We start from the raw sequence: 57,671 nt of genomic DNA, 5'->3' as shown, positions 1-57,671 counted from the left end.
GAATGGTTCGTCAAACTGTTCGAACCGATGCTGATGACGTTCATCGGCCTGCTGATCGGCCTGATCGTGATCCTCATGTACATGCCGATCTTCGAACTGGCCTCAAGCATTCACTGAATCGCCAGGCCCAGGCTTTCACGCAGGGTAGTGCCCTCGTAGGCGGTGCGGTACACCCCGCGCTCCTGCAGCAACGGCACCACTTGCTCGGTAAAGCGGCGGAACTGCCCTGGGTGGCCAATGTAGATATTGAAGCCATCCAGCGCCCGTGCTTCAAACCACTCGGCCATTTTGGCCGCTACAGACGCTGGCGAGCCGACAAAGGCACCCGGGCGCAACTGGCGCCCGAACTCCACCGCCTGGCGCAAGCTGAAGCCCTGTTCTCGCGCCTGGTCGGCAATGCGCTTGGCGTTGGTAAAGAAGCTGCTGCGCGCATGCTCCAGGCTTTCCTGGGGGAACGGTGCGTCAAGGTCGTACTGGCTGAAGTCGTGCCAGCCGAAGTTGCGCCCGAACTCCTTCAGCGCCAGTTCGAAGCTGTGGTCCTGCTGGTGATAATGGCGTTCGATCTCGCGGGCGTGTTCATCGGTGTCGCCGACGTATATCTCAGCCCCCGGCAGCACCAGCAGTTGCTCGGGGTCGCGCCCCAACCGCGCGGCACGGCCCTTTACATCACGGTAGAACGCCTGGCCCTGCTCGATGCTGGCGGCATGCGTGAAGATCACATCCGCCGTGGCCGCCCCCAATTCGCGCCCTTGTTGCGAGTCGCCGGCCTGGAAGATCACCGGCTGGCCTTGAGGGGAGCGCTGGATGTTCAGCGGCCCCACCACCGAAAAGTGTTCGCCCTTGTGGTTCAGCGCGTGCATGCGGCTGGGGTCGAGGAACTGCCCGGTGGCACGGTTGCGCGGGAACGCGCCGTCTTCATAGGACTGCCACAGGCCTTGCACCACCGCTACGTGCTCCTGGGCACGGGCATAACGGGTGTCGTAGTCGTAATGTTCGTCGCGGCCATAGTTGCCGGCCGTGCCGGCATCACCACTGGTAACCACGTTCCAGCCGGCGCGGCCCTTGCTTATCAGGTCCAGCGAGGCCAGGCGCCGGGCCACGTTGAAGGGCTCGTTGTAGGAGGTGGTCAAGGTGCCAACCAGGCCGATATGGCGGGTGGTTACTGCCAGTGCCGAAAGCAGGGTCAGTGGCTCCAGGCGGTTAAGGTAGTGGGACGGCGAGCCCGGGGTGATGTACTGGCTGTCGACGATGAACATCAGGTCGAACAGCGCTGCCTCGGCCTGGCGGGCGATGTCGATGTACCAGTCGATATTGACGCTGGCATCGGCCGGCAGCTCCGGGTCGAGCCACAGGTTGTGCCGGCCGGGGCCGCCGCAGCCCATGGTCAGGGCGCCGAGCTTGATCTTGCGGGGGGTCATGTACAGTTCCTCAAAAGGGTTGTCGCCTGTACCGGCCTATTCGCGGGTAAACCCGCTCCTACAACGGTCGCAAGGTTTTCCACTTCCCTTGTAGGAGCGAATAGGCCGGCACAGGAAAACTCAATGCTCGAACGCCGCCGCGAACGAGGTATCGAACAGGCTCGCCGCCGGGTAGGCCTTGATCAGCCCCAGCCCGGCAAAAAAGTCCACGGTCTTCTGCGCCTCTACGATCACCTGCGGGTCCAGCGGCGCCACATCGGTACGCGCACGGGCAAACCAGGCACGGGCTATGTCGCGGTCGGCCCGGGTGCGCTTGGCCCAGGCATCGGCATAGGCTTCGGTATGCGCCGGGTCGTTCAGGGTCCAGTCACGGGCCTTTTTCAGGCGTTGCAGGAAGTCGCTGATCTGTGCCCGTTTGGCCTCCAGCGCCTTGGCATTGGCCACCACAAAGCTCTGCGCCGGGATCAGCCCTTCGGCCGTTGCCAACACCCGCGCCCCTTGGCGCTCCTGCTGGGTGACGTAGGGTTCCCAAGTGGCAATCACGTCAACCGAACCCCCATCCAGCGCATGCGAGGCGTCCAGGGCGCTGAGGTAACGCAACTCCAGGGCATCACGCGGCACGGCGGCCTTGTCCAGCGCGCTGAACAGCAACTGCTGGCTCCACGAGCCCTTCCAGATCGCTGCACGTTTGCCGCGCAGGTCTTCCAGGCTGTGAATGTTCGAGTCCTTGCGCGCCAGGATGGCCACGCCATCGAGGTTCTGCCGGCTGACCGCGATCACCTTGATCGGCGCGCCCAGGGCACCCAGAAACAACGGCGGGGCATCGCCCAGCAGGCCGATGTCCAGGCTGCCCACGTTCAGTGCCTCGGCTACCGGCGAGCCTGCCGTGAACTGCTTCCACTCCAGGGTATACGGCAGGTCGTCGAGTACACCGGCCGCCTCCATTACGGCACGGGCATTGAAGCTCTGGTCGCCGACCACCAGGGTTTGTGCAGCGGCAGCCAGGCTGAGGGTGCTGGCCAGCACACCGGCGGCCAATTGCTTGAGGTATCGCACGTACGTCTCCAGGTACCGTCGGGTACATAAGGCCGATCCGCGCGTGCGGTCTCGTAGGTTGTGCACCTATTTGAAAACAGATCAGCACATCTGTAAATGCAATTTATGCATATTAGCTTATGCCTATTTTTACTTTTGAGAATATTCAGTGCGTTTGCTAGGGTTAGGTAAAACCGTCAGCCGAGCCTGAACCATGAGCCACCCCCTACGCTTCGCGCGCTTGCGCCATTTCATCGATGCGCTGTCACACCTGCTGGACCAGGAAACCGACGAAGCCACGCTGCTCGACCAAGGCCAGGGCCTGCTGCGCAGCCTGGTCGCGCATGACGACTGGTTGCCCGAAGCGCTGGCCCAGCCGGACCCGGCCCGCTACCAGCAATACCTGTTGCACTGCGATTCGCGCCAGCGCTTTTCCATCGTCAGTTTCGTCTGGGGCCCAGGCCAGCAGACGCCAATCCACGACCACCGGGTGTGGGGCCTGATCGGCATGCTGCGCGGCGCCGAGTATTCGCAAGGCTTTGCCCGTAGCGAGCAAGGCGCCTTGCTGCCACAGGGCGGACGGGTGCGTATCGAGCCCGGCCATGTCGAGGCGGTTTCGCCGCGCATTGGCGATATCCACCAGGTCAGCAATGCCTTTGATGACCAGGTGTCGATCAGCATTCACGTGTATGGCGCCAATATCGGCGCGGTCAGCCGGGCGGTGTACCTGCCCGACGGCACCGAAAAACCGTTCATTTCCGGCTATTCCAACAGCCATTTGCCCAATATCTGGGACCTGTCCAAAGAGAACCCTGCCCCATGAGCACCGTTGCCATCCGCTCCTACCATGACATTCGCCGGGCCCTGCTGGCCCATGAAGAACTGGCGCTGATCGATGTGCGCGAAGAAGACCCGTTCGCCCAGGACCACCCCTTGTTTGCCGCCAATATCCCGTTTTCGAAACTGGAGCTGGAGGTGTTCGCCCGCGTGCCGCGGCGTGACACCGCCATCACCGTGTATGACGACGGCGAAGGCCTGGCGGCCCAGGCCGCCAAGCGCCTGCTAACCCTTGGTTATAACGATGTTGCCTTGCTCGAAGGTGGTCTGGCCGGCTGGCGCACAGCCGGTGGCGAGCTGTTCCGCGACGTCAACGTGCCAAGCAAGGCGTTCGGCGAGCTGGTCGAAAGTGTACGCCACACCCCGTCGCTGGCCGCCGAGCAGGTGCAGGCGCTGCTGGATGCCAAGGCCGACGTGGTGGTGCTGGATGCGCGCCGCTTCGACGAGTACCAGACCATGAGTATTCCAGGTGGCATCAGTGTGCCGGGGGCCGAGCTGGTGTTGCGGGTAGCCGAGCTGGCACCCGACCCGGCCACCCAGGTAATCGTCAACTGCGCCGGGCGTACCCGCAGCATCATCGGCACCCAGTCGCTGGTCAATGCCGGCATCCCTAACCCGGTGGCAGCCCTGCGCAACGGCACCATTGGCTGGACCCTGGCCGGGCAAACCCTGGCCCACGGCCAGGCGCGCCGTTTCAGTGCCGTCACCGACAGCACCCGAGCCGATGCCGCAACGCGGGCGCGCCAGGTTGCCGACCGCGCTGGCGTGGCCCGGCTTGAGCGTGAAGGCCTGGCTGGCTGGCAGGCCGATGCCAGCCGCACCACCTACCTGTTCGATGTCCGCACGCCTGAGGAATTTGCCCAAGGCCACCTGCCCGGCAGCCGCAGCGTGCCTGGCGGGCAACTGGTGCAGGAAACCGACCATGTGGCCAGCGTGCGCGGGGCGCGCATTGTGCTGGTGGACGACGACGGCGTACGGGCCAACATGAGTGCGTCATGGCTGGCACAACTGGGCTGGCAGGTGGCGGTGCTGGATGGCCTGGTGGCGGCAGACTTCAGTGAAGCCGGTGAGTGGCAGGCACCGCAGCCGGCGTTGCCGGCAGTGACCGAGATCGGCGTCGAGCAACTGGCGAGCTGGCTGCAGGCACCAGGTACAGTGGTGCTGGACTTCACCAGCAGTGCCAACTATGTGCAACGGCATATACCCGGGGCGCACTGGGCTATTCGTGCGCAATTGCCGCAAGTGCTGGAAAAACTGCCGGTTGCCGAGCGATATGTGCTGACCTGTGGCAGCAGCTTGCTGGCCCGTTTTGCGGCGGTGGACTTGCAGTCGCTTACGCAAACCCCGGTGTATGTGCTGGAAGGCGGGACGGCGCGCTGGGTTGCTGCGGGTCAAGGGTTGGAAAGCGGCGAAACCCGCCTTGCCGTGCCGCGCACCGACCGTTATCGCAGGCCCTATGAAGGGACAGATAACCCGCGTGAGGCCATGCAGGGGTATCTGGATTGGGAGTTCGGGCTGATTGCCCAGTTGGAGCGTGATGGGACCCATGGGTTCAGGGTGCTGGGCTGAGAAAACTTGTTAGGGCATCCAGGTGCATGCCTCGGTATTTGAGGTGGTGCACAGATCGAGCGCCGCCCGCGCGGCGCTTCGCGGCACAAGGCCGCTCCCACATCTGTTTCGGGCCAGTTTCTTCTGTGAGATCACCTGCGCCCGCCTTGCTTGTTCCACTCGATATCGGCTGTGCCACTGCTCTTCATCGATGTCCAGCCATGCACCCAGGGTGCGCGCGCCAAAGGCACAGGAATAATTGGCCCGAAACAGATGTGGGAGCGGCCTTGTGCCGCGAAGCGCCGCGCGGGCGGCGCTCGATCTCACCAGCGCTGAAAATGTCATGACAAGCACCTCCCGGCCTCCCCCCACCCAACCATGCCTCCAATCAATGATTGCCCCACACATATCATTCAGCGTGATATTAACCTTCGCCCCGTTCGATTCGTGCCTCACGCGCAACACACTCACACTCCGCCCACTACTAATACATTGGCGGAGTTCTCCATGGAACAATCTCTCAAACCCTTGCGCTTCCCCCTCGCTGCCCTGGCAGTGGTGGTGATCAGCGCTTGCGGTCGAACCCCAGACGCCGTGCAGGCTCCCGCCGCGCCCAAGGTCACCGTGGCCAAGGTGATCGAGCAACCGATCAACGAATGGGACGAATTCACCGGCCGCCTCGAAGCCCCGGAAACCGTCGAAGTGCGCCCACGGGTCTCGGGCCAGATCGACCAGGTAGCCTTCACTGAGGGCGCCCAGGTCAGGAAAGGCGACCTGCTGTTCCAGATCGACCCGCGCCCGTTCCAGGCTGACGTGCGCCGCCTCGAAGCCCAGCTGCAACAGGCCAAGGCCACCGCCATCCGCAGCGCCAACGAAGCCCGCCGTGGCGAGCGCCTGCGTGACAGCAATGCCATTTCCGCCGAACTGGCCGAATCGCGCAGCAGCGCTGCCGCCGAAGCCCGGGCCGGGGTCGATGCGATCCAGGCACAGCTCGACCTGGCCCGCCTGAACCTCAGCTTCACCCGCGTCACCGCCCCCATCAGCGGCCGGGTCAGCCGCGCCGAGTTCACCGCAGGCAACATCGTCAGTGCCGATGTCACCCCGCTGACCAGTGTGGTCTCCACCGACAAGGTCTACGCCTACTTCGATGCCGACGAGCGCGTGTATCTCAAGTACACCCAGCTGGCTCGCGAAGGCCAGCGTGGCCAGAGCACCCCGGTGTACCTGGGCCTGACCAACGAAACCGGCAACCCGCACCTGGGCCAGATGAACTTCGTCGATAACCAGGTCAACCCGCGCACCGGCACCATCCGTGGGCGTGCGGTGTTCGACAACCGCGACGGCCAGTTCACCCCGGGCCTGTATGCGCGCCTGAAGCTGGTCGGCAGCGCCCAGTACGACGCCGTGCTGATCAACGACGAAGCCGTGGGCACCGACCTTGGCAAGAAGTTCGTGCTGGTCATGGACAAGGACAACAAGGCGGCCTACCGCGCCGTAGAGCTGGGGCCGAAGCTGGAAGGCCTGCGCATCGTGCGCAGCGGCCTGGGCAAGGACGACCGCATCGTGGTCAAGGGCCTGCAGCGCGTGCGCCCTGGTTCACCGGTCACCCCGGAAGAAACTGCCATGGCCAGCGAACAGACCCTCGCCGCCCTCGCCCAGCAGCGCCAGGCCTTGGAGGCCAGCAACCCGGCGCCGAAGGTGGCGGGCAACAATGTGAAAGTCGCCAGCGCCCAGGCGCCACGCGGTTAAGGGACCACACCGATGAACTTCTCGAAATTCTTCATTACCCGGCCGATCTTCGCCGCGGTGCTGTCACTGGTGCTGCTGATTGCGGGGTCGATCTCGCTGTTCCAGCTGCCGATCAGCGAATACCCCGAAGTGGTACCGCCCACCGTGGTGGTGCGCGCCAACTTCCCGGGTGCCAACCCCAAGGTCATCGGCGAAACCGTTGCCGCGCCACTGGAACAGGCCATTACCGGCGTGGAGAACATGCTGTACATGTCCTCACAGTCTACCGCTGACGGCAAGCTGACGCTGACCATCACCTTCGCGTTGGGTACCGACCTGGACAACGCCCAGGTGCAGGTGCAGAACCGCGTCACCCGTACCCAGCCCAAGCTGCCCGAGGAAGTGACCCGTATCGGTATCACCGTCGATAAGGCCTCGCCCGACCTGACCATGGTCGTGCACCTGACCTCGCCGGACAACCGCTACGACATGCTCTACCTGTCCAACTACGCCATCCTCAACATCAAGGACGAGCTGGCACGCCTGGGCGGCGTCGGCGACGTGCAGCTGTTCGGCATGGGCGACTACTCGCTGCGCGTGTGGCTGGACCCCAACAAGACCGCTTCGCGCAACCTGACCGCCAGCGACGTGGTGGCCGCGATCCGCGAGCAGAACCGCCAGGTCGCCGCCGGCCAGCTGGGCGCGCCGCCCGCCCCCGGCTCGACCAGCTTCCAGCTGTCGATCAACACCCAGGGCCGGCTGGTCAACGAGGAAGAGTTCGAAAACATCATCATCCGCGCCGGTGCCGATGGCGAAATCACTCGCCTGAAAGACATCGCCCGGGTCGAACTCGGCTCCAGCCAGTACGCCTTGCGCTCGCTGCTGAACAACCAGCCAGCGGTGGCCATTCCTATCTTCCAGCGCCCAGGCTCCAACGCCATCGAAATCTCCGACGAAGTGCGGGCAAAAATGGCCGAGCTGAAGAAGGACTTCCCCGAAGGCATGGACTACAGCATCGTCTATGACCCGACCGTGTTCGTCCGCGGTTCCATTGAGGCGGTGGTACATACCCTGTTCGAAGCCCTGGTGCTGGTGGTGCTGGTCGTCATCCTGTTCCTGCAGACCTGGCGCGCCTCGATCATCCCGCTGATGGCCGTGCCGGTATCGCTGATCGGTACCTTTGCGGTGATGCACCTGTTCGGCTTCTCGCTCAACGCGCTGTCCTTGTTCGGCCTGGTATTGGCCATCGGTATCGTGGTGGACGACGCCATCGTCGTGGTGGAGAACGTCGAACGTAACATCGGGCTTGGCCTCAAACCGATGGAAGCGACGCAGAAAGCCATGAGTGAAGTGACCGGGCCCATCATCGCCACCGCGCTGGTGCTGTGCGCCGTGTTCGTGCCTGCTGCGTTCATTTCCGGCCTGACCGGGCAGTTCTACAAGCAGTTCGCCCTGACCATCGCCATTTCCACGGTGATCTCGGCGTTCAACTCGCTGACCCTGTCGCCCGCCCTGGCTGCGGTGCTGCTCAAGGACCACCACGCACCCAAGGACCGTTTCTCGCGGGTTCTGGAAAAACTGCTGGGCAGCTGGCTGTTCGCGCCGTTCAACCGTTTCTTCGACCGCGCCAGCAACAGCTACGTCGGCGGCGTGCGCCGGGTCATCCGCTCCAGCGGTATCGCTCTGTTCGTGTATGCCGGCCTGATGGGCCTGACCTACCTGGGCTTCTCGTCCACCCCGACCGGTTTCGTCCCGGCCCAGGACAAGCAGTACCTGGTGGCCTTCGCCCAGTTGCCTGACGCCGCCAGCCTCGACCGCACCGAGGCGGTCATCAAGCGCATGAGCGAAATCGCCCTCAAGCAACCTGGCGTGGCCGACTCGGTGGCCTTCCCTGGCCTGTCGATCAACGGCTTCACCAACAGCCCGAACAGCGGCATCGTGTTCACCCCGCTGAAACCGTTCGACGAGCGCAAGGACCCAAGCCAGTCGGCTGCAGCCATTGCTGCCGCGCTGAACGCCCAGTTCGCCGACATTCAGGACGCCTACATCGCGATCTTCCCGCCACCGCCGGTACAAGGCCTGGGCACCATCGGCGGCTTCCGCCTGCAGATCGAAGACCGTGGCAACCTGGGTTACGAAGCGCTGTACAAGGAAACCCAGAACATCATCGCCAAGAGCCACAACGTGCCGGAGCTGGCGGGCCTGTTCACCAGCTACCAGGTCAACGTGCCGCAGGTCGATGCCGCCATCGACCGGGAAAAGGCCAAGACCCACGGCGTAGCGATCAACGACATCTTCGACACCCTGCAGGTCTACCTGGGCTCGCTGTATACCAACGACTTCAACCGCTTTGGCCGTACCTACCAGGTCAACGTGCAGGCTGAACAGCAGTTCCGCCTCGATGCCGAGCAGATTGGCCAGCTGAAGGTGCGCAACAACCTCGGCGAGATGATCCCGCTGGCGACCTTCCTCAAGGTCAGCGACACCTCCGGGCCAGACCGCGTGATGCACTATAACGGCTTTATCACCGCCGAAATCAACGGCGCCGCTGCCCCAGGCTACAGCTCCGGCCAGGCCGAGGCGGCGATCGAGAAGCTGCTCAAAGAGGAACTGCCCAACGGCATGACCTTCGAGTGGACCGACCTGACCTACCAGCAGATCCTCTCGGGCAATACCGCGCTGTTCGTGTTCCCGCTGTGCGTGCTGCTGGCCTTCCTGGTACTGGCGGCCCAGTACGAAAGCTGGAGCCTGCCGCTGGCGGTGATCCTGATCGTGCCGATGACCCTGCTGTCGGCCATCACCGGTGTGATCGTGTCGGGGGGCGACAACAACATCTTCACCCAGATCGGCCTGATCGTACTGGTGGGCCTGGCGTGCAAGAACGCAATCCTGATCGTCGAGTTCGCCAAGGATGAACAGGCCAAGGGCCTCGACCCGCTGGCGGCGGTACTGGAAGCCTGCCGCCTGCGTCTGCGGCCGATCCTGATGACCTCGATCGCGTTCATCATGGGTGTGGTGCCACTGGTGTTCAGCTCCGGTGCAGGTTCGGAAATGCGTCACGCCATGGGTGTGGCGGTGTTCTCGGGGATGATCGGCGTGACCGTGTTCGGCCTGTTCCTGACCCCGGTGTTCTTCTTCCTGATTCGCCGTTTCGTCGAGCGTCGCCAGGCCCGCAAGGCCGAACACGCGCCAGTGCTGGAGAACCATGCATGAACGTGCTCAAACCCCTGACCCCAAGCCTGCTGGCACTGGCCCTGGCGGCCTGTGCGGTTGGCCCGGACTACCAGGCCCCGGCCACTGAACCTGCGCAGCTGAGCAGCGACATGCAGGCCAAGGCCTACGACCGTAGCCGCTTCGAAAGCCTGTGGTGGAAGCAGTTCGACGACCCGGTGCTGAACCAGCTGGTGCAGGCGTCGCTGGACGGCAACCGCGACTTGCGCGTGGCCTTCGCCCGCCTGAAATCGGCCCGTTCGATCCGCGAAGACGCCGAAAACGATCAGTTCCCGGTGGTCACCAGCCGCGCCAGCAGCGACATCGGCAAGGGCCAGATCCCCGGCCAGACTACGCAGCGGGTCAACAGCGAGCGTTATGACCTGGGCCTGGACATGGCCTGGGAGCTTGACCTGTTCGGCCGCATCCAGCGCCAGATCGAAGCCAGCGAAGCCCAGGAGGCGGTGGCTGCCGCCGACCTGCAGCAGTTGCAGGTCAGCCTCATCGCCGAGCTGGTCGATGCCTACGGGCAGCTGCGTGGCGCGCAGTTGCGCGAGAAGATTGCCCTTGCCAACCTGAAGACCCAGCAGGAATCGCGCACCATTACTGAAACCCTGCGTGATGCTGGCGTGGGCAACGACCTCGACGTGGTGCGTGCTGATGCCCGCCTGGCCGGGGTTGAGGCCACCGTGCCGCAACTGCAGGCCGAACAAGCGCGAGCGCGGCACCGCATCGCCACCCTGCTCGGCCAGCGCCCGGACGCACTCAGCGTAGACCTGTCGCCCAAGGCGCTGCCGGCCATCGCCAAGGCGTTGCCGGTAGGCGACCCGGGCGAACTGCTGCGCCGCCGCCCGGACATCCGCAGCGCCGAACGCCAGCTGGCGGCTGCCACCGCCAACGTTGGTGTGGCAACTGCCGACCTGTTCCCACGCGTCAGCCTCAGCGGCTTCCTCGGCTTTACCGCCGCGCGCGGCTCGCAGATAGGCTCGTCGGCGGCCAACGCCTGGGCACTGGGCCCAAGCATTACCTGGGCAGCCTTCGACCTGGGCAGCGTGCGGGCCCGCCTGCGCGGGGCCAAGGCCGATGCCGAAGGGGCGCTGGCCAATTACGAGCAACAGGTGCTGCTGGCCCTGGAAGAATCGGCCAACGCCTTCAGCGATTACGACAAGACCCAGCAGCGGCTGTTGTCGCTGATGCGCCAGAGTGATGCCAGCCGCAAGGCGGCGGAACTGGCTTCGATTCGTTATCGCGAGGGTACGGTGGACTACCTGGTGCTGCTTGATGCCGAACGTGAGCGGCTAAGCGCTGAAGATGCGCAGGCCCAGGGCGAGGTCGAGCTGTACCGCGGCATTGTCTCGATCTACAAGGCCCTGGGCGGCGGCTGGCAACCGGAGACTGTGGCCAGCGCGCGCTGATACACCCCGTTTCAACGACTCCTTTGGTTGGCTCCTCCCCCAACCGTTTGCCCCGCAGGCCTTGGTTTGCGGGGCTTTTTTATGGTGGCCAGGTGCATGCCTCATGAGCTCTTCAGGGCCCCAAGGTGCATGCCACAGATTCTTCTGCGCCTGTGAGATCGAGCGCCGCCCGCGCGGCGCTTCGCGGCACAAGGCCGCTCCCACATCTGTTTCAGGCCAGTCCCTCCTGTGAAGACACCTCTGTCCGCCTTGCCTGTTCTCTTCGATATCGAAGGGGAGGCAGTTGTTCTTGATCAGTCTCCAGACATGCGCCGCAGCCAACCTGCCACAGGAATAACTGGCCCGAAACAGATGTGGGAGCGGCCTTGTGCCGCGAAGCGCCGCGCGGGCGGCGCTCGATTTCACAGGCGCTGAAAATGTTGTGGCGAACACCTGCGGCGCTCTATCTCCTAGACGCTGAAAATGTCGAGACAGACACTCGGTTGCATTTACCCCCCACCTGGCCCAAGCTCAGCCCTTCCCGCCGCCACGGACTGCCCGATGCCCAGACGCCACCGCTACCTGATCGCCGTGCTGCTGTTGATCCTGGTATCGGCCCTGTTCGGTTACCTGTGGCGCGATACCCCGCCAGCCCAGCCGGCCTTGCCTGTGCACAGCTACGCCAAGGCCTTGCGCCAGGCCCACGACGGCCAGCCTGGTGCTGCGCGGGTGCTGTACCAGCAGTTGCAACGCACCGACTTGCCGGCCATCCGCCGTGCGGCGCTGTATGTCGAATTGCCCAACTACCCCTCGCCCCAGGCATTGAAACTTGCCCGCCATGACCTGGAGCATGCCGACCCACTGGTGCGTCGGGCCGCGATTGCCGGTATCCGCCGCCTGCTGCCGGCGGCGCAGCGCAGCCTGGTGCTCGGCCCGCTGCTGGACGACGACGAACAAAGCGTGCGCTTTGCCGCCGTCGATGCCCTGCTGGGCCTCGAGCCGGATGATATCGGCCTGTACTTCGGCCCGCTGCAGGCGGCCCTGGAACACTACCAGCAGGCGCTGGAGCAACAGCCCGAGGATGCCGACGCCCAGGTGCACCTGGCGCGGCTGTACCTGCATGAGAGCGATTACGCCCAGGCCGCCACAGCCCTGCAACGCGCGCTTGCGGTTGACCCCGACAGCCTCGACGCCCTGGCCACCCAAGTACGCCTGCTGGAGCGCCAGGGCCAGCACGATGCCTCGCGCCAGGTACTCGGCAAGGCCCTCGCACTGAGCCCCGACTCGGCCTTCCTGCAGTACGAACTGGGGCTTTGGCTGAACCGCCACGAACAACGCGAATATGCCTTGCTGGCCTTGTCCCGCGCCGTGGAGCTGGACCCGGACAACGCCGACTACCGCTACACCCTGGCAGTCACCCTGCATGAGCTGGACCAGCTCGACGCCGCGCAAAGACAGCTGGAAACCGTGCTCAGCAGGCAGCCGGCCAATCGCCGGGCGCGGGTTCTGCTGATTCAATACTGGAAGGAGTCCGGCCAATTGCAGAACGTGCAGGTGCTGCTGGCCGAACTGGAACGGCAAAACCCGGACGACCCCGTGCTGCAACAGGGCTTATAAGCAGTTGCTGACTTTTGTTGAACCCTGGCCAGTGCCCGGGGTCCAGTGGGTATCAGGCCACCCCACAGGAGAATTCTTTTGGCCAGTTCGTTGGCGCTGGATGAGCGTGCCTTGATCCTGGCACCGCCGTTATTGGCGGCGGATACTTCACGCTTGCTCGCCTCCGCCGGCATCGATTGCCTGTGCGCAGTCGATCTGGCCAGCCTGCATGCGCGTCTGGCAGAAGGTGCAGGGATGGCGATCATCGCCGAACAGGTCTTCAGCCAAGGCCCCAGTGCGTTGCTGCAAGCATTTATCGACCAACAACCCTGCTGGTCGGATTTGCCAATCGTGCTGATGACCCAAGGCGCCTGGTCGGCCGCCGGCGTCAGTAACCACCCGGTGGGCAACCTGGTCTTGCTGATGGCGCCATTTGAAAACGCTCAATTGCTGCACATGACCCGGTCTGCTCTGCGCAACCGCCGCAGGCAATACCTGGCACGCGACCAGCTGGAAGACCTGCAACAACGCCTCGACCCTGGGCATGCGTCGCCAGGCGAAGCGCAGCAGCCTGATGAGCAAAGCCGGTTTCAGGCACGCAAGATGGAGGCCATCGGTCAACTCGCCGGCGGCGTCGCCCATGACTTCAACAACCTGCTCACCAGTATAGGCGGCAGCTTCGAGCTGATCGAACGGCGCCTGCGCCAAGGCCGCAATGATGGCCTGGACGGTGTGTTGCGCATGGGCCGCGAAGCCATCACGCGCGCCGCCCGCCTGACCCATCGCCTGCTGGCCTTCTCTTCCCGCCAGTCACTGCACAGCCAGCGAATAGACCTGCATGGCTTGCTTCAGTCCAAGCGCCTGAAGGCCTGCCTGAACCCAGGCATTACCTTGCACGTGCACATCGCCAAGGGCCTGTGGCCCGTGCAAGCAGATGACCAGCAACTGCAGGAAGCCCTCGACAACGTGCTTGTCAATGCCAGCGAAGCCATGCCCAGCGGTGGCCTGCTGCGCATCGAAGCGTATAACCAGCACATTGGCAGCGGGCATTTCGCTGAAGGCGCCCTGGACAAGGGCGACTATGTGCACCTGCGTATCATCGACGAAGGCCAGGGCATGGCTGCAAGCACACTGGAACATGCCTTCGAGCCCTTCTTCAGCACCAAGGCCATCGGCCAGGGTATCGGCCTGGGCTTGTCGATGGTGTACGGGTTCAGCCGACAGTCTCACGGCCACGTGACCCTGCACAGCCAGCTCGGCCAAGGTACCCAGGTAGACCTGTATCTGCCGCGCCATGTGGGTGAAAGCAAGCAGGCACGCCTGCCGACAGCGCCTGCGCAGCAAACCCGGACCCGCCATGTGCTGGTGGTCGAGGACGACCCTCATGTCCGGCAGTTGCTGTGCCAGGCCTTGCGCGACGACGGCTTTCCCTGCCAAGGCGCCGCCGACGCCAACGAAGGCCTGAACGTGCTGCGCTCAAACCAGCCGGTGGACCTATTGGTGAGCGACGTCGGCTTGCCCGGCATGAACGGCAGGCAACTGGCCGAAATAGCCCGAAACCTGCACCCGAACCTGCCGGTGCTGTTCATCACCGGCTATGCAGAAACGGCCATGGCCCGCGAGGGCTTCCTGGGTGCAGGCATGCACCTGATGTGCAAACCGTTCGAGCTCAAGCAACTGCAGGCGCAGGTGATGCAGATTCTCGGCAAGCCTTGACGCCGTCTATTCATCCAGCATGCGCAGCGCTTGGTCAGCAAGGTCAGCCAGCAGGAACGGCTTGTTCATCAATGCCGTGCCCGGCTGCTCCAGCAACTGCGCTTCGACAGGCTGGTCGGCATAGCCCGTGATAAACAGGATCTTCTGCTGCGCAAGCTGCATGCGCATGGCCTTGGCCACTTGCCGGCCACTGAAGCCGCCTGGCAAGCCGATGTCGGTAATCACCAGGTCGAACGGGCCATCATGACGAAAACTTGCCAGTGCGGAATTCGCATCGCCCATCTCGGTAACGTCGAAACCGCGCTCGGTCAGGTACTCGCGCATGACGGCCCGCAAGTTAAGCTCGTCATCAACCAGCAGCACACGCTCCCCTTGGGCCATGCGCTGCGAACGGGGTGCAGGCTTGGGTTCTTCCGCAACCGGCTCGTGGCACCGCGGGAAAAGCATGCAAACCTTGGTACCTTGCCCTGGGGTCGACTCGATCCAGGTATACCCACCTGACTGGCCGACAAACCCGTACACCATCGACAAACCAAGCCCGGACCCACGCCCGATGGGCTTGGTGGTGAAGAACGGTTCAAAGGCCTTGGCAATATCCACCGCTGCCATGCCATGGCCATCGTCCTCGACATGCAGCGCCACGTAGTCGCCTGGCGGCAAGCCATCCTCATTCGGAAAACAGGTTGCCAGCCGTTCATTGACGCTGCGAACGGTGATATTGCCACGCTCCAGGCACGCCTCACGGGCATTGGTACACAGGTTGATCAGTGCATTCTCAAGTTGCACGACGTCAAGGTTGACCGCCCACGGCGTAACATCCAGCTGCCAGTGCAAACACATTTCTGCGCCCAATGCCCGCAACAGCAAGGGTTCGCTCAAGCGTAATTGCCGATTGAAGACCAGCGGCTTGGGAGCCAATGGTTGATGACGGGAGAACGCCAGCAAACGATGGGTCAGTTCCATGGCCCGCTGCACCGAGTCACGCGCGACATCCACATAGGCCTCTACCCGCTCCAGGCGTCCTTCCTGCAGCCGCCGCTGCAGCAATTCGAGGCTGCCGCCGATGCCGGACAGCAAGTTGTTCATTTCATGCCCCATACCACCCGCCAACTGGCCAACCAACTCCATGCGCTCGTTGTTGCGCATCAGCGCTTCGGATTGGCGCGCGGCTTCTTCGCGGTCGTCGGTGATATCCCGACCGACCGCAGTCAACAGGCTACCGTCGAATCGCCCTCCCCAGCGAAACCAGCGGTAATGGCCGTCGTGGTGGCGCAGCCGCGTCTCCACCTGCTCGGCGTTGCTGTACTGCAGCAGCCCGGACACTGCCACCTGCACTTCGGTGCGATCGGCAGGATGCACCAGTTCCAGTACAGGCATACCCAGCACCTGCGCTTCTTCCCAGCCCAGAATGCGGTACCAGGCAGGGTTGGCAGATTGCAGCCTCAACTCGGGGGTTACCGCCATCATCGCTTCGCGCGAAAGCTGCCACAACTGTTCACGCTCGGCCACATGGCGCTTGATCTGATGCTCGAAATCGTGCGCCTGCTCGCGCCAATGGCGGTAAGCATCAACGCTGGCCGTGGTCTCGATAACAGTGTGCAGAAACCCCGCTACATTGCCCGCCTCATCGCGCAGCGGCGCATAACCGAACGCGCACCACAAGGGCTCGGCGCTCTCACCGCGCACAATCTTCAGCGGTGGGTCCTCGACAAAGTTCGAATGCCCATCCAGCGCCTCGAATACCCAGCTCCCGACTGCCGACCACACATCTGCCCACAGCGCATCGAACGATTTGCCCAGCGCATCCGGGGTAACTGCCCGCAGTGCCCGGTAACCGTCGTTGTGCACCAGGCAGAGGTCTGCGCCCCACACCACTGCGCACGGGAACGGTGAAAGGTGCATCATGTCGACGGCAATGCGCAATGAAGCTGGCCAGCGCGGTAATGGTCCGAGCGATGTACGCCCCCAGTCGAACCCGGCGATCCGCTCGCCCATCAGGTCGGGCGCTAACGCTACAGGCGGTTTCAGCTTGACCTGCGGTGTGGGCTCGCTCGGCGTTCCATGTGCGACCAATATCGTGACTCCAGCAGTGCTCAGGGTTGACGACAGGTCTGCCAGGCCCGGCAGGCCTACCCGTGGATTTTGTTCAAGTTAGCACAGCACGCGGCACGCACCATGGCGGACTTGCAACTGCGAGCTATGCTGATTAGGTTTTCCATCGGGCCAAGGAGCACCGGCCCATCAGGTTACCGACGGGAGCATGGTCATGAGCAAGAAAATGCTGGTAGTGCTGACCAATACAGCCAAGTACCCGACCCTCAAGCGGGCCACAGGCCTGTGGCTGGGAGAAGCCGTGCATTTTGTCGAGAAGGTCGAACAAGCTGGCTACGCCGTCGATTATGTCAGCCCCTTGGGTGGTTACGTGCCGATCGACCCGCACAGCCTGCAGATGGCACCCGACCTGGACTGGCAATGGTATGACAACAAGGGTTTCATGACGCACCTGGGCAACACCCTGAGCCCTGGCCAGGTAAAAGCAGACCAGTATGAGGTCATCTACTACACCGGTGGGCACGGGGTAATGTATGACTTTGCCGACAATCAGCCGCTTCAGGAGCTGGCCCGCAAAATCTATGAAAACCAGGGCGTTGTTGCGGCCGTGTGCCATGGCGTGGTCGGCCTGCTGAACATCAAGCTCAGCGACAACAGCCTGCTGTTGAAGGATCGCCAAGTGACGGGTTTTTCCAACACCGAGGAAAAACTGGCCGAACTGGACAACGTAGTGCCCTTTCTCACTGAAAACGAACTCGGTGCCCGTGGCGGTAACTACAGCAAGCACGATGACCCCTGGCAACCGTACGTGGTTGCAGATGATAGGCTGATTACCGGACAGAACCCCGCCTCCACGGCATTGCTGGCCGATAAAGTGCTGGAAAAGCTCAAAGGCCATTAAGAACCTACATCCGGTTTCTCTATTTCCTATCGCGCTGACTGCACCTGGCCTACAGCAGACCGGCCAATTAATACATAGGCTCAGGGTTCAGCTGTTCACTACGAACAGTCTTGGAGCGGAGAACGATGGCCTATGTCGAACATCATGCACGCCAGGCGCAGCATGCTGGATACGCTGATGCTCATTGCGGTGGGCCTGGTGCCCGTGGTTTCCGGATTGCTGGTAATGGTTTATCAGCTGGAAGCGAAACTCGCGGAGAATGCGAGCATTTCAGTTCAAGAAGCGGTTTTCAGCGTTGACCAGGCACTGGACAGGATGCACGAGACAGCCACTCGTGCCATGCCTTATGCGGGCAAACCCTGCAATGATGCCCGCAGTGCATTGCTGGATCAGGTTGCCAACCGCTCCATGGTCAGGTCGCTTACCCTGCTGAAAGGTAATCAGGCCTACTGCAGCACCACGTCGGAGCCGCTTACGCACTTGGCCTCATTTGCCCAGTCCGGGCGACAGGTGGAGATCTCATATGGAACACCGGACAAACGTCAAAAGTTGTTGGTCAACTTCCACTTGTTCGACAAGGACAAAGGCGTGATCGTAACCGCCTACGCCATGCAGCTTCGCAACGAACTGGACGGCTTTCAAGACGGCTTCATACTCCTGTTGGAGTTTGACGACCGCTATATCTGGAGCAAAGGTGACAGCCGAGATGCGCAGCGCCCCTCGAAAGTCGAATTTTCTGCAAGTGCGCAGTCGTCCAAATATGGGTATCGGGTCAAGGGCGGTTATCCGCACGGCTTTACTGCACAGGAAATCCAACAATCAATTCTGACGATCCTGCCGTCGCTGATACTGGTTGGCATCATGACCGGCGCGATTGTTTATCTGGGGCTGCTCAGGCAGCGTGGCAGCAGACGCGAAAGCGCCGCCAGCCGTGCTTGACGGCCGCGGCGCCCAAGGCGTATCAGTCGGTGCTTAGCACACCACGACGGACCTGGTCACGCTCGATGGATTCGAACAGTGCCTTGAAGTTGCCTTCACCAAAACCATCATCACCCTTGCGCTGGATGAACTCGAAGAACACCGGGCCAAGCAGGGTTTCCGAGAAAATCTGCAGCAACAGGCGCTTGTCTCCAGGCTGCGAGGCGCCATCAAGGAGAATGCCGCGTGCTTGCAGCTGGTCAACCGGCTCGCCATGGCCAGGCAGGCGTTCTTCAAGCATTTCGTAGTAGGTTTGCGGCGGAGCGGTCATGAAACGCATGCCGAAGCCCTTCAGCGCATCCCAGGTCTTGAGCAGGTCGTCGGTCAGAAACGCGACGTGCTGAATGCCTTCGCCGTTGAACTGCATCAGGAACTCTTCGATCTGCCCGGCACCTTTGGACGACTCTTCGTTCAGCGGGATGCGGATCATGCCATCCGGTGCGGTCATCGCCTTGGAAGTCAGGCCGGTGTACTCACCCTTGATGTCGAAGTAGCGAATTTCACGGAAGTTGAACAGCTTCTCGTAGAAACCGGCCCAGTAGGCCATACGCCCGCGGTACACGTTGTGGGTCAGGTGGTCGATGATCTTCAGGCCGGCACCCACCGGGTTGCGGTCCACACCTTCGATGAAGTTGAAGTCGATGTCGTAGATCGAGCTGCCTTCCTCGAAACGGTCGATCAGGTACAGCGGTGCACCGCCGATACCCTTGATCGCTGGCAGGCGCAGCTCCATAGGGCCAGTTTCGATTTCTACCGGCTGGGCACCCAGCTCCAGCGCACGGGCATACGCCTCATGGGCATTGCGCACGCGGAACGCCATGCCGCATACCGACGGGCCGTGTTCGGCGGCAAAGTACGAGGCGATGCTCTTGGGTTCGTTGTTCAGGATCAGGTTGATGCCGCCCTGGCGATACAGGTGAACATCCTTGGAACGGTGGGTAGCCACTTTGGTGAAGCCCAGTATCTGGAATACCGGTTCCAGGACGCCTGGGATAGGCGAAGCCAGTTCGATGAACTCGAAGCCCATCAGGCCCATTGGATTGTCGAAGATATCAGCCATGTTCGTGTCCTCATCTGCAGCGTAAATTATTGATTGCGTGGGATGTCGAACAGAAACGGCGGGGAGCACGGGATGCCTCGCACGCTGCGGGCGAGGAAGCCACCCATAATCAGCTTGAACCCATGATATGTCATATGGACCCATTCTCGGCGGGTTTGATTCTTCGGAACTGAAGAACCTTATTGTTGTATTCGTAAACCGATTCTACATTGCGTAAAATGGTTTGTCGCGTTTTAGTTGCTCATACGTGCCGACAAACGGCTATCCTCTCGTTATCCCTCCACTCAGTCAGGTCAACATGCCCCTTTCCGCCAAACGCCGCGCCGCGCTCAGCTGGCGTACCCTGCTACCCTGGGTGGTTGGCGTGCTGCCGGTGCTATGCGGCCTGGGCGTGATGAACTGGCAGATCGAGCGCGAGATGCAAGCCAGCAGCCAAGCCACCACTCGCCAGGTGGTAGCACATGTCGAGCACATGCTAGACAGCCTGGCCAGTGCAGCCAATGCCTTGCTGCCACTTGCCGGCAGCCCTTGCGACGAGGTTCAACTCAGGCTGCGTGCCGAGGTTACCCGCAACGCGTTCGTGCGCTCGACCAACCTGTTCCGGGATAACAGCCTTTATTGCACATCGTTATTCGGTGACTTTGACGAACCGGTCAACTCGGCTGACTACGTCGACGGCAAGCTATGGCTGATGGACGGCAACTCAGTCACTCCCGGTCACCCGCTGCTGGTGTACCGCGCCAGCGCTGGCAATCACGGCGCGATCAGTACGGTGGATGGCGATCACCTGCTGACCGCGCTGCGCCTGATCGGCCCTGATGTGGACCTGCACATTCGTGTGGGCAGCGCCTGGATGGGCAAGGACGGCATCGTCCACAAGGGCGTCCCCCCTGCTGCTGCCAGTGCCAATGTGCTGCTGGGCTCGACGCGCTACCCGTTCAGCGTGCAAGGCGGCTATGCCGTCGACCATCAGGGCGCGCTGTGGCGCAGCCATTACCCGGCCTTGCTCGCGTTGCTACTGGTCCTGGGCGCGGTGGCCGCATTGGCATGCCGCTGGCAGCTTCGCCGGGCCAACTCGCCGCGCGCCGAACTGCGCCGGGCGCTGGAGGCCGACGAGTTCCTGCCTTACTTCCAGCCGGTGGTACGCAAGGGCGATTATCGCTGGGCCGGCGCCGAAGTGCTGATGCGCTGGAACCACCCGCAGGAAGGCCTGGTGCGCCCCGACCTGTTCATTCCCTATGCTGAACACAGCGGGCAGATCGTCGCCATGACCCGCGCCTTGATGATGCACACCGCGCAAAGCCTGGCCCCTTATGCCGGGCTGCTGGAAGATGGCTTTCACATTGGCATCAACATTACCGCCGACCATTGCAGCGACTTGCGCCTGCTGGATGACTGCCGCACGTTCCTGCAGCACTTCCCGCCAGGCCGGGTGTTGCTGACCCTGGAACTGACCGAGCGCAAGCTGATCGAGCCCACACCGGTGACCCTGGATCTGTTCGAAAAACTCGATGCCATGGGTGTGAAGATCGCGCTTGACGACTTCGGCACGGGCCAATCGAGCCTCAATTACCTGCGCCAGTTCAAGGTCGACTACCTGAAGATCGACCAAAGCTTCGTGGCCATGATCGGTGCCGATGCGTTATCGGTGCATATTCTGGAGACCATCATCGAACTGTCGGCCAAGCTTGGCCTGGGTATCGTTGCCGAAGGCGTGGAAACCGAAGCCCAGCGTGACTACCTTGCCCGCCACAGTGTGGATTACCAGCAAGGCTACCTGTTCGCCCGGCCCATGCCCGCGGCCCAGTTCCTCTCAATGCTGGCCACGCAGCCAGGTGCGTCGCGGTTGCCGCAAGGCGCGCCCCCTGAGATCATGCGCGGCTGATCCACCCGCTCAACTTCCGTATTCGAGGCATTCGTGTCAAAAGGCATTGTTTCATCGGTCATGGCGTCCTGTCTGTTCGCCGTGATGTACTTCTATACGTCGCTGCTCAAGCCACTCGATGGCGAAGAAATCTTCGGGTGGCGCACCCTGCTGACGCTGCCCTGCCTGACCTTGTTCATGCTGGTATCCAAAGACTGGAAACGGGTAGGCGAACTGCTGGGTCGGGTAAGACGCACGCCGGTTCTGCTGCTCGGCATGGTCGGCACTTCATGGCTGATGGGCGTGCAGCTGTGGCTGTTTCTTTGGGCGCCCCTGCACGGGCGCAGCCTGGAAGTGTCGATGGGCTACTTCCTGCTACCGCTGGCTATGGTCCTGACCGGGCGACTGGTTTACGGCGAGCGCCTGTCGCGCCTGCAGAAGGTTGCCGTGACGTGCGCGGCGCTGGGCGTCGGCCACGAGCTGTATCAGCATGGCAGCTTTGCCTGGGAAACCTTGGTGGTGATGATCGGCTACCCGATCTACTTCGTGCTGCGCCGACGCTGCCGCACCGACCACCTGGGTGGCCTGTGGTGCGACATGTGCCTGCTGCTGCCATGGGCGCTGTATTTCGTTATCCAGGGGCCGCTGTCCGGCGCCGACCTGCAAGCACACCCAGGGCTGTATGCACTGATTCCGGTCCTGGGGGCGATCAGTGCCTCAGCCCTGATCGCCTATGTGCTAGCCAGCCGTTTGCTGCCCTTCAGCCTGTTCGGCCTGCTCAGCTACGTCGAGCCCGTGCTGCTGGTAGGCGTGGCGTTGCTGCTGGGCGAAACCATCGGCCCGGATCAGTGGCTGACTTACCTGCCGATCTGGGCCGCGGTGCTGGTGCTGGTGCTTGAGGGCTTCAAGCACCTGCTGCGTCAGCGTCGCCGCTCGGTGTAAGGCGCACCTGGCGGACCCGCCGTTCTTCAACGGCCTCCACGGTCAGCGTCCAGCCATTCCAGGCCAACTGATCGCCAACCATCGGCAGGCGGTCGAGCAAGCTCATCACCAGGCCCGCAAGGGTCTGGTAATCCTCGGTGGCCCGGGCACTGAAGCCGGTACGCGCCTGCACCTGGCTCAGGTTCACGGCACCACTGACCACAAAGCCCTCCCCCTCCTGAACGATGCCAGGGCCTTCTACCTCACTGGCATCCGGCAGCTCACCGGCAATCGACTCAAGGATATCGGTCATGGTCAGCAAGCCGGTGAAATCACCAAACTCGTTGACCACAAAAGCGATGTGGGTCGATTGGCCGCGCATCTGCTCCAGGGCGTTAAGGATGCTGAAGCTCTCCAGCAGGTTCAACGGCACCCGGGCCATGCCTTCCAGGTCAGGCTGGCTGCCCGACAGCAGTTCCTTGAGCAGCTCCTTCTTGTGCACAAAGCCTAAAGGCTCCTCGATACGGCCGCCACGAATCAACGGCAGACGCGAGTATGGCGAGTTGGCCAGGGCCTGGGTAATGGCTTCGGCCGGCTGCGCCAGGTCGATTACATCGACCTCGGTACGGGCGGTCATCACCGTGCGGATCGGCCGCTCGGCCAGGTTCAGCACGCCACTGATCATCACCCGCTCACGGCGGTCAAACAGCACCTGCTCCTCGCCCCCTTCGACCAGGTCGGCGATTTCTTCACCTACCTCGTCAGCCTCGACCCGGCGGCCACCCAACAGGCGAAGCACGGCGTGGGCGGTACGCTCACGCAGCGGCTTGTGCTGCTGAAGGCTGCGCTTGCGGCGGGCACGCGCCAGCTGGTTGAACAGCTCGATCAGGATCGAGAAGCCGATGGCCGCGTACAGGTAGCCTTTCGGGATGTGGAAGCCCAGGCCCTCTGCGGTCAAGCTGAAACCGATCATCATCAGGAAACCCAGGCACAGCATGATGACTGTGGGGTGGGCATTGACGAAGCGGGTCAGCGGCTTGCTGGCGACGATCATGATGCCGATCGAGAAAATCACCGCGATCATCATCACCGACAGGTGTTCAACCATGCCCACCGCCGTGATCACGGCGTCCAGTGAGAACACCGCATCCAGCACGACAATTTGCGCGACGATCGGCCAGAACGCGGCATGACGCAACGTACCACTGGCCTGCGTCACATGGCCTTCAAGGCGCTCATGCAGCTCCATGGTGGCCTTGAACAGCAGGAACACACCACCGAACAGCATGATCAGGTCACGGCCGGAGAAGCTCTTGTCGAACACCTCGAACAGGGGGGCGGTGAGGGTGACCATCCACGAAATACTGGCCAAAAGACCCAATCGCATGATCAGCGCCAGGCTCAGGCCAATCACCCGCGCGCGGTCGCGCTGGTGCGGCGGCAGCTTGTCGGCCAGGATGGCGATGAACACCAGGTTGTCGATACCCAGCACCAGCTCGAGGACAATAAGCGTCAACAGGCCTAGCCAGGCCGTGGGATCGGCTAGCCATTCCATTAGCGGGTACTCACGAGGGAGGGGTCACAAGGACGGGAAAAGGTTGGCCAGGAAGGCCGAGAATGGGGGGGCTCCGCGAAGGTGCTCATATAGACCTTGATAACAAATTGGGAGAATGATGCTACAAGCACAGCAGGTTTCTCAGATAGCGCAAAACTATTACAAAACCTGTAACGGGTTCGCCGTGCGTTAAGCATCGCCTGGGAGATCGAGCGCCGCCCGCGCGGCGCTTCGCGGCACAAGGCCGCTCCCACATCTGTTTCGGGCCAATCACTCCTGTGAGTTCACCGCTGGCCGCCTTGTTTGTTCCATTCGTTATCGGCTGCGCCACTGCTCTTAATGAATCTCCAGCCATGCACCAAGGGTGCGCGCGCCAAAGGCACAGGAACAATTGGCCCGAAACAGACTGTGGGAGCGGGCTTGCCCCGCGAAGCGCCGCGCGGGCGGCGCTCGATCTCACAGGCACCCAAAACCTAAAGGCAAGCACCTGAACGGGTACTTTTATTCAATACACCATGAAGCGGTAAGCCGAGGATGTAGCACTCCCAAACCAAACGGATCCCGCTCATGAGCCTGTCCTTGTCCATGGCCGCCTTCGCGCTGGCGGCCTCGATCTCCCCCGGCCCGGTCAATATCGTCGCACTGGGCAGCGGCGCACGCCATGGCCTGCGCGCCAGCCTGGGGCATGTGGCCGGTGCCACGCTGGGTTTCTGCCTGCTGCTGGTGCTGGTCGGGCTGGGCCTGCATCAATTGCTTGTGCGCTGGCCATTACTGGGCCTGCTGTTGCACTGGGGCGGTGTGGCATTTTTGCTGTATATGGCGTGGAAGCTGGCCAGTGACGACGGCAACCTGGGCAAGGCACATTCAACTCAGGCGCCCTCGGCCTGGCACGGTGCCGCTATGCAATGGCTCAACCCCAAGGCCTGGTTGGCGGCAGTAGCCGGGGTCGGCGCCTATACCGGCGGTGAACAGCACTTACTGTGGCTGTTCACCTGGATCTATGGGCCCATCTGTTTCATTTCGGTGGCATGCTGGGCGTGGGCAGGCAGCGTGATCCGCCAGTACCTGGGCAACCCACGGCACATGCGCCTGCTCAATCGAGGGTTGGCAGTGCTGCTGGTCGGTAGCGCGGTTTACCTGGTCCTTTGAAGCCTGCATCGCGATAATGCCCCGGTGTTGCCGCCAGGTGCTGCTTGAACACCCGCTGCAGGTGTGCCTGGTCGGCAAACCCTGCTTCCTGCGCCACGTCGGCAATGGCCCGCCCCCGACGCAACTGCGCCCGCGCCATTTGCACGCGTTGGTCAAGCAGATAGCCATGCGGTGTCAGGCCAAAGCGTTGGCGAAACGCACGTATCAGGTACGAACGCGACAGGCCGCAGGCTGCGACAATGTCTTCGAGGCACAGCGGATCGCTGCGATGAGCACGTATGAAAGCCGCCGCCGCCTCAAGCCGTGGGTTGCCTTCCCCGCTCACCTCGCCATCGCCCTCCAGTAAAGCCGGCAACTCGCTGAACAAGGCCGCCAGCCGAGCCTCGCGATCCGGCACGCGGCTATCGAACAGGTCGGCAAAACCCTGCAACAGCCGCTGGTACAGCACAGCCGATGTGCTTATGGTCTGCGCCGGCAAGGCGAACCCCTGCGCCTGCAGCCACGGCATGTCGACAAACAGCATCAGGTAAGACCACGGCTCCCCGGCAATGGGGTTGCAGGTATGCACGACGCCAGGGTTCATCAATACGGCGGTGCCCGCCGTCACCTCAATGCGCTGCTCGCCATTAAGGTAAGTGCTGCGCCCGCCCGTGATCACCCCGATGGAAAAGCTCTCGTGAGCGTGCGCTGCATAGCACACCTGGCGCCCGTCCCCTACGCGGCGGGCTTCGACGAATGGCAACGCAGGGTCGCGCCAGAACCGTGATACCTCGATCATCCCTCGCCTCACCCGCTGCAGCTTGATGCGTGGATATTACACATTCAACGCGGGATCAGGTCCAACGTGCGTTCAACTTCATCGATATCGACCCTGAAACCGTCGCCTTCCGGAATACCTACCACAAAGGCGAAATGCTGATGGTCACGGTCCGTCAGGTACTTGTAGTAGCTGACAAAGCGGTTCGGCGGCTGCAACGCCACCACGCAACCGCCAGCCTGCAGCACATTCACCCCATGCACCAGCTGGCTGCCCTCCACCCCGATGACCACCTTGGCCCCGGCGCAGGCCGCAATAATGCTCGGCACATCAGACTTCAGCGGGTTGACGACGCGAAAACCCCGGGTCACGCGCAGGTGCTCGGCCAGTTCCAGTTCGTTGCGCAGCATGCGCAGTTCGCCGTCACCACCGCGCAGCAGAAACACCCCCGGGTGCGGCGCATGCGGCACATGCGACAGCAGCTTGTCACCCATGGCCCGATAGCGGGCGTGCCGGCTGCGGTTATTACTCATGTCATCGAACAGTACCAGTTCCCGGAAAAAGGCACTGCGCAGGCGCAACGGCTTCATGTCCAGCCAGTCTTCATAGGCCGGCCCTTGGGTAAACAGCGGGTATCTGGCAGAAGGCGCGGTGGTCACCGGGATACCCTCGTTACAGGCCAGCGCATAGGTCGGGCAATCTTCCATCAGCCAGGTGCCGAACCAGCTATTGCCGTTCTGCGTGCAGTAGATGGCGCCGCGATCGATTTCGTTGTCAACGATGACGGTCGGGAACCTGTTCGGCTTCTGCGAAAGCCAGTGGCTGGCGTTGCCCTTGTACAACGCCCCATCGACCAGCCATACGTCCTTGACCAGGTATCCGCGGGTTGGCCCGTGCAGCGCGTTGGTACCGCCCTCCATGGTGCGTGCCGGGTGCACGTAGGGGTAGAAGCGCTTGCCTTCCCACCCTGTCACCCGCTCCAGCTGGCCAGGCAGGTAAATGGCCGGCGGTGTCACCGCAGCTTCGCCAGGGGCGATGTCCCAGCTTTTGCTGGCAATGCTCTTGAGGTCGATAGCCTGGTGCTTGCCCAACCGCTTGCGCGCTATGTAGCGGTAAGCGGCCAACGTCCAGTTGTGCTGTTTACCGGCAGTCGAAGCACTGAACTGCGAGACATCGCTTCCCATGAAGCGTTCCCCCTTGATGACGAGGTCCAAAGCCTGGCGCAAGGCGCCTGATCAATGCGTTCCCTGCAACCCCTTAGCTGCACATGACCCGCTCCATGGCGGGCGGTGACTGCAGGTTGGCGTAACGGCTGCGCAACGCTTCGACGAACGATTCGCCTGCACCGTTACCGCCATAGAGGTAAATCTTGTGCAGGCCGCCGAACACCATTTCGTGGTAACGGCTGGCAACTTCCTCATCGCTAGGCCCTTCTGGCAAGCCAAGGTGCAAGGTCAGTTTGTCGCCTTCCACCGCAAACATCGGCGTATCCCAGAGAAATTTCGCCGTACCCGTCTTGGGCAAACGGACAAACAGATAAGCATGGTTGCCCAGCGAGTCGATATCTCCCCCGCGACGGCGCTTCCACTTCAGCAGGCCGTCATCGGGACGCGCCAGGCACAGGCCAATGTCGTAATAGTCGAAACCCTGTTCCAGTGCCCATTCGAGGGCCATGAACGTGGTTATCGAATTCACCTCGCGCAAGCGTTTGGCGTCAGAAAATACCGCTTCGCAATAACCGAAACGCAAGGTACTCCAATAGCGCTTGCCGCCACGCACCACTTCGCAGCCAAGGTGGCAACCGATGACCTCATCACCCAAGGTGATCAAGTCGAGCCGGCCAACGCTTTTGGCGATGCGAAATACCTCATCCGTGGGGAACTGCGCAGCATGGATGCCTTGCCTGGCAGTGGCATACGGGCGCAACAGGTCACGGTCGGCCATGGCGATCTCGTCATCCGAAAGCGCCTGGCGCATCTGGTACAGCGGGCGGTGCTTGCGGATACTGCGCCGCAGTTCGCTGTCGTAGCGCGCGGTGATGTCTTCCAGCGCACGCCCCAGTGGCACCACCGCGCTCAGGTAGTGCGGTACCGACAAAGCGCCGGAAGTAGGCACTTCGCTGACCAGCACCACGTGGTTGGCTGCTGTGGTTGCGCTGGCGCTATCAACGATCAAGGCACTGCCTTGCCCTTTGCCAGCGATCAGCAGCTTGGCCATCTCCCGCTGCTGCTTGCGGCCGATGTAGAGAATTTCGTAAGGGCTCTCCTGCTGCGGCCGGAACCTCGCAACCTCCCAGCGCCACAAGCAGGCACGAGCCATCACTTCACGCAGCTGGCTGCCCAGCAGTCTGATTTCGTAACGCTGGGAGGGCGAGATGAATTTTCGCGCCACGGCTGTCAGGGTCGCTTTCATTTCTTCTTCGACGTCCTTATGAAGTTACCCTAGGGCCTATCAGAAAAGAGAACAAATCAGAGGAAAACACTTAACGCCTTGATATATATAGATGAACCGCACATTGAAAGCCTCACATTCAGTAACAATTTAAGATGCCACGAAACACTTTGGCAAGTGGCACTTCAATAGCATTTGAAGAAGTTTCATGGCGTCAAATTTCCTTCACTAAAAGCCAGGCTGAATAAAACTTAGCTATAAGCGTCCCCGACCCAAGCGATATCCAAGTACCACTTCGCTATTACCCAATAACGTTTGATGCCTCCTTCGCATAACAGGAGCATCACCATGCCGGTCAATAATCCCCACCAAGCGCTGCTTGCGGCCCAGCTACCACTTTGGGCCCGCCAGGCAGCGCCCAATCACTGGGCGGGCTTGAAGCAAAGCCAGGACGCCCAGTGGCAGAGACAGGACTGGTTCGCCAACGCCGCGCCCGACCTGCGCCAGGCGGTGCATGCCAGCCATACACGCTTGATGCGCTCGCAAGCAGCCCTGGCCCGCTCGCTAAAGGGGCTCAGGCAGATCAACGAATTCGCCGAGCCGCTGCTGCAAGGTTGCCTTGCCCAACATGGTGTTCACGCACCCGTGCGCAATTGCCAGCTCCTGCGGGTTGAACATAACTGGCACTGGATTGGGCTGCGTTATCTCAACAGTCATCGCCGCGACAACCTGCTGCAGGCCGCCCTGCAGAACTTCGCTGATGACGAGGCCTTTACCGCCGAGAGCGCTATTGCCTTGAGTGATGACATTCATGTGGCCAAGGTTGAGGTACAAGGCTCAGCGCCCATTGGCATGCAAGCACCGGTTGCACACTTTGCCTTAAGTTCGGAGCGCTATCAGGTGAAGCGCCTGCCACTCACCCCCGAAACCTTCGCCACACTGTGCCGGGCACTGGACCTGGGCGGCGCTTACCAGGCACACCTGGCGCAGCACTTCGCCCCACCTGGCGTGCGTACGCAGGCCATGCGCGTACAACAGGACCGCCTGCGCCTGGCGGCCGACCTTGCCTTTTTGCAACACCTGCTGGACGGCAACGCGCGGGATGCCATCGAGCGGCTACTGCAAGGCGGTAACGTGCGGTGCTGGCAGCTGGCGCTGTTCGGTCACACCCTGAACGAAGTGATGCTGGTCGAGGTTGGCCGCACGGGGCTGGCGCTGTTCATGCCCGGCCATGAACCGGCCTTGCGCCAATGCAACGACCTTGAAGCGGTGCACGAAGCGCTAGCGACCTTGTTGCTGGAGCCCACAGCGCGTCAGGCTTTCATGGCCTACATCACTCAGGATGAGCGCGCGCATTTTCTTGACCTGCTGCAACAGAACCTTGATGCCACAGGCAATTGCGCCACCGATCAACCTTGGCAGCGCGCGGCGCACGCCGACCTGCGCCCGACGCGCCAGGCGATCACGACCGAGCCGTTCGGCTTCTATCAGGACCTGCACGTAGCCCGTCTGAAGCATGAAGCCGGCCTGCTTGCGGTCCCCACCGCGCAGGCAGATGCCACTGCCCGCGCCAGGCGCCAGGAAGAATGGGAAAACCTCGGGCTGGACGCCCTGAACATCGCCGGTTTCTTCATACCGGCCGTCGGCACCCTGATGCTGGCCGTGACCGCATGCCAACTGCTGGGCGAAGCCTTCGCAGGCTACGAGGCCTGGGAAGCCGGCGACCGCCATCTGGCGCTGCAGCACCTGGAGGCGGTCGGCTTGAACCTGGCCCTGATTGGCGGCTTCATCGCTGCGGGCAAAGTGCTCCCCAAGCTGTTCAACAGCCCTTTGCTGCAGAACCTGCAGGAAGTGCGCGGCAGCGACGGGCGCTACCGCCTGTGGAACAAAGACCTCACGCCCTATCGCAGTAACGTGGAACTGCCGGAGAACCTGCAGCCCAATGCCCAAGGCCAGTACCTGCACCAAGGGCGCCACTTTCTCCGCATGGACGGCCAGTTCTACGAACAGCGTTACGATGCCCACCGCCAGCAATGGCGCATCGTCCACCCGGATGTGCCAGACGCCTGGCAACCACCCCTGGAGCATAACGGCCAAGGCGCCTGGCACGGCCAGCATGAACAACCCACCGAGTGGTCATTTTCAACCCTCGCGCGCCGCCTGGGTGAGCCCTTCGCAGCGTTCGCCCCTCAACAACTGAAGCAGGCCGCTCGCATCTGTGGCCTCGACGCCGAGCGCTTGCGCCAGGTGCATCTGCAAGGCCGGCCTGCGCCACCGCTGTTCCTTGATACCTTGCAGCGCATGGCGGCACAGGCCGAAGTACAAGCCCAAGGCGCCACAGCAACGCCAGGTCTTTTTGAGCAGCTCTATAACGGTATTACGCCCATCAGCCCGGCGGAGCAGCAACTGATTACCGCCTACCCTCGCCTCTCCCCGTCCCTGTCAAGGCGCATGCTGGCGTCACTGGAGGGTGTCGAAGCACTTGCCTGGCAACAGCAAGGTGAACTTCCGGCAGTTGTTCGCCAACAGATCGAACAGCTGCACAGCGAACTGCCGCTGGTCCGCGCTGTGGAAGGTGTAATGCAACCGGCGCTGGCCAGCAGCGACAGTGAAAGGCTGCTGTTCAGTGCATTGGATGCCTTGCCCGGCTGGCCTGCAGAACTGCGCCTGGAACTGCGCGGCGCAAGCCCGCATGGCCCTGTGCTGGATCACGTAGGCAGTGAACGAGCCACCACCCGGTGCCGGGTCATCAAGTCTGCAGAAGGGTATGAAGCCGATCTGGGTGATCGCCCGGCGCCGGCCAGGCGTGATGCCGACCTGTGCCGCGCCGTGGAACAGGCACTACCACGTCGACAGCGCGAAGCCCTGGGTATTGTGCAAAGCAATGGCAACGTATTACGCCAGCACCTGATGGCATGGGTAGATGAGCATCGTTCGGTGCTTCAGCAGCGCCTCTGGGGGCCGAGTGCGCCGCGCCGTGAACCCCAAGGCTGGCTACGCGGTGGCCGCCCCTTGGCGCCGCTCCCGGCTCACCCACGCCAGACCGGCTCGCTGGTACAAAGCTATCGGCGCATTTTCCCCGAGGCCACCGATGCAGAGTTTGCCGAATGGCTGGGCGACGAGCAGGAGGAACCCAACCTGTATGACATGCGCTCGGCCAGCGAGCGGCTACGCGACCTGCAACAACGTCTGCAGAACTTGCGCAACCAACTTGAAGAATGGGCAAGGCCAGATCCGGCAAACCCACACCAGCGCCACCGCGCCATCCGCCCGATCATCAACGCCTGGCGGCGCCTTTCAAGGTTGACCCTCCAGGGCGGCGAGCGCTTGTACAAGCTTGACCTGGCCAGCCGCGGCCTGCGCAACGAAGACCTGGCCAGCCTTGCCTTACCCGACGACTTCGCCCATGTAGAGCACCTTTCGCTCAGTAATAACCACACGCTCAGTCAATTGCCCGCCGAGTTCCTGCAGCGTTTTCCCGATCTCAAGCGCCTGCTACTGACTCATTGCCGCTTCGACCAGTTACCGCGCCTGGCACGCCCGCAACAGCTGCGCTGGCTCGACCTGGACAGCAACCGCATAACCTGGGATGAACAGGCTCAGCAAACACTCAACCGGTACAGTGCCCTCAGCGTGCTTGATCTGAGCGACAATCCCCTGCTTGTGGCACCGGACCTGAACTGGCTTCCCGAGCTGAAAACCTTGTTCATGACAGGCTGCGCACTCACCGAACTTCCACCGGGCCTGGACCTGGTCAGCGGGCCGTTCATGCTCGATCTTTCGGCCAATCAGTTCCGCCAGTTGCCTGCCGGGTTCAACGTTGCTCGGCCTGTCGCCGACGCCCTGCGCCTTGAAAGCGAGTGGCTGGGCGAAACGGCACTTGCAGAAATCGATGCCTACAACAGCATTCATCAGGTAGACCTGCTGGTCAGTGAAAGTGATTATGAGGAATTCTTTTACCAGACAGGCCCGGCACAAACCGCCTTGTGGCAACGCTTGCCACTGCAGTACCGCCGCGATCTTCGGCCATTGCTGGACGTTGAACCCTTCCTGTCACACCCGCATCAGGCCCGCACAGAGTTCTGGCGCCGCCTTGCTGTGATCGATGCAGATACCGTACTACGCGAGGAGTGGCTTTCGCACCCACCGTACAACCTGTTCAACCTGCCGCTTTGACCTTACCCACGGTGCCTGCCGACGCGTAGGCAGGCACTGTCGGCCATGTTAAGCCAGACTGGTGTTTTTCCGGCAGCCGGTGCATGCTCGTAGCTGAAGCGTTTCACCCGGCTAGAAATTCGCCCTGTCATGTGAGGTGCAGTACCCATGGACCGTCTGCTCGATTCACTTTTCCCCAGCGCCGAGAACATTCCCGAAACCTGGCGCCTGGGAGCCCCGCTGGAACAACGCGACTACCTGGTAAACGGAGCACTCAAGCGCTGGGACGGCCCGCTGGCCACGGTGCGCAGCCCGGTCTGGCTCAAGGAAGGTAACGAGGAGCGCCAGGTGCTGCTGGGCAGCGCCCCGCTGCTCGATGCCGATACCGCGCTTACCGCCCTCGATGCCGCCGTGCAGGCCTACGACAAGGGCCGAGGCGCCTGGCCCAACATGCGCGTGGCCGAGCGTATCCAGCACGTCGAAACCTTCCTTGCACGCATGCGTGAGCAGCGTCAGGCCGTGGTCAAGTTGCTGATGTGGGAAATTGGCAAAAACCTGAAGGACTCGGAAAAGGAATTCGACCGCACCTGCGACTACATCGTCGACACCATCAATGCCCTCAAGGACCTCGACCGCCGTTCCAGCCGCTTCGAGCTTGAACAAGGCACGCTGGGCCAGATCCGCCGCGCGCCACTGGGCGTGGCGTTGTGCATGGGGCCTTACAACTACCCGCTGAACGAAACCTTCACCACGCTGATCCCGGCGCTGATCATGGGCAACACCGTGGTGTTCAAGCCGGCCAAATTCGGCGTACTGCTGATTCGGCCGTTGCTTGAAGCGTTCCGCGACAGCTTCCCGCCGGGGGTGATCAACGTCATCTACGGCCGTGGCCGGGAAACCGTCAGCGCGCTGATGGCCAGTGGCAAGGTCGATGTCTTTGCGTTCATCGGCACGCACAAAGCCGCCAGCGACCTGAAAAAACTCCACCCCCGCCCCCACCGCCTGCGCGCGGCGCTGGGCCTGGACGCCAAGAACCCGGGCATCGTGCTGCCCCAGGTCGACCTCGACAACGCCGTCGAAGAGGCGGTCACCGGCGCGCTGTCGTTCAACGGCCAGCGTTGCACGGCATTGAAGATCCTGTTCGTCCACGAAGACGTGGTCGACGCATTCCTCGACAAGTTCCAGCGCAAGCTCGCTGCACTCAAGCCTGGCATGCCGTGGGAGCCAGGCGTGGCACTGACACCGCTGCCCGAGCCGGGCAAGGTCGACTACCTCGACAGCCTGGTCGCGGATGCCAAGGCCAAGGGCGCACAGGTACTCAACGACGGTGGCGGGCACAGCCGCGGCTCGTTCTTCTACCCGGCCTTGCTGTACCCGGTAAACCACGACATGCGCGTGTACCACGAAGAACAGTTCGGCCCGCTGGTGCCGGTGGTGCCGTACCGCGACCTGCAGACGGTGATCGACTATGTACTGGACTCCGACTACGGCCAACAACTAAGCCTGTTCGGCAACGACCCGGCGACCATTGGTAGCCTGGTCGACATCTTTGCCAACCAGGTCGGGCGCATCAATATCAACGCGCAGTGCCAACGAGGCCCCGACACCTACCCGTTCAACGGCCGCAAGAACAGCGCCGAAGGCACCCTGTCAGTACATGACGCCTTGCGCGTGTTCTCGATTCGCACCCTGGTCGCCACACGCTTCCAGGAGGCCAACAAGGAACTGATCAGCGAAATCATCCGCAACCGCCAGTCCAGCTTCCTGACCACCGACTACATCTTCTGAAATCGCTGCCTTTATAGACAATCGATCTAGCACCGCTGTCGATTTTCCCTCTGTGCAAACGACTCTAAGCAACAGGGCGCCAACCGGCGCCCACTGCACAGGAGAGTCGAACATGGCAGTCAAAGCCATCCCCGAAGGCCAGCACAGCATCACCCCGTACCTGGCCATCAACGACGCCGCCAAGGCCATCGAGTTCTACAAGCGGGCTTTTGGCGCAGTAGAAATGTTCCGCCTTGACGCCCCCGGCGGGCGCGTCGGCCATGCCGAGCTGAAGATCGGTGATTCCTCGCTGATGCTGGGTGACCCCTGCGACATGGAAGGCGGCCTTACCGCCAGCCAGAAGCTCAGCGGCGCAGGCGTGGGCCTGCACCTGTACGTCGAAGACTGCGACAAGGTCTACGCTCAGGCCCTGGCTGCCGGCGGCACGCAGTTGCACCCCTTGACCGACCAGTTCTATGGCGACCGCAGCGGTACCTTGAAGGACCCGTTCGGCAACATCTGGTTCGTCTCTACCCACAAGGAAGACCTGACCCCTGACGAAATTCGCGCCCGCGCCGCGAAGATGTTCGGCGGCAACTGACCGACAAGTTGAAAGCGGCGCGACTTTGCTTGAAGCTTGGGGCTCGTAGCTTGGAGCTGCTTCATGCGAATCATCGAAAAAACCGCCGCCCAGGTGCGCAGCCTGACCCCCGCCGAAGAAGAGCTGCTGGTCGGCTTTGCCACCGGCAGCCTGGGTGGCCCGCGCCTGCTGCAGGCCAACCAGCTGCTGATGAAGGTGCGCAACGCCAACCACTGGCTGGCCTGTGATTGCCGCAGCGACGCCCTGCCGGTGCTCAATGTCACCCTGAACGGCAACACCGGCACGCTGTTCCTCAAGAACAACCCCGGCACTGCCGAGCACGCGCCCGGCTGCCCGTTCACCAAGGACGAACGAGAGGCGGCTGAACGGGAAAACGACCCCGCGCCACCTGCCGCCTGGCTGCCGCCCGACACACCGCTGCGCCTGATTGGCGACTTCCGTGCCGGCACCGCCAGTGCTGGCGGCGATGGCAGCGAGCGGCGCGAACAACAGCGCCTGCTGTCGCTGCTGCTGACCTGGATTGAAACCAGTGGCCTGAACCTGTATGCCACGCACCTGAAGAAGGACCTGACCGTGCAGTTTGCCGAACTGCGCAGCGTCGCCAGCCGCTACCCGCTGCTGGAGCGGGTGCCCGCCAGCAACTACCTGGAAACCCGCCTGGACATGAAGCACATGATGATGCTCAAGTCCCGCCTGCGCGAAGCCACGGTGTTCGGCAACCACCGCCGCCACGGCCTGTTGCTGGACTGTGTCGACCAGATCAAGGGGCGCAAGCTGTTCAACAACCGCAGCGAAGACGGGTTCGACTTCCAGGGGCACCACCTGTTCTGGGGTGGCAACCGCACCAGCGGGCCGCTGCTGGCGTTGATGCTCTATTCACCGACCAGTGCCGGCAGCCATTACTATGAATTGATCCATGTGGCCAGCGTGCCCGTGCTGTCACGCGCCCACCTGTTCCCGGTGTACCGCGACGAGGAACGCGAGCCGCTCAAGGCACTGGTGTCGCTGATCGACTGGATGGCCAGCAAGGGCGTCAAGGTGCAGATGCGCCGGCCGGTGATTGGTGGCCAGGTAATGGATGAACTGGTGATGACCTCTGACCAGGACAGAGTGTTGTCGATATCACTGCTGGACCAGCCGATCGGCCCTGAGCCGGACGCTGAAAACTTCAAGCGTTATGCCGACTTCAAGAGCCTGGAAACCTTCCGCAAGTTTGTTGCGGGCTTCTTTATGCGTGAGCGCTGAATAACCATTGCGAGCCCGCAGGCCCGGCCTCTTCGCGGGTGAACCCGCTCCTACAACGGCCGTACCGAACCTGCGATGCCAGCGTTAACCACCGATCAATGTAGGAGCGGGTTTACCCGCGAATACGGTGGCGCCCGCGACGGCAAACGACCAGGAATATTGGCCCGCAGGCCCCGGCCTCTTCGCGGGTAAACCCGCTCCTACAACGGCCATACCGAACCTGCGATGCCAGCGTTAACCACCGATCAATTTAAGAGCGGGTTTACCCGCGAATACGGTGGCGCCCGCAACGGCAAACATCCAGGGATACTGGCCCGCAGGCCCGGCCTCTTCGCGGGTAAACCCGCTCCTACAACGGCCGTACCGAACCTGCGATGCCAGCGTTAACCACCGATCAATGTAGGAGCGGGTTTACCCGTGAATACGGTGGCGCCCGCAACGGCAAACATCCAGGGATACTGGCCAGCAGGCCCGGCCTCTTCGCGGGTGAACCCGCTCCTACAACGGCCGTACCGAACCTGCGATACCGGGGTGCCCCACCAATCATGCCCGGCTCAACCCAGGAACAGCCTGTACGCCGGGTTATCCGTCTCATCCCAATACCGATACCCCATTTCATCCAGCGCAATCGGCAACCCCGCCACCTCCTCCCCCGGCACTTCCAGCGCCGCAAACACCCGCGCCTCGGCCGCGCCATGATTACGGTAATGGAACAGGCTGATGTTCCAGCGTTTGCCCAGGCGCTCGAGAAAGCCCAACAATGCCCCCGGGCGCTCAGGGAACTCGAAACGCAGCACCCGTTCATCCGCACCCGGCGTTGCATGGCCGCCGACGGTATGGCGCACATGCAGCTTGGCCAATTCGTTGTCAGTCAGGTCCAGCACGTTGTAACCCTGTTCACGCAGGCTGGCCAGCAACTGCTCGCGCGGATCATGCACAGGATGGGTCTGTACCCCAACGAACAGGCGCGCCTCCTTGCCAGGGTAATAGCGGTAGTTGAACTCAGTGATCTGCCGCTTGCCCAGCGCCTGGCAGAATGCGCGGAAGCTGCCCGGCTGTTCCGCAATGGTGACGGCGATGATCGCCTCGCGCTGCTCGCCCAGCTCGGCCCGTTCAGCCACATGACGCAAACGGTCGAAATTGACATTGGCCCCGGAGTCGATGGCCACCAGCGTCTGCCCCTGCACACCGTCGCGTGCCACGTACTTCTTGATCCCGGCTACAGCCAGGGCCCCGGACGGCTCGGTGATCGAGCGGGTATCGTCGTAGATGTCCTTGATCGCTGCGCACAGTTCGTCGCTGCTTACTGTCACTACCTCATCGACGAAGTGCCGGCACAGCTCAAAACAATGGGCGCCGATCTGCGCCACCGCCACACCATCGGCAAAAGTGCCGACCTGTGGCAGGATCACCCGCTCTCCAGCGGCCATGGCAGCCTGCAGGCAGTTGGAGTCCTCCGGCTCGACGCCGATCACCTTCACTTCCGGGCGCAGGTATTTCACGTACGCGGCGATACCGGCGATCAAGCCACCGCCGCCCACCGGCACAAAGATCGCATCCAGAGGTCCCGGGCGCTGACGAAGGATTTCCATGGCCACGGTGCCCTGGCCGGCGATCACGTCCGGGTCATCGAATGGCGGCACGAAGGTGGCACCTTCGCTGTCGGCCAGTTTCAACGCATGGGCCAGCGCATGCGGGAAGCTTTCGCCGTGCAGCACCACGTGCCCACCGCGCGATCGCACCCCTTCCACCTTCAGCGACGGCGTGGTGGTGGGCATGACAATGGTGGCCTTCATGCCCAGGTGCGATGCCGCCAGCGCTACGCCCTGGGCATGGTTGCCCGCCGATGCAGTGATCACCCCGCGTTCACGCTGCTCGCGGGTCAGGCGGGACAAACGGGTGTAGGCACCACGGATCTTGAACGAGAAGGTAGGCTGCAGGTCTTCACGCTTGAGCAAGACCTGGTTGCCCAGGCTGGCAGACAGGGCCGGCGCAGCTTGCAGCGGCGTTTCGATGGCCAGGTCGTACACCGGCGCGGCAAGAATGCGCCGCACCTGCTCCGACAGCAGTTGCTGGGGGCTAACGGGTGTACGAGGAAGGCTGAAGCTGGTCATCGATGACTCCTTGGCTGTTTTCACGTTGCCCAGGAGTCAGAGAGAAAAAACCCGCCTCCAAGGCGGGTTCGGTGCACGTACGCGCTAGCCCGCCAAACTGATAATGGCGGTAATAATAATGGCGTTCACGTGCTGGAAAGTGTTCATGGGGTAGGAACTTAGCCCGCCGCGCCGGCAGAAGTCAACACTTGGCTTGCTGCGCCGAAAGCGGCACATCGAACACTTTGTCGAAGCCCCACTGGAACACGAAGGCGTAGACGAAGAAGAACACGAACAGCGCCAGGTTGGTGAGCAACGCCGCCCACAGGCTTACGTCCAGCCAGTACGCCACCAGGGGCAGCAGGATCAGCACCAGCCCCCCCTCGAAACCCAGGGCATGCAGCAGGCGCCGGGCGAAGGTGCGTTCACGCTTGTTCTGGCGCGCTTCCCAGCGCTCGAACACCCAGTTGTAGCCCATGTTCCAGCTCATGGCGATGCCCGACATCAGCACCGACAGCACGGTCGACTGCGCCATGCCGGCGCCGAACGCCAGCTCCAGCGCAGGTGCCACGCAGGCGACGGCGATGGCCTCATAAAGAATGGCCTGGACGATCTTGCGTGCCTTGCCTTGCATGTTCAGCTCCGTGGGTAGACGACCTGTAAAGTTACAAGAAGCGGCCAACAAGAAAAAGCCTGAATCTTGGACAATCCTGCGTTCGGCTGCTTGTATCTATCCAGTGCAAACGGCGACAGGTCGTACAACTTCGTCCAGGGAATTGAACGAGGATACAGACGATGGCCCATACCCCCCTGCCGATGTCCGGCACATGAGCCTGGCATTCATCGATTTTCTCACTTATGTGCTGTTCGGGCTGAAGATCCTGGCGATCATCCTCGCCTCGCTGATGTTCCTGCTCGGCCTCGATGACCTGTTCATTGACCTGTGCTACTGGTGCCGCAAGCTGATCCGGCGTTTTCGCATCTACGACAAGCACGAGAAGGCCGACGAAAAGCGCCTGTTCGAAGTACCGGAAAAGCCCCTGGCGATCATGGTCCCGGCCTGGAACGAAGTGGGCGTTGTCGGTGAAATGGCGCGCCTGGCGGCCTCGACCATCGACTACGAAAACTACCAGATCTTCGTCGGCACCTACCCCAACGACCCGCAAACCCAGGCCGACGTCGACGCGGTGTGCCTGCACTACCCCAACGTGCACAAGGTAGTCTGCGCGCGCCCCGGCCCCACCAGCAAAGCCGACTGCCTGAACAACATCATCGACGCCCTGCTGCGCTTCCAGCAGGACGCAGGCATCCAGTTTGCCGGTTTCATCCTGCATGACGCCGAAGATGTGATCTCGCCCATGGAGTTGCGCCTGTTCAACTACCTGCTGCCGAACAAGGACATGATCCAGATTCCGGTGTACCCCTACGCACCGGAATGGAAAGGCTTTACCGCCGGCCACTATGTCGACGAGTTCGCCGAAAACCACGGCAAGGACGTGATCGTGCGCGAGGCACTGACCGGCCAGGTGCCCAGTGCCGGTGTCGGCACCTGCTTCAGCCGCCGCGCCATCAGTGCCCTGCTCGAAGACGGCGACGGCATCGCCTTCGACGTGCAAAGCCTGACCGAAGACTACGACATCGGCTTTCGCCTGAAACAAAAGGGCATGAAGTGCATTTTCGCCCGCTATTCCATCAGCGACCCGGCGCTGGCCCTGAAACAGGAATGGCGCCTGGGCATGAGCCGCGAGTTCTCCCAGGTGATCTGCGTGCGCGAGCACTTCCCCCGTGACTGGCAGCACGCCATCCGGCAAAAGTCGCGCTGGATCGTCGGCATCGTGTTCCAGGGCACCAGCAACCTCGGCTGGAGCCGCAAGGGTGCACTCAACTACTTCCTCTGGCGCGACCGCCGCGGGCTGTTCGCGTACTTGCTGAGCTTCCTGGTCAACCTGTTGCTGCTGGTACTGCTGGCCATGTGGCTGGTCACGGTGATTGCCCCGCAATCGTGGCGCTTCATGTCGATCCTCAGCGACAGCTGGCTGCTGTCGACGCTGTTGTGGCTGAACGGCCTGATGCTGTTCAACCGCCTGTTCCAGCGCGCCTGGTTCGTCACCCGCTTCTACGGTATCGGCGAGGGCCTGCTGTCGGCACCGCGCATGATGTGGAGCAACTTCGTCAATTTCTTCGCCAACCTGCGCGCCCTGCGCCAGGTGATGGAAATGGGCGATTCACGGCGCGTCGCCTGGGACAAGACCACCCACGAATTTCCCGCCATTGCCGCCCCCGCCCGCACACCACTGGGCCAGCGTCTGGTGGCCAAAGGGCTGATCAGCGAAGACCAGTTGCAACTGGCAATCACCAGCCCGGTCCGGCGGCGCCTGGGCCGGGAACTGCTGCTGCGCGGCTGGCTGAACAGCGAACAACTGGTGACCACCCTGGCCGAACAGCTGGACCTGCCCTGGGCGCCGCTGAACCCGTTCAAGCTCGACCCGCAATTGATCGCCAAGCTGCCACGCAGGCTGGCCACGCACTATGGCGTGCTACCCGTCGACGAAGACGGCGATACGCTGATCCTGGCCAGCGAAACCCCGGTCAGCCAGGTTTCGCTGGGGGTGATCAGCCGCCAGCTGAAACGCCCGGTCAAGGCCCGCCTGGCACCGCAGGGCCGGGTCACCCTGGGCCTGCGCTACCACTACCCAAGCCCGTGGCAAAGGCCGGAAACCCGCGAAATGCTAGCCGTGCTGGAACGCCACCAGGACGACGAAGCACTGCTGGAGCGGGTCAGCTGTCACCAGGTCATGCTCGGCGCCCTGCTGCAAGTGCGCGGCATGGTCCCGGTCACCCTGTTCAACCAGGCCCTGATCGACTTCGACCCCGAGCAGCACAGCCTCGGCGAACACCTGATCGCCCGCGGCATCATTACCGAGCAGGTGCTGGAACAGGCCCTGATCGAACAGGCCAGCGAGCAGCAGGCCGCTATTGACCTGACCCGGGAGGTGGCATGAAGCCGCGGTTTTCCCTCACGTTCACCGGCCTGTTGCTGTGCTCCGCCGCCCTGCCCGTCGCTGCCTCTGCGCCAATGACCGACTTCCAGCGGTTCACCAGCTTTCCGTTCATGGACCGCGGCTACCGCGAGGCCAAAAAAGACAACTGGGCCGAGGTCGAGCGCTTGACCCGCCACGTGCTGGGCCGGGTGCCGAACAACGACGAGGCCCGCGCCCTGCTGGTCGAAGCCCTGGCTCACCAGCGTCGCTACAAAGAGGCCGAAGCGCTGGCCGAGCAGTTGGGTGGCAGCCCCGAGTACGCCGACGCCCTGCTGGAACTGCGACTGACCTGGATCGAGCAGGACCCACCCGCAGCCAGCCAGGTGGAGCAGTGGCTGGCCAGCAGCGATGGCACCCACCGCGTGCGCCTGTGGCAGGCCTACAGCCTGAGCCTGGCCAAGTTCGGGGGTGCCGCCAGAGCGCTGGACTGGCTCAACCAGCTCCCCCCCGGAAACGACGGCCAGGTACTGCGCCTGGCCCGGGCCAACTTCGCCGAACAGCTGCGCAACTGGAAAGAGACCATCGAGCAACTGCAGCCCTTGGCCGACAAAGGCCAGTTGCCCGCCGACGACTGGCAACGCCTGGCCAACGCCTATATCCAGCGCGTGGACGAAAAAGGCCTGAACGCATTGCTGGCCAGCGCGCCCTCGCCCGCAGCGGCCAACCAGGCACGCCTGGCCATGGCCAACCGCGCCATTGCGGTGGGTCACAACCTGTTGGCCCAGCGCTCACTGCAGTCGCTAACGCCCAACCAACTGAACCAGCCCGAACAGCGCCAGCAACTGTGGGAGCTGGCCCGCGAAGGCGACGATGCGGCGCTGGTGCGGCGCCTTAGCAACGACCTGCAACGCCCCTGCCTGGAAACGGTCGACTGGCTGTCACGCCGGGACCCGGAGCAGGCCCGCGAGCAATTCAAGGGCTGTACAGCCAGCAGCGACCCACGGGCCTATGCGGTACTCAAGCAACGCTTGTACGGCGACCCGCCACAACCACCGCAGCCACGCACCGCTGCCGAATGGGAAAAACGCTACCGCCAGACGGGCGACCTCGCCGCGCTGGAGCAAGCCACCTTCCTGCTCACCGAACAAGGCCACACCGATCATGCCCGGCAACTGCTGGAGCAAGCCTACGACCGCCACCAGGGCCGCCTCAGCCCGTCGCTGCTGCAGCGGCTGGGCAACCTGTATGCCCGCAACGACGGCCCACTCGACAGCCAGCGCATGCTTACCCTGGTCCCCTGCGTCGACGCCAATACCCGCGCCCAATTGCTCGGCAGGCTAGCCGAGGCCGGCCGGTGCGATGCCGTGCGCCAGGCCGTACCGGCCACGCCGAGCGAGCCTGGCCAGTACCGCGCCCTGGGCCGCTGCGCCATGCCCGACCAGCCAGGTGAGGCGGTGGTCTACTACCAGGCGGCAGAGCACCTGGGAGACCACGGCAACCGCCTGCCGCTGGCCTACGCGCTAGAGGCCGCTGGCGACTCGCAAGCCGCCCTGCCCCTCTGGCGCAGCTTGCCGGACAGCGCCTGGACCGATAACGCCCGCCTCACCGCCGCCCGTGGCGCACTGAATGCCGGTGATGCCCAGGCCGCCCGGCGCTATTGGGACGCCGCTGCGCACAGCAGCGCCGATGACTGGGCGCTGGGTGCCGCCATCGCTCAGCGCCAAGGCGACTACCAAGCCGCGCTGGGCTTCCAGCGCCAGGCCCTGATGCACAACCCGCGCGCCGACCACTACTACGCCGCCTCCAGCACCGCGCAACTGGCCGGCGACAGTGCGCAAAGCAGCACCTGGCTGGCCGAGGCCGTGCGCCTGGCCCCCAATCAGCCGCGCTATCGAGCCGACTACGGCATGCGCCTGGCCGGCTCGCCAGACAAAGCCCAGCGCCTGGAATCGATCCCCTACCTGGAGCGCGCCACCCACGATTTCCCTGAGGACTACCGCCTTGGCGAAACCCTGGCCCTGCGCTACGACGAACATGAAGACAGTGCCGCGGCACGCCGCGAACTGCGCCGTATCCTCGACGTGGAGCAGAACCTGGTCGACGGTGATGACGAATACGGCAGCCTGGAAGCACGCCAGTACCGCCAGCGCCGCGCCCACGAAAGCCTGTCACGGCGCGACACCATTACCCTGGCCAGCACCTGGTCACCGGCCGGCACCTCGACCAACGACAAGTTCCTCGACAACGGCCAACGCAGCGGTAATTCGCGCCGCGCGCAATCGCAGAACGTGCAGTTGGCCATGTGGGACCACGCCCTGGGCGAGGAACCCAGCCGCAACGGCAGTACCCTGTCGGTGTATGGCCGGGTGCTGTTCGGCGGCCAGAGCCGCACTGACTACGCGCAGAGCATGGGCACCGGCATCGGCCTTCGCTACAAGCCGCTCGGCCAGGCCAACCTCAACCTGTATGCCGAGCTGTACCACCAGCGGCAGATCGACGAACAACACTACGGCGGCCTGAGCCTGGGCCAGCTGCTGAGCCCGGCCAAGGTCGGCGGCAACTGGGGCGACCTGCGCCACCACGCCGAATCGAGCAACGACCTGCTGCTGCGCGCCACCGCCTCGTTCCTCGACCAGGGTGACTGGCGCAACGACTGGCGCATCGATGAAGACCAATGGAACGAGCGCTTCCTCTACCTCGACGCCGCCTGGTGGACCCGTGCCGGCGACCACGCCTGGCTGTCGCGTTACCAGCAGGGCCATGCCTGGAAGCTGCCAGGCAGCTCACCGCAGACCATCATGCCCTATGGCTTTGTCGAGTTTTCCAGCCAGGACCCGAGCAACGACTGGCGTCAGGACGCCCGTGCGGGGGTCGGTGTACGCTGGCAATGGTGGTTCGACGACGACCGCTACAACGCCTACCGCGGCTCGCTGAAAGTGCGCGCCGAGTACCAGCAGTCGCTGGGTGGCAACCTCTACGAGCGCGCCAACGGCGTGCTGGTCGGTGCGGAGATGACCTTCTGATGCGTACCCTCATCGCCCTCTGCCTGCTGGCCCTATGCCTGCAGGCCACCGCCGACCAGCGCCTGTTCTATCAACCGTTGAACCGCGACGCCAGCGTCACCCCCGCCCAGTGGCAGCAACTGTGGCGCGCCACGGCGGCCCAGGGGGGCAAGACCCTGATCGTGCAGTGGAGCGCCTATGGCGACAGTGATTTCGGCGGTGCCCAGGGCTGGTTGGCCAACAGCCTGCGTTCAGCGCGTGCCGAAGGCCTGCAACTGGTGCTTGGGTTGTACATGGACCCAGCCTACTACCAGCGCCTCAACCAACTGGATGGCGAGGGCCTGAACAGCTACTGGAAAGCGCAACTGGGCCGCTCGCTCAGCCAGTACCAGCAACTGCGCCAGGCCTGGCAATTGCCGGTGGACGGCTGGTACCTGCCGATGGAGCTGGACGACCAGCATTTTCGCGAGGCCGATCGACGTGAAGCGCTGTACAGCCAGCTGCAGGCCTTCAACCGCCAGCTGGACAAGCCGCTGCATATCAGCGCCTTCAGCGCCGGCAAGCTGTCGCCGCGGGTCAATGCCAGCTGGCTGGATCAACTGGCCGGGTTGGGCTTGACTGTGTGGTGGCAGGACGGCGCCGGCACCGGGCGTTTGCCGACCTTGGTGCGCCAGGGCTACGAGCAGGCCCTGCCGTGCCGGGTGGGGGTGGTGCGTGAGGCGTTCCGCCAGGTGAGTGCGCCGGGGCAGGTGTTTAGGGCTGAGCCTGCCGAACCGAAGCTGGGTGGCGGGTGCCATGCCGAGGCGGTGTTTGCCTTGCGTTATCGGCCGTGGGCGCGGGGTGTTCTGCCACAGAATTGAGTTTCCAGGCCCGGCCTTTCGCGGGACAAGCCCGCTCCCACAGAGCCCGCAGCAGGTCAGGTTCTGTGGGAGCGGGCTTGTCCCGCGAAAGGGCCGGGCCTGGTAAAGCAATACCCCCAGGAGCCCACCAATGTTCAAAACCATCGAAGCCCACGTCCGCAAGCAGGTCGCCCCCGCCGCCCTGCGCGCCGAATTCCGCCAGCACGAATTCGAGACCATGCGCCCGTTCTGCCTGTTGGTGTTCTGCGTCAGCATCCTGATCTGGCTGGTCTTCGACTTGATCGTCAGCTTCCTCGGCGGCCAGGGCTTCACCTGGCTGTCCTACCTGTTCATCACCCTGCTCGGCTGCCAGACCGTGGTGCTGCGCTTCACCCGCCGCAGCCACCACTTCGACGTGCTCAACCTGCTGTTCGTCGCCACCATCACCCTGGGCATGCGCCTGGTGATCGAGGGCATCCCGCTGGCGCTGCGCCCGGTGTGGCTGGTACTCGGGGTATCCACCGTACTGTATGCCGTGTCGGTGCTGCCGGTGCGGCGCTGGTCTTTCTTCTGCGCCATGGTCATCACCTGGGTGGTGCTCAACCCGTTCTACCACACCCGCATCGAGCCCGATCAACTCGAAGGCGCCATGCTGATCAGCTATGCGGTGTTTCTCAGCGGCCTGGTGATCTACAGCTACCTGCAGATGCGCAAGGCCAAGCTGCACAACTTCTACCTGTCCAAGGTGTTGCTGGACCAAGCCTACGTCGACGCCCTGACCAACATCCCCAACCGCCGCTCGTTCATGGCCCAGGCCGACCGCCAACTGCGCATGGCCACGGGCGGGCAGTACCTGGCGATGATCGACATCGACAATTTCAAGCGGGTCAATGACCGCTTTGGCCATGACGTGGGCGATGAAGTGCTCAAGCGCGTGGCGCTGCATATCAAGGCAAGCATGGCCGGCTACGTGTTTGCCCGGCTGGGCGGCGAGGAATTCGCGATTTTTTTCCAGGGCCTGGACCAGCACGCTGCCGAGCAGCAAGTGGGGGCACTGTGCCAACGGGTGCGCGAAGACGTTGGCGAGCACCCGGTGACCATCAGCATCGGCCTGGCCCGGGTCGACCAGGGTGACAGCCTGACCACCGCACTGGTGCGCGCCGACCAGGCACTGTACGAGGCCAAGCACAGTGGCAAGGACCGCTTTGTGCTGTGGTCAAGCCAGCTGGCAGATCGGGGTTAGCAGGCCCGGCCCTTTCGCGGGTAAACCCGCTCCTACAAAGGCTTATGCGGTCCCTGTAGGAGCGGGTTTACCCGCGAAGGGGCCGGCACTGGCGAAACATCACCCAGCAGGCAATCGAATACGAAACTGCGCCCCACCCAACGCCGACTGCGCCACGGTCAAGGTCCCACCCTGCCCCTCGATCGCCCGCCGGCTGATTGCCAACCCCAAACCAAACCCACCCGTATTGCGGTCCCGGCTACGGTCCAGGCGGTAGAACGGTTGGAAGATCCGCTCACGCTCCTCCACCGGAATGCCAATCCCGTCATCCTCAACTGTCAGCAGGCAGCCGCCATCCGCTTCCAGGCGCAAGCGCAACAACAGGCTTTCATCGCAATAACGCATGGCATTGCGCACCAGGTTCTGCACCGCCCGCGCCGTCAGCCGCGGGTCCAGCACAAAGCGCGGCAAATCACCCTCGGCCTGCACTTCCCACTGGATGCCCCGGCCATCGAGCTCCTCGGCAAAGCCGCCCAGCACACTGTCGACCAGCTCCAGCAACGACACCTCGACCCGCTCACGGGCCTGGTCGGCGTTGTACAGGCGGCTATAGGACAGCAATTCCAGCACCAGCTCATCCAGCTCGCGCACATGCCCGACCAGTTCCAGCAAGCGCTTGCGGCTGGCCGGCGGTACCTCGTCGAACAACAACACCAGGCCAAAATCCAGCCGGGTCAGGGGCGTGCGCAACTCGTGCGAAACCGCATTAAGCAGCTCGCGCTGCTGGTTGACGTGGCGTTCCAGGTCGCTGGCCATGGTGTCGAACACCCCGGCCAGCTCACCGATGTTGGAGTGTGGCGAGATGTGCGTACGCTCGGCCATCTGCCCCTGGCCCAGGCGCCGGGCGGTTTCCTTCAGGCGCTCCAGGTCTCGCCAGTGCGGCCATACCCACAACAGCAGGCAGCCAAGCATGGCCGCGCCGATCAGCACGGTCACCCCCCACGACAACACGTTGATGTCCAGCGGGTCTGGCGGTGAGTGCAGGCGCACCAGCCACTCCTTGTCCAGCGGCGCCAGGATCGTCTCGTAGTAGCCCCAGTCGGCAATCCGCACGGCGTACAGGCCATGCTCCAGGCGTGCCTGCTCTTCTTCGCTCAGGTCGGCCTGGTTCACACGCAGCAGTTGCAGTTGCAGCGGCGCGAAATCATCGGCCAGCTCCTGTTCAACGGTTGGCCACTGCTCGCGCGGCGCCTGGCGGAACTGGCGCACGATCAACGACTGCACACCCTTGGCCTGGTCCAGGTTGTAGGCCATGAAACGGTCGTGGAACATGCCGACGATGGTGTCGGGGATGAACAGCAGTGCGCCGGCATAGGCGACGATGATCACCAGGTACAGCCGCACCAGGATCTTGAGCATGGCCGATCAGCACTCCCACTCGACGCGGCTGAACAGATAGCCCTTGCCCCATACGGTCTTGATCTTGCGCGCTTCGCCGGCGTTGTCGTCAAACTTGCGCCGCAGCTTGGAGATGGCCACGTCCACCGAACGGTCGGTGCCGTTGAACTCGATGCCACGCAGTTGCTGCAGGATGCGGTCGCGGTTCATCACTTCGCCGGCATTGCGCGCCAGCACCACCAGCAGGTTGTACTCGCCGCTGGACAGCTCCACCTCGTCGCCACGCCAGCTGACCGTGCGCTCGGCCAGGTCGATGCGCAGGCCACCAATCAGGATCAGGTCGTTGTCCAGGCGCGGCTCGTTGACGCTGCTGCGGCGCAGCAGGGTACGCAACCGGGCCAGCAGCACCCGGGGCTCGCAGGGTTTGGTCACATAGTCGTCGGCGCCCATCTCCAGGCCCAGCACCTGGTCATGGCTGTCGTCACGGGCAGTCAGCATCAGGATTGGCAGGCCTTGCGACTCCTGGCGCAGCAGGCGGCACAATTGCAGGCCATCGATACCCGGCAGCATCAGGTCGAGGATGACCAGGTCAGGCTTTTGCCGACGGTACTCGTCCAGCACATGATCGCCCCGGGCGATCACCTGGACATGGAAGTCGTTGCGTTGCAGGTAGCTGGCGATCAGCTCGGACAGGGCGCTGTCGTCTTCGACCAGGAAAATATTCGGCATAGGCGGATCAATCTGGATTGAGGTATGCCTGTGCCGGCCCATTCGCGGGTAGACCCGCTCCCACAGGGTACCGCGCAGGTTCTGAATGCTGCAGGATCCCTGTAGGAGCGGGTTTACCCGCGAATGGGCCGGCACAGGAATACTCAGCATATAGAACACAACCACAACACAGGATTGTTCTTCACACTTTTTCACACTCGCCCTACAGGTATTAACAGCCGCCCAGGCAACGCCTGCCGTAGCATATACAAGGTCATCATCGGAAGATCCGCATGCCTACTACCCTCCCCCTGCGCCCGTTGGCGCTCCTGGCGTTCATGAGCCTGGCCCTGGCCGGCTGCAGCGACAGCGCCGAGCAAGACGAACAGGCCCCCACCCCGCAAGTACGGGTGGAAACCCTGCAACTGCAGCCCCTGGCCATCAGCAGCGAACTCAGCGGCCGTATCCTCGCCCCGCGTACCGCCGAAGTACGCGCACGGGTCGCTGGCGTGGTGCTGAAGCGGGTGTACCGCGAAGGCAGCGACGTCAAGCAGGGCGATGTCTTGTTCCTGATCGACCCGGCACCGTTCAAGGCCGACCATGACAGCGCCCGCGCGACCTTGGCCAAGGCCGAGGCCACCCGCTACCAGGCCCGCCTGCAAGAGCAGCGCTACCGCCAGCTGGTCGACGACAAGGCAGTCAGCCGCCAGGAGTACGACAACGCCAAGGCCAGCTTCCTGCAGGCCGATGCCGCAGTGGCCGAAGCCAAGGCGGCACTGGAGCGCGCCCGCCTGAACCTCGGCTACGCCACCGTGACCGCGCCCATCTCCGGTCGCATCGGCCGCGCCCAGGTCACCGAAGGCGCGCTGGTCGGGCAAAACGAGACCACGCCGCTGGCAACCATCCAGCAGCTGGACCCGATCCATGCCGATGTCACCCAGTCGACCCGCGAGCTCAACGCCCTGCGCCGCGCCTTGCGTGCCGGCGAGCTGCAGCAGGTGGGCGCCGGCCAGGCCCGCGCCACGCTGATCCAGGACGACGGCAGCGCCTACCCGCTGCCGGGCAAGCTGCTGTTCTCCGACATCAGCGTCGACCCCAGCACCAACCAGATCACCCTGCGCAGCGAGTTCCCCAACCCGGACCTCGACCTGCTGCCCGGCAGCTACGTACGCGTGCGCCTGGAGCAGGCCGTGCAGCCCAAGGGCCTGAGCGTGCCGCAGCGCGCCATCCTGCGTGACAGCGCCGGCGTACCCAAGGTGCTGGTGGTCGACGCGCAGGCGCGGGTCAGCGACCGCCCGGTGGTGCTGGGCAGCGCCCAGGGTGACCGCTGGATCGTCAGTGAGGGCCTGGCCCCTGGCGAGCGCGTGGTCATCGAGGGCCTGCAACACGTCAAGGCCGGTGACCAGGTACAGGTCGACAACACCCCTGGGGCACCGCCCATCGCACAGCACACCGGCCAGTGAGGGCCTGATTCATGCCGCAATTCTTCATCGACCGCCCGGTATTTGCCTGGGTAGTCGCCCTGTTCATCCTGCTTGCCGGTGCGCTGGCCATCCCGCAATTGCCGGTGGCCCAGTACCCCAACGTGGCACCGCCGCAGGTAGAAATCTACGCCGTGTACCCGGGCGCCTCGGCGGCGACCATGGACGAAAGCGTGGTCAGCCTGATCGAGCAGGAACTCAACGGCGCCGACAACCTGCTGTATTTCGAGTCGCAGAGCAGCCTGGGCAGCGCCACCATCACCGCCACCTTCGCCCCTGGCACAAACCCGGACCTGGCCCAGGTAGACGTGCAGAACCGCCTGAAAGTGGTCGAGTCGCGCTTGCCACGCCCGGTCACCCAGCAGGGCCTGCAGGTAGAAAAGGTGTCCACCGGCTTCCTGCTGCTGGCCACCCTTACCTCCGAAGACGGCAAGCTCGACGAAACTGCCCTGTCGGACATCCTGGCGCGCAACGTGATGGATGAAATCCGCCGCCTCAAGGGCGTCGGCAAGGCCCAGCTGTATGGCTCGGAACGTGCCATGCGCATCTGGATCGACCCGCGCAAGCTAGTCGGCTTCAACCTCACGCCCAACGATGTGGCCGAAGCCATCGCCGGCCAGAACGCCCAGGTCGCCCCTGGCAGCATTGGCGACCTGCCCACCCGCAGCACTCAGGAAATCACCGCCAACGTGGTGGTCAAGGGCCAGCTGAGCAGCCCCGAAGAATTCGCCGCCATTGTGCTGCGGGCCAACCCGGACGGCTCCACCGTCACCATCGGCGATGTCGCCCGGGTCGAGATCGGTGCCCAGGAGTATCAGTACGGCACCCGCCTGAACGGCAAACCGGCCACCGCCTTCAGTGTCCAGCTGTCGCCGGGCGCCAACGCCATGGAAACCGCCACCCTGGTGCGGGCGAAGATGCAGGAGTTGGCGCGCTATTTCCCGGAAGGCGTCAAGTACGACATCCCTTACGACACCTCGCCCTTCGTCAAGGTGTCGATCGAGCAGGTCATCAACACCCTGTTCGAAGCCATGCTGCTGGTGTTTGCAGTGATGTTCCTGTTCCTGCAGAACCTGCGTTACACCCTGATCCCGACCCTGGTGGTACCGGTGGCGCTGATGGGCACCTTCGCCGTAATGCTGGCGATGGGCTTCTCGATCAACGTGCTGACCCTGTTCGGCATGGTGCTGGCCATCGGCATCCTGGTTGACGACGCCATTGTGGTGGTGGAAAACGTCGAGCGCATCATGGCCGAAGAAGGCCTGCCGCCCAAGCAAGCCACGCGCAAGGCCATGGGCCAGATCAGCGGCGCCATCGTCGGCATCACCCTGGTACTGGTGGCGGTGTTCCTGCCGATGGCCTTCATGCAAGGCTCGGTGGGGGTGATCTACCAGCAGTTCTCGGTGTCGATGGCCGTGTCGATCCTGTTCTCGGCATTCCTCGCCCTCAGCCTTACCCCGGCGCTGTGCGCTACCCTGCTCAAACCTGTGGCCAAAGGTGAGCATCACGAGCGCAAGGGCTTCTTCGGCTGGTTCAACCGCCGCTTCGAGGGTATGAGCAACGGCTACCAACGTTGGGTCATGCAGGCACTCAAGCGCAGCGGTCGCTACCTGCTGGTGTATGCGCTGCTGCTGGGGGTGCTGGGCTATGGCTTCAGCCAGTTACCCACGGCGTTCCTGCCCACTGAAGACCAGGGTTATACCATCACTGATATCCAGCTGCCCCCCGGCGCCAGCCGCATGCGCACCGAACAGGTGGCCGCGCAGATCGAGGCGCACAACACTGAAGAACCCGGGGTGGGCAACACCACGCTCATTCTCGGCTTCAGCTTCTCCGGTAGCGGGCAGAATGCGGCGCTGGCCTTCACTACGCTCAAGGACTGGTCCGAGCGCGGTGCCGACGACAGTGCCCAGTCGATCGCCGATCGTGCGACCATGGCCTTCAGCCAGCTCAAGGACGCCATCGCCTTCTCGGTGTTGCCACCCCCTATCGACGGCCTGGGTGAATCGACCGGCTTCGAATTCCGCCTGCAGGACCGTGGAGGCATGGGCCACGCCGAGCTGATGGCGGCCCGTGACCAGTTGCTGCAGAGCGCCGGCAAAAGCAAGCTGCTGACCAACGTGCGTGAAGCCTCGCTGGCCGAGAGCCCGCAGGTGCAGCTGGAAATCGACCGCCGCCAGGCCAATGCCCTGGGCGTGTCGTTTGCCGATATCGGCACGGTGCTGGACGTTGCCGTAGGCTCCAGCTACGTCAACGACTTCCCCAACCAGGGCCGCATGCAGCGCGTGGTGGTGCAGGCCGAAGGCGATCAGCGCAGCCAGGTCGAAGACCTGCTGAAGATCCATGTGCGTAACAACAGCGGCAAGATGGTGCCCTTGGGCGCATTCGTCCAGGCGAAGTGGGTCAGCGGCCCGGTGCAGCTGACCCGCTATAACGGCTACCCGGCGGTGTCGATTTCCGGGGAGCCGGCGGCGGGTTACAGCTCAGGCGAAGCCATGGCCGAAATCGAGCGCCTGGTAGCGCAGCTGCCAGCCGGTGCAGGCCTGGAATGGACCGGCCTGTCGCTGCAGGAGCGGTTGTCCGGCAGCCAGGCACCGATGCTGATGGCACTGTCGCTGCTGGTGGTGTTCCTGTGCCTGGCGGCGCTGTACGAAAGCTGGTCGATCCCCACTGCCGTACTGCTGGTGGTACCGCTCGGCGTGCTGGGCGCAGTGCTGGCGGTGACCCTGCGCGGCATGCCCAACGATGTGTTCTTCAAGGTCGGCCTGATCACCCTGATCGGCCTGTCGGCGAAAAACGCCATCCTCATCATCGAGTTCGCCAAGCACCTGGTCGATCAGGGTGTGGACGCGGTCGATGCCGCCGTGCAGGCCGCACGCCTGCGTTTGCGCCCGATCGTGATGACCTCGCTGGCGTTCATCCTTGGTGTGGTACCACTGGCCATTGCCACGGGCGCAAGTTCGGCCAGCCAGCAGGCGATCGGCACCGGGGTGATCGGCGGCATGCTCAGCGCTACCCTGGCGGTGGTGTTTGTGCCAGTGTTCTTCGTGGTGGTGATGCGGTTGGCGGGCAAGGGCAAAGCCGAAACCACTCGCGCGAAGGTTCCGGCCTGACGCCAGTCAATCAAGCAATCCGGGGCTGCGAAGCAGCCCCAACAAACTTGACTGACTGGCATCAAGCTACGCCTCCCTTCCCGGTCATTTGCGTGTTTTAGGCTTCTGACCAGGTTGCCCGCCGAGTCTGACGGCATCCTTCAAATTTTTACCGGCCCTGAACTTGGCGGTGATCGCCGCCGCAATCTTCAACGGTTCGCCAGTTTTCGGGTTTCTCCCCATTCGCGCTTCTCTTGCCATGGTAGTGAAAGTACCAAAGCCCACCAGGACCACCTCCTTGCGCGCGTGCAGTGATGTCTTGACTGCATCGATAAAGGCATCGACTGCCTTCAGTGCCGTTGCCTTGTTCATATCCGCAGCCTCTGCCACGGCGTCTACCAGTTCCGATTTGTTCAAAAGTCTTCTCCTTGTTATCGGCCTTGGCACCGTCGCAATGCCAAGGTTCCAGCTGTATTGAAGGGAGAAGGCGCGCCCGGCACAACTGGCAAAAATGTCAGGTCGGCGCAAACCGGACGCCCGCTTGCTGGACAACGCATGCCGGCCATGGGAGGGTTGCCACCTGCCCTCGCCTGGAACTGCAACCATGACCACACCCTTGCCCGACAGCTCAGCCCTGATTCTCGCTGGAGGCCGTGGCCAGCGCATGGGTGGGCGTGACAAAGGCTTGGTGGATTGGCAGGGCGAGCCCTTGATCGCGCACATGCACCGTACCGTAAGGCCACTCACTGATGACCTGGTGATTTCCTGCAACCGCAACCAGGATGTCTACCGCGCGTATGCCGATCAGTTGGTGGGCGATGCCGACGCGGACTTCCCTGGGCCGCTGGCAGGGGTGATTGCCGGGCTCAAGGTGGCGCGGCATGCATGGGTGGTGGTGCTGGCTTGTGATGCGCCGCTGGTTGACCGAGCGTTGATCGAGGACCTGCTGCGGGTGGCGGCGGTGAATGACAGCGCGGCGATGGTGCGCCAGAGGGGGTACTGGCAGCCGATGTTCAGCGTGCTGCCTCGTCGGGTGTTGCCGGTGCTGGAACAGGCCTGGGCCGAGGGGGAGCGGAGTTTGCAGAAGGCCCTGCTGCGCGACAGAGTACAAGCGCTGGGGTGTGCCGAGGGCGATCGCAGATTGAGCAATTTCAACAGCCCGGAGTTGCTGCAGCGCTGAGATCATCTGTTACCTGTACCGGCCTCTTCGCGGGCTTGCCCGCGAAGAGGCCGGTACAGGCACTACATCACCCAGCAGCCAATTCCTCGATACTGATCTCACGCATCCTGAACTTCTGCACCTTGCCCGTCACCGTCATCGGAAATTCATCGACGAAGCGGAAGTACCTGGGCACCTTGAAGTGCGCAATCCGCGCCCTCGCCCACTCACGCAGTTCTTCCGCACTGGCGGTATGCCCCGGGTGCAACCGTACCCACGCCACAATCTCTTCGCCGTACTTGCTGCACGGCACGCCAATCACCTGCACATCGGCCACCGCCGGGTGGGTGAAGAAGAACTCTTCCAGCTCGCGCGGGTAAATATTCTCGCCGCCGCGAATGATCATGTCCTTGCTGCGCCCGACAATACGCACATAGCCCTGCTCGTCCATAACCGCCAGGTCACCGGTGTGCATCCAGCCGTCCTCATCGATGCTTTCGGCAGTGGCCTTGGCATTGTTCCAGTACCCCAGCATCACGCTGTAGCCACGGGTGCACAGCTCGCCGATCTCGCCGCGTGGCACGCTGTTGCCATCGGTATCGACTACCTTGTTCTCCAGCCGTGGCTGGGTGCGGCCGACGCTGGTTACGCGACGTTCCAGGTCATCAGTGGCACCGGTCTGCAGCGATACCGGGCTGGTTTCGGTCATGCCGTAGGCAATCTGTACCTCAGCCATGTTCATCTCGCTGATTACCCGGCGCATAACCTCGATCGGGCAAGTGGCACCGGCCATGATACCGGTGCGCAAGCTCGACAGGTCGAAGTCACCACGCTGCGGGTGGTCCAGCTCGGCGATGAACATGGTCGGCACGCCATACAGCGCAGTAGCCTTTTCCTCTGCCACCGCGCGCAGCGTGGCCAAGGGGTCGAAGGCATCATTGGGGTAGATCAGGGTGCTGCCATGGGTCATGCAGCCGAGGTTGGCCATGACCATGCCGAAGCAGTGGTACAGCGGCACCGGTACCACCAGCCGGTCATGCTCGGTCAGGCCCAGGCTTTCGCCGACCATGTAGCCGTTATTCAGGATGTTGCTGTGGCTGAGGGTGGCGCCCTTGGGAAAGCCGGTGGTGCCCGAGGTGTACTGGATGTTGATCGGGTCGTCGCAGCGCAGTTGCGCCTGGCGTTCGGCCAGGGCTTCGCGGCTGACCACCTCGGCGCGGGCCTGCAGGTCGTGCCAGGCAAGGAAGCCCGACGGTGGTGTGGCGGCCAGGCTGACCACACCGCGCAGTTCGGGGAAGCGCTCGCAGATCAGGGCACCCGGTTGGCCGTTGGCCAGGCCCGGGATCAGGGCGAGCAGCATGGCATGGTAGTCGGATGTCTTGAATGCATCGGCGCAAATGATCCAGCGGCAGCCGGACTGGCCGAGGGCGTAGTCCAGTTCGCTGGAGCGGTAGGCTGGGTTGATGTTGACCAGGATCGCGCCAACCTTGGCGCTGGCGAACTGGGTGATGCACCATTCGGCGCAGTTGGGTGCCCAGATGCCCAGACGGTCGCCGGGCTGCACGCCCAGCGCCATCAATGCCCGGGCATGTTGGTCGACGGCCTCGGCCAGTTGCTGCCAGGTGTAACGCAGGGCCTGGTGGCAGACGACCAGCGCTTCGCGGTCGGGGAAACGGGCGACGGTGGTGTCGAAGGCGTCGCCGATGCAGTGGGTAAGCAGGGGCTTGTCCTGGTTGCCCTGGGTGTAGCTTGGCTGGGGCATGGGCGATCTCTTGTTGTTTTTTTGTTGTTTGTGCTGGCCTCTTCGCGGCGGTTCGACGCCTCGATGAACCCGCTCCTACAAGGCCCTGCACAGCGCCTGAAGGTGGCGCAGTCCTTGTAGGAGCGGGTTTACCCGCGAAGAAGCCAACACCGGTTTAGCGGATAAACACCTGCGGTGTAGTGGTAGACATGTCACCACCCGGCAACTTGATGTTCTTCACCTTCTCCAGCGTGTCCGGGTTGAACACCGCCAGGTCATTGAACGTGCCGCCCAGGTACAGCTTGTCGCCCTTCTTGTCGAAAGTGACACAGTAGTAGGTGTGCTCCAGATTAGACGCCTTGATCAGCTTGCGCTCCTTGATGTCGTACTTGGCCAGCCGGTTGAGCACGCCATAGATCTGGTTCGGGTCCTTGGGCGAGCGCAGGCCGGTGAAGTACAGCTCGGTCAGGTCGGCAAACTCCTGGGTGTGGGTCTTGCCGGTCTTCAGGTCGACGCTCAGGTAACCGTACAGCAACTCGGCCTCGTTCGGGTCCTGCTTGGCATCCTTGAACTTGGCAATGGTGTACAGCATCGAGAACTCGTGGCGCGGGTTCTGGTGCGGCCAGAAGTACAGCACGTCCGGGGCGCTGTAACCCTTGCGGTTCCAGTTACGCAGCGGCAAGGCCACCGAATGCTTGCCGGTCTTCACGTCCATCTTGTAAATATCGGGCCCGGCGAAATACAGGGTGCCGTCGTCGGCCGTGCGCATCAGGTATACCTGGCGCGGCATCGGGTAGGTACGCACCGGCTTGGCGGCCAGGCCATCGGCGGTGCTGAACACTTCCAGCCGTGGCGGCTTGACCACGTAGTGGTCGTTCAGGCGTTGGGTCGGGTTGACCGTGGCGTACACTTCCTTGCCGTCCGGGCTGATGGCGAACGAGTACATCGAGCGGCCCACTTCGCCCGCCACGCTCGACAGGTTGGCGTGGAAGGTGTTCTTGCAGGTGTCCAGGTCGATGCCGTAGATGTCGCCGTAATGGTTGTTGAGCACGTAGGCGGTGCGGTTGTCCGGCGCCATCATCGCGGTGCCGGGGCCGAACTTGTCGGGCATCACGCAGCTCTTGTACACCGTGTCAGTGGCCACATCGACCACATGCAGGTTGTTCGGGTAGTTGGTCACGATCATGTATTCGTGGCCAGCCTTCAGCGCCGGCCCGGTGTCGTCGGCCTGTGCCAGCCCGGCAAAGGCCGTGGCGGCGATGGTGAGCGCGAGTGGTGCGCAGCGTCCAGCTTTCATGCGGTTTCCCCTTGTCATTCTTGTTGGGCCGGTCACTTGTCTTTCGGGAACACAGTGCCAAGGTTGCGCCAGTCATCCGCCGAGTTGGTGGCCTGGGCGTTCCAGTCCTGATAGGTGCTCATCATGTCCGGCACCTGGGCCGGCCACCAGCAAGGGTCGGAGCAGCCATACAGGTCGGCCTCCATCGGCTGGCACAGCGAACTCACGCCGCCAAAGGCGTCCACTTCCCAGCCCGGGTCGGTGGTGGCGGTGCAGCCCGCCACGGCGCTCATGGCCATGACTTCTTCGACGCGGTCTTCGGCGGCGGCCTGTTCGAGGATGCGCGCCTTGTTGTTCAGGGGCTTCAAGTGCTTCATGTCAGTGCGCCTTCCGCGGGGTGATGTAGCGGTCGATGAAGGCCGGGTTGGCGGCCATGATGCGGCTGTAGACCTCGATGCCGAAGTCGACCCAGTCGCGCATCAGTTCGCAGTAGTGGTAGGTCGGGTGCTGCGGGTCGCCATAGCGCGCATAGCTTTCGTGGTAGCAGCCGCCCGAGCACAGGTTGCGGATGCGGCAGCTTTCGCAGCCGGTGTTGCTGCGGTCCAGGCGTTGCGACAGGAAGTCGTTGAGCTGCGCCTGCTTCACGCCCTGGTGCACGTTGCCGAAGGTTGGCAGGTTGGAGCCGGTGAAGCGGTGGCACAGGTTCAGCTCGCCCTTGTGGTCCACTGCCAGCATTTTCAGCCCGGCACCGCAAGGCAGGGCCTTCTTGTGGCCCTCGTGGATGTCGGTGATCAGCTGGTG

General features: G+C 63.1%; 41 protein-coding genes (2 of these 41 cut by a window edge). 24 read left to right on the top strand and 17 right to left on the bottom strand.

From position 1 onward, the window contains the following. Positions 1–117, top strand: the 3' end of a protein-coding gene (locus tag ACIP02_RS16705) for a type II secretion system F family protein (RefSeq protein ID WP_400618040.1). It extends 1,074 nt beyond the left edge of the window; only the last 117 of its 1,191 coding nucleotides appear in the window; its start codon lies beyond the left edge, outside the window; the stop codon is at positions 115–117. On the opposite strand, the gene ACIP02_RS16700 is transcribed toward ACIP02_RS16705, so the two are convergent. Then, positions 111–1,418 carry an LLM class flavin-dependent oxidoreductase gene (locus ACIP02_RS16700; protein ID WP_400618038.1) on the bottom strand — a complete coding sequence of 436 codons (1,308 nt, stop codon included), beginning with the start codon at positions 1,416–1,418 and terminating at the stop codon, positions 111–113. The genes ACIP02_RS16705 and ACIP02_RS16700 overlap by 7 nt on opposite strands. A gap of 120 nt (positions 1,419–1,538) precedes the next feature. Next, the gene (locus ACIP02_RS16695) at positions 1,539–2,474 is read right to left on the bottom strand and encodes an ABC transporter substrate-binding protein (protein WP_400618036.1); all 936 of its coding nucleotides are present in this window, start codon (positions 2,472–2,474) and stop codon (positions 1,539–1,541) included. Between the two features lie 193 nt (positions 2,475–2,667). Here ACIP02_RS16695 and ACIP02_RS16690 point away from each other — a divergent pair, with 193 nt between their 5' ends. The 7 genes from ACIP02_RS16690 (at position 2,668) to ACIP02_RS16660 (ending at position 14,482) form a co-directional block, all read left to right on the top strand. Next, positions 2,668–3,276 carry a cysteine dioxygenase gene (locus ACIP02_RS16690; protein ID WP_400618034.1) on the top strand — a complete coding sequence of 203 codons (609 nt, stop codon included), beginning with the start codon at positions 2,668–2,670 and terminating at the stop codon, positions 3,274–3,276. Beyond that, complete coding sequence (locus ACIP02_RS16685; protein ID WP_400618032.1) at positions 3,273–4,859, top strand: rhodanese-related sulfurtransferase; 1,587 nt, start codon at positions 3,273–3,275, stop codon at positions 4,857–4,859. The genes ACIP02_RS16690 and ACIP02_RS16685 overlap by 4 nt, the downstream gene beginning before the upstream one ends. A gap of 486 nt (positions 4,860–5,345) precedes the next feature. Beyond that, positions 5,346–6,587 (top strand): multidrug efflux RND transporter periplasmic adaptor subunit MexE, encoded by a 1,242-nt coding sequence (mexE, locus tag ACIP02_RS16680; RefSeq protein ID WP_400618030.1) that lies wholly within the window; start codon positions 5,346–5,348, stop codon positions 6,585–6,587. Between the two features lie 12 nt (positions 6,588–6,599). Next, positions 6,600–9,779, top strand: a complete 3,180-nt coding sequence (locus tag ACIP02_RS16675) for an efflux RND transporter permease subunit (protein ID WP_400618028.1) — start codon at positions 6,600–6,602, stop codon at positions 9,777–9,779. Then, on the top strand, positions 9,776–11,191 hold the full coding sequence (locus ACIP02_RS16670; protein WP_400618026.1) for an efflux transporter outer membrane subunit: 1,416 nt from the start codon (positions 9,776–9,778) through the stop codon (positions 11,189–11,191). Before ACIP02_RS16675 ends, ACIP02_RS16670 begins: the two co-directional genes overlap by 4 nt. Positions 11,192–11,731: 540 nt before the next feature. Further along, on the top strand, positions 11,732–12,787 hold the full coding sequence (locus ACIP02_RS16665; RefSeq protein WP_400618024.1) for a tetratricopeptide repeat protein: 1,056 nt from the start codon (positions 11,732–11,734) through the stop codon (positions 12,785–12,787). A gap of 78 nt (positions 12,788–12,865) precedes the next feature. Further along, positions 12,866–14,482 (top strand): response regulator, encoded by a 1,617-nt coding sequence (locus tag ACIP02_RS16660; RefSeq protein ID WP_400618022.1) that lies wholly within the window; start codon positions 12,866–12,868, stop codon positions 14,480–14,482. Positions 14,483–14,488: 6 nt separating this feature from the next. Here the strand turns inward: ACIP02_RS16660 and ACIP02_RS16655 are convergent, their stop codons facing one another. Continuing rightward, positions 14,489–16,555, bottom strand: coding sequence for an ATP-binding protein (locus ACIP02_RS16655; RefSeq protein ID WP_400618020.1), 2,067 nt, complete (start codon positions 16,553–16,555; stop codon positions 14,489–14,491). Positions 16,556–16,748: 193 nt separating this feature from the next. Between ACIP02_RS16655 and ACIP02_RS16650 the strand changes: the two genes are divergently transcribed. Both ACIP02_RS16650 and ACIP02_RS16645 read left to right on the top strand, forming a co-directional pair. Then, positions 16,749–17,435, top strand: coding sequence for a type 1 glutamine amidotransferase domain-containing protein (locus tag ACIP02_RS16650; RefSeq protein WP_400618018.1), 687 nt, complete (start codon positions 16,749–16,751; stop codon positions 17,433–17,435). 132 nt (positions 17,436–17,567) lie between these two features. Then, positions 17,568–18,374, top strand: coding sequence for a CSS-motif domain-containing protein (locus ACIP02_RS16645; RefSeq protein WP_400618017.1), 807 nt, complete (start codon positions 17,568–17,570; stop codon positions 18,372–18,374). Positions 18,375–18,396: 22 nt separating this feature from the next. Here ACIP02_RS16645 and hppD read toward each other — a convergent pair whose 3' ends face one another. Then, positions 18,397–19,473, bottom strand: coding sequence for a 4-hydroxyphenylpyruvate dioxygenase (gene hppD, locus ACIP02_RS16640; protein ID WP_400618015.1), 1,077 nt, complete (start codon positions 19,471–19,473; stop codon positions 18,397–18,399). A 298-nt stretch (positions 19,474–19,771) separates the two neighbouring features. On the opposite strand from hppD, the gene ACIP02_RS16635 reads away from it, so the two are divergent. After that, positions 19,772–21,358 (top strand): EAL domain-containing protein, encoded by a 1,587-nt coding sequence (locus tag ACIP02_RS16635; RefSeq protein WP_400618013.1) that lies wholly within the window; start codon positions 19,772–19,774, stop codon positions 21,356–21,358. A gap of 33 nt (positions 21,359–21,391) precedes the next feature. Further along, positions 21,392–22,279, top strand: coding sequence for an EamA family transporter RarD (gene rarD, locus ACIP02_RS16630; protein WP_400618011.1), 888 nt, complete (start codon positions 21,392–21,394; stop codon positions 22,277–22,279). Here the strand turns inward: rarD and ACIP02_RS16625 are convergent. Beyond that, the gene (locus ACIP02_RS16625; RefSeq protein WP_400618009.1) at positions 22,242–23,813 is read right to left on the bottom strand and encodes a TerC family protein; all 1,572 of its coding nucleotides are present in this window, start codon (positions 23,811–23,813) and stop codon (positions 22,242–22,244) included. The genes rarD and ACIP02_RS16625 overlap by 38 nt on opposite strands. Before the next feature lie 567 nt (positions 23,814–24,380). On the opposite strand from ACIP02_RS16625, the gene ACIP02_RS16620 reads away from it, so the two are divergent. Then, positions 24,381–24,962: a LysE family translocator gene (locus ACIP02_RS16620; protein WP_400618007.1), complete on the top strand. Its 582-nt coding sequence runs from the start codon at positions 24,381–24,383 to the stop codon at positions 24,960–24,962. Here ACIP02_RS16620 and ACIP02_RS16615 read toward each other — a convergent pair. From ACIP02_RS16615 to ACIP02_RS16605, 3 genes are all read right to left on the bottom strand, one after another. Beyond that, entirely contained in the window at positions 24,907–25,740 is an 834-nt protein-coding gene (locus ACIP02_RS16615) for an AraC family transcriptional regulator (protein ID WP_400618006.1), read from the bottom strand. The two genes, ACIP02_RS16620 and ACIP02_RS16615, sit on opposite strands and share 56 nt — an antisense overlap. Before the next feature lie 44 nt (positions 25,741–25,784). Beyond that, positions 25,785–26,903, bottom strand: coding sequence for a glycosyltransferase 61 family protein (locus ACIP02_RS16610; RefSeq protein WP_400618004.1), 1,119 nt, complete (start codon positions 26,901–26,903; stop codon positions 25,785–25,787). A 73-nt stretch (positions 26,904–26,976) separates the two neighbouring features. Further along, complete coding sequence (locus tag ACIP02_RS16605) at positions 26,977–28,131, bottom strand: hypothetical protein (RefSeq protein ID WP_400618002.1); 1,155 nt, start codon at positions 28,129–28,131, stop codon at positions 26,977–26,979. Positions 28,132–28,458: 327 nt separating this feature from the next. On the opposite strand from ACIP02_RS16605, the gene ACIP02_RS16600 reads away from it, so the two are divergent. From ACIP02_RS16600 to ACIP02_RS16585, 4 genes are all read left to right on the top strand, one after another. Next, complete coding sequence (locus ACIP02_RS16600; RefSeq protein ID WP_400618000.1) at positions 28,459–32,286, top strand: dermonecrotic toxin domain-containing protein; 3,828 nt, start codon at positions 28,459–28,461, stop codon at positions 32,284–32,286. Between the two features lie 147 nt (positions 32,287–32,433). After that, complete coding sequence (locus tag ACIP02_RS16595; RefSeq protein WP_400617998.1) at positions 32,434–34,053, top strand: NADP-dependent glyceraldehyde-3-phosphate dehydrogenase; 1,620 nt, start codon at positions 32,434–32,436, stop codon at positions 34,051–34,053. Between the two features lie 112 nt (positions 34,054–34,165). Continuing rightward, positions 34,166–34,633 carry a VOC family protein gene (locus ACIP02_RS16590; RefSeq protein ID WP_400617996.1) on the top strand — a complete coding sequence of 156 codons (468 nt, stop codon included), beginning with the start codon at positions 34,166–34,168 and terminating at the stop codon, positions 34,631–34,633. Between the two features lie 63 nt (positions 34,634–34,696). Further along, positions 34,697–35,878: a hypothetical protein gene (locus tag ACIP02_RS16585; protein ID WP_400617994.1), complete on the top strand. Its 1,182-nt coding sequence runs from the start codon at positions 34,697–34,699 to the stop codon at positions 35,876–35,878. Positions 35,879–36,432: 554 nt separating this feature from the next. Here the strand turns inward: ACIP02_RS16585 and ilvA are convergent. Beyond that, positions 36,433–37,992, bottom strand: coding sequence for a threonine ammonia-lyase, biosynthetic (ilvA, locus tag ACIP02_RS16580; protein WP_400617992.1), 1,560 nt, complete (start codon positions 37,990–37,992; stop codon positions 36,433–36,435). Positions 37,993–38,173: 181 nt separating this feature from the next. Continuing rightward, positions 38,174–38,605, bottom strand: coding sequence for a PACE efflux transporter (locus tag ACIP02_RS16575; protein WP_400617990.1), 432 nt, complete (start codon positions 38,603–38,605; stop codon positions 38,174–38,176). Between the two features lie 193 nt (positions 38,606–38,798). On the opposite strand from ACIP02_RS16575, the gene nrfB reads away from it, so the two are divergent. The 4 genes from nrfB (at position 38,799) to ACIP02_RS16555 (ending at position 46,036) form a co-directional block, all read left to right on the top strand. Beyond that, positions 38,799–40,973, top strand: coding sequence for a cyclic di-3',5'-guanylate-activated glycosyltransferase NrfB (nrfB, locus tag ACIP02_RS16570; RefSeq protein ID WP_400617988.1), 2,175 nt, complete (start codon positions 38,799–38,801; stop codon positions 40,971–40,973). Beyond that, positions 40,970–43,975: a phage receptor gene (locus ACIP02_RS16565; protein WP_400617986.1), complete on the top strand. Its 3,006-nt coding sequence runs from the start codon at positions 40,970–40,972 to the stop codon at positions 43,973–43,975. Before nrfB ends, ACIP02_RS16565 begins: the two co-directional genes overlap by 4 nt. Then, entirely contained in the window at positions 43,975–44,814 is an 840-nt protein-coding gene (locus tag ACIP02_RS16560) for a DUF4434 family protein (RefSeq protein ID WP_400617984.1), read from the top strand. Before ACIP02_RS16565 ends, ACIP02_RS16560 begins: the two co-directional genes overlap by 1 nt. Positions 44,815–44,944: 130 nt before the next feature. Beyond that, a complete protein-coding gene (locus tag ACIP02_RS16555; RefSeq protein WP_400617983.1) occupies positions 44,945–46,036 on the top strand; it encodes a diguanylate cyclase domain-containing protein in 1,092 nt (363 codons plus the stop codon). Between the two features lie 99 nt (positions 46,037–46,135). Here ACIP02_RS16555 and ACIP02_RS16550 read toward each other — a convergent pair whose 3' ends face one another. Both ACIP02_RS16550 and ACIP02_RS16545 read right to left on the bottom strand, forming a co-directional pair. Continuing rightward, positions 46,136–47,434: an ATP-binding protein gene (locus ACIP02_RS16550; RefSeq protein WP_400617981.1), complete on the bottom strand. Its 1,299-nt coding sequence runs from the start codon at positions 47,432–47,434 to the stop codon at positions 46,136–46,138. 6 nt (positions 47,435–47,440) lie between these two features. Then, a complete protein-coding gene (locus ACIP02_RS16545) occupies positions 47,441–48,142 on the bottom strand; it encodes a response regulator (protein WP_400617979.1) in 702 nt (233 codons plus the stop codon). Between the two features lie 272 nt (positions 48,143–48,414). Between ACIP02_RS16545 and ACIP02_RS16540 the strand changes: the two genes are divergently transcribed. Continuing rightward, positions 48,415–49,584 (top strand): efflux RND transporter periplasmic adaptor subunit, encoded by a 1,170-nt coding sequence (locus tag ACIP02_RS16540; RefSeq protein WP_400617978.1) that lies wholly within the window; start codon positions 48,415–48,417, stop codon positions 49,582–49,584. Between the two features lie 11 nt (positions 49,585–49,595). Beyond that, positions 49,596–52,715, top strand: coding sequence for a multidrug efflux RND transporter permease subunit (locus tag ACIP02_RS16535; RefSeq protein ID WP_400617976.1), 3,120 nt, complete (start codon positions 49,596–49,598; stop codon positions 52,713–52,715). Positions 52,716–52,799: 84 nt separating this feature from the next. Here ACIP02_RS16535 and ACIP02_RS16530 read toward each other — a convergent pair whose 3' ends face one another. Then, positions 52,800–53,111: an HU family DNA-binding protein gene (locus ACIP02_RS16530; protein WP_400617974.1), complete on the bottom strand. Its 312-nt coding sequence runs from the start codon at positions 53,109–53,111 to the stop codon at positions 52,800–52,802. Positions 53,112–53,298: 187 nt separating this feature from the next. On the opposite strand from ACIP02_RS16530, the gene mobA reads away from it, so the two are divergent. After that, positions 53,299–53,874, top strand: a complete 576-nt coding sequence (gene mobA / locus ACIP02_RS16525) for a molybdenum cofactor guanylyltransferase MobA (RefSeq protein ID WP_400617972.1) — start codon at positions 53,299–53,301, stop codon at positions 53,872–53,874. A 67-nt stretch (positions 53,875–53,941) separates the two neighbouring features. Here mobA and ACIP02_RS16520 read toward each other — a convergent pair whose 3' ends face one another. From ACIP02_RS16520 to peaB, 4 genes are all read right to left on the bottom strand, one after another. Further along, positions 53,942–55,615, bottom strand: coding sequence for a fatty acid CoA ligase family protein (locus tag ACIP02_RS16520; protein WP_400617970.1), 1,674 nt, complete (start codon positions 55,613–55,615; stop codon positions 53,942–53,944). 154 nt (positions 55,616–55,769) lie between these two features. After that, entirely contained in the window at positions 55,770–56,891 is a 1,122-nt protein-coding gene (peaD, locus tag ACIP02_RS16515; RefSeq protein ID WP_400617968.1) for a quinohemoprotein amine dehydrogenase subunit beta, read from the bottom strand. A 32-nt stretch (positions 56,892–56,923) separates the two neighbouring features. Beyond that, a complete protein-coding gene (gene qhpC, locus ACIP02_RS16510) occupies positions 56,924–57,247 on the bottom strand; it encodes a quinohemoprotein amine dehydrogenase subunit gamma (RefSeq protein ID WP_012272119.1) in 324 nt (107 codons plus the stop codon). Between the two features lies 1 nt (position 57,248). After that, positions 57,249–57,671 carry the 3' portion of a quinohemoprotein amine dehydrogenase maturation protein gene (gene peaB, locus ACIP02_RS16505; protein WP_400617966.1) on the bottom strand. It continues 1,008 nt past the right edge of the window, so 423 of the gene's 1,431 nt are visible here — the last part of the coding sequence; its start codon lies off the right edge, out of view; it ends in the stop codon at positions 57,249–57,251.

This window comes from Pseudomonas sp. NPDC089408, assembly GCF_044749445.1.
In the GTDB taxonomy this organism is placed as follows: Bacteria; Pseudomonadota; Gammaproteobacteria; order Pseudomonadales; family Pseudomonadaceae; genus Aquipseudomonas.
This window is presented reverse-complemented; position numbering and strand designations above follow the sequence as displayed.

Excerpts from the sequence above, each read along its gene's own strand:
- ACIP02_RS16610 (WP_400618004.1), bottom strand. The coding sequence starts at position 26,903 with ATGGGAAGCGATGTCTCGCAGTTCAGTGCTTCGACTGCCGGTAAACAG.
- ACIP02_RS16635 (WP_400618013.1), top strand. The coding sequence starts at position 19,772 with ATGCCCCTTTCCGCCAAACGCCGCGCCGCGCTCAGCTGGCGTACCCTG.
- ACIP02_RS16545 (WP_400617979.1), bottom strand. The coding sequence starts at position 48,142 with ATGCCGAATATTTTCCTGGTCGAAGACGACAGCGCCCTGTCCGAGCTG.
- ACIP02_RS16600 (WP_400618000.1), top strand. The coding sequence starts at position 28,459 with ATGCCGGTCAATAATCCCCACCAAGCGCTGCTTGCGGCCCAGCTACCA.
- ACIP02_RS16670 (WP_400618026.1), top strand. The coding sequence starts at position 9,776 with ATGAACGTGCTCAAACCCCTGACCCCAAGCCTGCTGGCACTGGCCCTG.
- ACIP02_RS16535 (WP_400617976.1), top strand. The coding sequence starts at position 49,596 with ATGCCGCAATTCTTCATCGACCGCCCGGTATTTGCCTGGGTAGTCGCC.
- ACIP02_RS16590 (WP_400617996.1), top strand. The coding sequence starts at position 34,166 with ATGGCAGTCAAAGCCATCCCCGAAGGCCAGCACAGCATCACCCCGTAC.
- ACIP02_RS16685 (WP_400618032.1), top strand. The coding sequence starts at position 3,273 with ATGAGCACCGTTGCCATCCGCTCCTACCATGACATTCGCCGGGCCCTG.
- ACIP02_RS16690 (WP_400618034.1), top strand. The coding sequence starts at position 2,668 with ATGAGCCACCCCCTACGCTTCGCGCGCTTGCGCCATTTCATCGATGCG.
- nrfB (WP_400617988.1), top strand. The coding sequence starts at position 38,799 with ATGAGCCTGGCATTCATCGATTTTCTCACTTATGTGCTGTTCGGGCTG.
- ACIP02_RS16560 (WP_400617984.1), top strand. The coding sequence starts at position 43,975 with ATGCGTACCCTCATCGCCCTCTGCCTGCTGGCCCTATGCCTGCAGGCC.
- hppD (WP_400618015.1), bottom strand. The coding sequence starts at position 19,473 with ATGGCTGATATCTTCGACAATCCAATGGGCCTGATGGGCTTCGAGTTC.
- ACIP02_RS16520 (WP_400617970.1), bottom strand. The coding sequence starts at position 55,615 with ATGCCCCAGCCAAGCTACACCCAGGGCAACCAGGACAAGCCCCTGCTT.
- ACIP02_RS16645 (WP_400618017.1), top strand. The coding sequence starts at position 17,568 with ATGTCGAACATCATGCACGCCAGGCGCAGCATGCTGGATACGCTGATG.
- ACIP02_RS16585 (WP_400617994.1), top strand. The coding sequence starts at position 34,697 with ATGCGAATCATCGAAAAAACCGCCGCCCAGGTGCGCAGCCTGACCCCC.
- ACIP02_RS16625 (WP_400618009.1), bottom strand. The coding sequence starts at position 23,813 with ATGGAATGGCTAGCCGATCCCACGGCCTGGCTAGGCCTGTTGACGCTT.
- mobA (WP_400617972.1), top strand. The coding sequence starts at position 53,299 with ATGACCACACCCTTGCCCGACAGCTCAGCCCTGATTCTCGCTGGAGGC.
- ilvA (WP_400617992.1), bottom strand. The coding sequence starts at position 37,992 with ATGACCAGCTTCAGCCTTCCTCGTACACCCGTTAGCCCCCAGCAACTG.
- ACIP02_RS16595 (WP_400617998.1), top strand. The coding sequence starts at position 32,434 with ATGGACCGTCTGCTCGATTCACTTTTCCCCAGCGCCGAGAACATTCCC.
- ACIP02_RS16675 (WP_400618028.1), top strand. The coding sequence starts at position 6,600 with ATGAACTTCTCGAAATTCTTCATTACCCGGCCGATCTTCGCCGCGGTG.
- mexE (WP_400618030.1), top strand. The coding sequence starts at position 5,346 with ATGGAACAATCTCTCAAACCCTTGCGCTTCCCCCTCGCTGCCCTGGCA.
- ACIP02_RS16550 (WP_400617981.1), bottom strand. The coding sequence starts at position 47,434 with ATGCTCAAGATCCTGGTGCGGCTGTACCTGGTGATCATCGTCGCCTAT.
- ACIP02_RS16620 (WP_400618007.1), top strand. The coding sequence starts at position 24,381 with ATGAGCCTGTCCTTGTCCATGGCCGCCTTCGCGCTGGCGGCCTCGATC.
- ACIP02_RS16650 (WP_400618018.1), top strand. The coding sequence starts at position 16,749 with ATGAGCAAGAAAATGCTGGTAGTGCTGACCAATACAGCCAAGTACCCG.
- qhpC (WP_012272119.1), bottom strand. The coding sequence starts at position 57,247 with ATGAAGCACTTGAAGCCCCTGAACAACAAGGCGCGCATCCTCGAACAG.
- ACIP02_RS16665 (WP_400618024.1), top strand. The coding sequence starts at position 11,732 with ATGCCCAGACGCCACCGCTACCTGATCGCCGTGCTGCTGTTGATCCTG.
- peaD (WP_400617968.1), bottom strand. The coding sequence starts at position 56,891 with ATGAAAGCTGGACGCTGCGCACCACTCGCGCTCACCATCGCCGCCACG.
- ACIP02_RS16555 (WP_400617983.1), top strand. The coding sequence starts at position 44,945 with ATGTTCAAAACCATCGAAGCCCACGTCCGCAAGCAGGTCGCCCCCGCC.
- ACIP02_RS16575 (WP_400617990.1), bottom strand. The coding sequence starts at position 38,605 with ATGCAAGGCAAGGCACGCAAGATCGTCCAGGCCATTCTTTATGAGGCC.
- ACIP02_RS16540 (WP_400617978.1), top strand. The coding sequence starts at position 48,415 with ATGCCTACTACCCTCCCCCTGCGCCCGTTGGCGCTCCTGGCGTTCATG.
- ACIP02_RS16565 (WP_400617986.1), top strand. The coding sequence starts at position 40,970 with ATGAAGCCGCGGTTTTCCCTCACGTTCACCGGCCTGTTGCTGTGCTCC.
- ACIP02_RS16605 (WP_400618002.1), bottom strand. The coding sequence starts at position 28,131 with ATGAAAGCGACCCTGACAGCCGTGGCGCGAAAATTCATCTCGCCCTCC.
- ACIP02_RS16615 (WP_400618006.1), bottom strand. The coding sequence starts at position 25,740 with ATGATCGAGGTATCACGGTTCTGGCGCGACCCTGCGTTGCCATTCGTC.
- ACIP02_RS16700 (WP_400618038.1), bottom strand. The coding sequence starts at position 1,418 with ATGACCCCCCGCAAGATCAAGCTCGGCGCCCTGACCATGGGCTGCGGC.